Consider the following 57,671-nt stretch of genomic DNA (forward strand, 5'->3'; position numbering starts at 1 on the left):
CCAGCTGTTCCAACGATGGTCGGTTCTGCCACCACAACGGGTTCGGGAACCTTGTTGGCTGGCGTTGTAGGTTCGGCAACTGGAGCTGGGGTGGGTGCCGTGGGATGACTAACGTTGGCAGGCGGATCGACGATAACAAGATCGGGAGTCTTGGCAACCGGCGTTGTGGTGTGCGTCGACGGATCGGCAACTGGTGTTGTCGGCTGGCTGCCGCTGTCTACCTTGTCGATCACCGGATCGGGAGTTGTCGCGACGGGTGTGGTAGTGCTTGGCGCCGGCGTGGTGGAATGACTTCCGCCTGTCGAAGTGTCGGTTACAACAGGCTCGGGAGTCTTGGCAACCGGCGCGGTGGTGTGTGTCGATGGATCCGGATCTGGTGTCGTCGTCTCGCTGTCTACCTTGTCGATCACCGGATCGGGAGTTGTCGCGACGGGCGTGGTGGTGCTTGGTGCCGGCGTGGTGGAATGACTTCCGCCTGTCGGCGGCTCGGTTACAACAGGCTCGGGAGTCTTGGCGACAGGTGTTGTGGTGTCTGGTGTAGGAGGTGGTGTTGGGGTATGGGTGGCGGTCGACGAGTCGACAGTTTTGGCAGGAGTGTCATCTTGCACTTCGACGCTAAAGTTGGCTTTGGTGCTGACGGCATCCAGATCGGTGTCGACTGCAACCACCTTGGCTGTCAGGTTGACGGAACCGCTGAAACCGGCAGCCGGATTCAGGGCGAGGTCGTCTAGCTGGTCGACGCGAACCAAAGCTTCGCCATTGTTCGCTGCGATCACATCGCCTCCACTGACCAAGCTCGAACCGTCGGGAAGGCCCTTGATCACGACCGTGGTTTGGGCGGCAGCTTGAGTGTCCACTTTGAGGTTCAGATCGATCGGACTGTTTTCGGTCCCCGTGACATCGACCGCGGTCACCTTCAGGTCGGGATCGATATCGATGTTGACGACTTGGGTGATGTCGCGCGAAACGCCGCCGTCGGTGGTCGGCACGCGAACGGTGATGTCAAAGTCGTCTGCCGATCCGGCAGGCGGTACGATCTTGACGCTGCTGAAGTCGTTGACATCGAGCACGACCTTGCCATTAAGCGGCGCGAACTCGAATCCGCCCGCCTCGACGCGAGCCCCGCCAGGCAGATTCTCCAGCGTCACCGCGGTGATCTTGTCGTCCCCCACGGCGGCTGCATTAATCGTCAGATCGACCTTCTCGCCAACGACCGCGGTGTCGGCAACTGCGTTCAGCTGTGCCGCTTCAACACCATCGTCGGGACCATCGCTGGTTCCCGCGACCACGTCGACCGAGAACTTGGCCAGATCGACCGCCGCATCGCTATCGCTATCGGTGACCAAGGCCGTGACCTTTAGATCGATCTTCCCCGAGAAGTCGTCAGCTGGCACGAATTTCAGATCTTTTAATTGGTCGCGCTGGACAAGTGTTTGGCCATCATTATTGTCCAATTCGATGTCTCCGATGGCCAGCGTGGAGTTCTCTGGCAGACCGCTGACGATCGTGAACAGATGGTCGGCCGCTTCGCTATCGATGTCGATCTTCAGGTCGATCGCGTCGCCTTGATTACCGCTGACATCGGCTGCGTTCACGTCGACGCTAGGATCGATCTCAACGGTGAACGTCTCTTGCGTTACGTTGCTGTCGTTACCATCGATCGTCGTTACGGAGATGGTGACATCAAAATCGTCAGCCGATCCGGTGGGCGGAACGATCTGCAGTTCATCCAGTTTGTCGACATCCACATCGACCTTGCCGTCGATCGGCTGCACCAACGTATCGCCAACCTGCACCTTCGCTCCCGTCGGCAGCCCCAAAAGTTCAACCTTCTCGATCTGGTCTCCGGTTTCAGCTTGAGCGCTGATCACCACATCGATCGGTTGACCGGGGACACCGGTCTCGGCGCTGACGGCAATCGTCGCGTCTTGTGCGCCACCATCGCCAGTGGAAACGCTGCTGTTGGTTGACGGCGAGTCGCTGTTGTCGCTCAGCAAATCATCTTGAGCATCGTCGATCTCCGTTGCTGCGAATAGATCCGCGCTGATCGGTACGGGTTCGATGAACAGTTGGTCCTCGACTGGAGATGTCGATCCGACGCTGATATCCTCCGCCGCTGCGGCGGGGTCGATCCCTTCGAGAGGACTCGCCGACATCAGCACCATCGGCTCCACCGTCTCCAGATCCGATACCCACGGTTTGCGTTCCGCAGGATCGTCGGTGCCGTTGCCCTTGGTGTCGCCCGAAAACGCTTTGATGATGTTTTTGATAGTCTTGTTCATCGATTTAGATCTTAGAAGTCAGAGGGTGGTGGTGATGGGATCGTGCGACTACGCCGAAAAAGCGTTCGGCCGGAAACGGTTGATGGAAACGGGATTCATGGAAGTGGAACGTTGAGGCGAAGACCACGCGTTGCCAAAACTTTTGTGAGTTCCCGAGCTGGAACGCGTTTGAGTCAACGCAACGCGATTCACGCCGGTTTGGGACAGCCAAGTGCGGTGTGCCTGCCCGTTGGACGGTCTTGCCGGAGACGGTGTGTCGTGTTGATGTGGTGTTCGGGAGGAGGCGACAGGCGATCCGATTGGGAGCACGTCAGTCGTGGCCGTGCATTCCGCGACGTCGATCGACTGGGCGGCGAGATGCGGTTTATGGCCAGCAGTCAGTGACTGCGTTTCGGCAACCGACGGCGAAAGATGAAACAGCCTCGTCCTATTCCGTTGCTGCATTACAAATAGCCCGTTGCTGTCGGGCGATGCTTGCGGAGCTCTACGATTCATTGCTGCGACTCCCGACGCCACGCGTTGCAATCCGCTGCGGCGGTTCCTCGTGTCTGTAACCGTCGCTGCCTCACAGCCTCGTTTGAGTTTGTGAGAATCGCGCGGCGGATTGATTCAAGTACCAACTAATACCTAGCTTAGCTCACGATTGGCGAGTGGCCGGAAAAAGGGAGGAAAGCTTGTCGCCGGTGCCACGATGTCGGCCATCCAGCCGTATAGAGACCGTGTTCTCGCTGCCTGTCTCGCATGATGTTGCATCGACACAGCGTTGTGTGTCGCAAAATGACAACGCCACGATCGGGTGGTTGCCTGCGCGCGAGCGGTCGCGGGCGCTCCGCGGTCTTGGATTGATCGATCGGCAGCGGTGCATCTGGGAGAAAATCTTCAGGAAACGGCTCCCGATCCTGTCCTCTGGAGGGCAAAATGCTAATAATGAAAATCGCTGCGACCAGCCACGTCCTCCGAGTCGAATGGGACGATCAAAGCCTCAGGTTTTCTGGAGTTCAACCGATGAAAAACGCTTTTTTGCACCGTCTGAACCTCGATCCGCATCGCTCGACTATCCGCTCCACAGCCGCCCTGAGAAAGGCATCGTCGAGTGGACGCGTCCTTTCCGGTGCGCTGTTGCTGTGCTTGGCCCCGCTGACGATCGCTCAGGAAATTGAAACTCCCCAAGTGATCCCAACCCCATCGGTCCAGCTGCCGCCGAAGCCTGTCGACTCGACCTTGCTGAACGATTTGCAGCCTGCCAAGAAGCCTCGGCTGGGGTTGGTCGTGGAGGATTTGACGCCTCAGTTGGCCAAACATCTGCGCACCGACCGAGGTGTCTACGTGGCGAGTGTCGAACAGGATGGCCCCGCGGATGTGGCGGGTGTCCGCTCGGGCGACGTCATCGTTCGCGTCGGCGAAACCGAGGTCGCGTCGATCACCGACTTGATGGCTGCGGTGGCCAAGATCGATGGCGAAACGATCTCGTTGACGCTCGAAGGCGAAAAGGGGCGTCGGACCGCGGAAGTAAAGCCGGTGATGGTCGCCGAAGAGCCGATCGAACTGATGGACTTGGACGAATTCGAGGACTCCGCACCGGGCGATCGCGATCCGCTGATCACCGGCGATCTGATCCGTCAATTGATGAATGAATTTGGCCAAAGTCTCGACGGGCGGACGCTCCGCGATCTCGGCGGGTTGGCTGATCAACTGCTGAACGATAACCTCGGCCAGAATGAACCATTGATGGACCGCCAGTTGAAGATCACGATCGATCGGCGTGGCGACGATCCCGCGGAGATCTTTGTCGAACTCGATGGTGAACAATATAAGACCGATGCCAAGCACCTCGACCAACTGCCGCAAGAGTTGCGGGCAACGATCGCGGAACTGGTCGGCGAACCGCGAACAGGCAAGAGCTTCCGTTTCGGCGGCATCCACATCGACCTCGATGGCCAACGACCGCGCAGCATCGATCCTCCGTCGTTGAAACAGCCGAAAGCTCCGCGAGGCTTCGAGCCACTAGACGAAGAAAACGCCGTGCCGTCGCAGATCGACCAGTTGCGCCGCGAACTTAACGAATTGCGACGCAAGCTCGATCGCATCCAACCCAACCCAAGTGATTTCGATTGAACGATTCTGCTCTACTAACGGAAACTCCCCACCTTCCGCCACTCTCCCTCGGTCCCGTCGAGATCGGTTTTCCGGTCGTCCAAGCGGCTCTCTCGGGATACAGCGACTGGCCGATGCGCGTGATCGCGCGTCGCGCCGGGGCATCGTACACGTTGTGCGAAGTCATGCTCGACCAGTTCTTATTAGCCGTTAAGCAACGCAATAAGACGCGGCACTTCCTGCACATCAGCGATGAAGAGCATCCGGTCGGCGGCCAGTTGATGGGAGCCGAACCGGAGCAGTTTGCCGCCGGAGCGCTGCGGTTGGTCGAAGCTGGCTTCGACGTGATCGATATCAACTTTGGGTGTCCCGTCAAGAAGGTGCTAGGTCGCTGCCGCGGCGGCTTTCATCTGTCGCAACCCGAGGTGGCGCTGGAGATCGTTCGCAGGACGCGCGATATCGTCCCCGACCCGATCCCCGTCACCGTCAAGATGCGGCGCGGTATCGACGACAGCGATCAGAGTCGCGATAACTTCTTCACGATCATCGATGGTGCGTTTGACGCCGGTGTCGCCGCGGTCACAGTGCACGGCCGGACGGTGGAGCAGCGTTATAAGGGCCCCAGTCGCTGGAGCTTCCTAAAAGAGGTTAAGCAGCACGTGGGCGATCGCACGATTCTCGGCAGCGGCGATCTGTTTACCGCGGACGATTGCCTGCGGATGATGCGTGAAACGGGGATCGACGGCGTCACGGTCGCTCGCGGTGCGATCGGTAATCCGTGGATCTTTGCTCAGGCAAGAGCCTTGGCGCAAGGGCTCGAACTGCCAGCGCCGCCAACCGTCCTGGAGCAGCGTGCGGTAATGGAATCGCATTACGACCTGATGCAGCAAATGTATGGCGATCGAGCGCCGATGCTGATGCGCAAGTTTGCAATAAAGTATTCCGCCAGCCACCCCGAATTCGACGCACTGAAAGTCGCCTTCTCGCGACTCAAGTCGGCTGAGGAATTTGTCGCGGTGCTCGATCAATATTATCAACAGGATCGACCCGGCCAATATCCTCCCTCGACCGTCCACGCGACGCAGCAGGAATGTTAAGCAGGTCGCTTGTGTTTTTTCGTTTAACCGCGAGCCCATCGGGCCGCGCGGCCCTGAAAAACGCGGGGCGATGCCCGCGCGGTTAAACTCAATACCGTTCAACGAAGCAGCCTCGGACTGTCGCAAGAATTAGCGGCGGTATGTAGTGGACGAGGTTACGAGTCCCTGCGATCTGGGCTGATGCATGCAAAAGGACTCGTAGCCTCGTCCACTACCGTTCGTTGAACGATATTGATTGCGGTTAAACTAGAAAACTCCATGCTTGCTGCTTCGTCTCACTCCGGCGACCGATCACTTCAACTCACCTCGCGACAGAAGGTTCCAGACGATGGATGTCTCCAGCTTAATCCTCGGCGCGTTGGTGCTGTTGGCCGCGATCTTGCTCCAGTGGCGGACCCCGCAGGGCGGCCCTGCCGGCGAGCCCGAGAGCGAACTCGATACGCGATACTACCGCGTTCGTACCCGCCGTCGCCGGATGGTCCATCTGCTGTTGGGGATCATCGGTTCGCTGAGCATCGCCGCGGGGGTGCTTGGCCAGGGGCGGGCGTTCTTTTTGATCTGGGCGGCGGTCCCTTTGGTCGTCTTTCTGATCGTGATCCTGGCGATGCTGGACGCCTATCAAACGCATCGCTATCTCGTGAAAAAGCTGCCTGAAATCCAAGCGGCCAGTTTTTCCGATATCGATCCCGAAAAGGGACTGCGTTGAGTTTGGCGAGCTTGCCGGTCAGGCGGTTTGCCTGCGCGGCGGTTTCATCGCGGCGAAGCGGTGAGGCTCTGTTGAGTGTTGGCTGAGCCTGATAGATTAGGCCGCTATGACAACACCGATGATGCGACAATACGAAGAGGCGAAACAGGCGTGCGGCGACGCGATGCTGCTGTTTCGCATGGGCGATTTCTACGAGCTGTTTGCCGAGGATGCCAAGCAGGCGGCCAAGGTCCTGGGGCTGACTTTGACCAGCCGCGACAAGGATTCGGCCAACCCCACGGCGATGGCTGGATTCCCCTACCACCAGCTGGATGCCTACCTGCGGAAACTGATCTCCGCCGGCTTCCGCGCCGCGGTCTGCGAACAGGTCGAAGACCCAAAAGAAGCCAAGGGCTTGGTCCGCCGCGAGGTCACCCGCGTCGTCTCCGCCGGGACCCTGACCGACGACCAACTGCTGGACCCACGCGAAGCGAACTACTTGGTCGCCGTCTACAAGCCGCCAGCGGAGTCGAAGCGGAAAGCTGCCGCCGGTGCTCCCGAAGTCGTCGGCATCGCCTGGGCCGAGCTCTCCAGCGGTCGCTTCGAAGCCGGCTTGTTCCCCGCCGAACGCTTGGAGGACGAACTGGCTCGCATCGGTCCAGCCGAAGTCTTGATCCGCGAAGACGACGTCCGCACCTCGTTGGATTCGACAGCCACCTGGTCGGTGACCGATCGCCCGGCCTGGACCTTCGCCTTCGATGAATCGATGCAGCTACTGTGTCGCCAGTTTGGCGTCCGCAGTCTCGAGGGCTTCGGCTTTAACGACGAACACCGCCCCGCGATCCAAGCCGCCGGTGCGGTGTTGGCCTATCTGTCGGAAACGCAACGAAGTGGACTGGACCACTTCGATTCCTTGATCGCTCACCACAACAGCCCCTCGGTCCAGATCGATGCCGCCACGCGCCGCAGCCTCGAGATCACGCGGACCTTGCGCTCCGGATCGCGAACCGGTTCGCTGTTGGATGTGATCGACCAAACTTTGACTCCGATGGGTGCCCGCCAATTGGGCGCCTGGATCGCGGCACCGCTGATCGACATCGAAGCGATCGGGCGGCGGCTCGACGCTGTCGAAGAGTTCCGGCAAGGGGAACCGCTTCGCGAAAACATCCGCTCCACCCTCAAAGGCGTCTACGATCTGGCGCGATTGCTGGGGCGGATCGCCACCGGGCGCACCAATCCTCGCGACCTGCAATACGTCGGCAAAACGCTCGCCATGCTGCCGCCGCTGAAAGCGAAATTGACAGGCCGCAAAAGTGAACTGCTGCAATCGCTCGAACAGAACCTGCACCTCTGCCCCGAGCTGCGGTCGCGTCTGGAAGCCGCCTTGGCCGACGATTGTCCGATGTCGACAAAAGATGGCGGCTTCATCCGCGAAGGCTTTGATCCCGATCTCGACGCGCTGCGGGAACTGGCCAAGGGAGGCAAGCGTTGGATCGCTACCTACCAAGCTGAACAGATGGAGAAGACCGGCATCCAGAACCTGAAGGTCGGGTTTAACAAGGTGTTTGGGTACTACTTGGAAGTCTCCAACGCCCACCGCGACAAGGTTCCCGAGACGTTCATCCGCAAGCAGACACTGAAAAATGCGGAGCGGTTTATCACACCGGAACTGAAGGAATACGAAGAGAAGGTGCTGGCCGCCGACGACCAGGCCCAGATCCGCGAATTGAATCTGTTCGACCAATTGCGAGCCGATGTGCATCAGCACTTGCAGATCTTGCAAGTTGTTTCGGCAGCGATCGCCGATCTCGACGTGCTGGCTTCGCTGGCCGAACTGGCGGCGAAGCGGAACTATGTTCGCCCCAAGTTGACCGACGAACCGGTGATGGATGTCGAAGAGGGGCGGCACCCGGTGTTGGACGCCACGTTGCCGCAGGGTGAATTTGTCCCCAACGATATCAAGTCGTCGCCCGAAGATGGCATGGTGCTGTTGATCACCGGACCGAACATGGCGGGTAAGAGTACGTACATCCGGCAGGTCGCGCTGCTGACGCTGATGGCTCAAGTCGGTTCGTTTGTGCCGGCCAAGTGTGCGACGATCGGTATCGCCGACCGGATCTTCGCTCGCGTTGGTGCCAGCGATGAACTCAGCCGCGGGCAGAGTACGTTTATGGTCGAGATGGTCGAAACGGCTCGGATTCTGAACACCGCCACGCCGCGCAGCCTGGTGATCCTCGACGAGATCGGCCGCGGCACCAGCACCTACGACGGCCTCTCCCTGGCCTGGGCGATCACCGAACACCTGCACGATCAGATCGGTTGCCGAACCCTTTTCGCCACCCACTATCACGAACTGACTCAGTTGTCCGATATGCTGCCCGGCGTCGAGAATCTGAACGTCTCGGTTCGCGAATGGGGCGATAAAGTTGTCTTCCTGCATCGCATCGTTCGCGGCGGTGCAGACAAGAGTTACGGAATTCACGTCGCCCGTTTGGCTGGCGTTCCGCAATCGGTGAACGAACGAGCCAAAGACGTTTTGGCTCAGTTGGAATCCGATCACCGCGACGCTTTTGATCGCCCGACGATCGCTCCGCCGGACGGCCGCAAGAGTGGCAGTGCGATGCAAATGACGCTGTTTGGTTACGTCGATCATCCGCTGGTCGATGAGCTTCGCAATCTGCAGATCGATGCGATGACACCGATCGATGCGCTGCAGATGCTGCAGCAGTGGCAGCAGAAAATTCGGGATGGCGAAGACACCCCCGAGCTCTCGCGCAGCAAGTAGAATGGCGGCTGGAGCGGTCTCGCCGGAGATCGTTCCCTCCCCCCCCCCCAAAAAAACTACCTGACTTGCGAGCCTCACCATGAATCTCCGCTCTCTCTCGACCCTCTGCATCGTTGTTGCAGCACTCGCCGCCGCGGATGCGGATCAACCCGAAGAATCGTTCCAGCGTCCCGTCCGTGTGATCTTCGATACCGACATCACCGGCGACGTCGACGACGTGCTGGCATTGGCGATGCTGCATACTTTGGCCGATCGAGGCGAATGCGTCATCGAAGCGGTCACGGTCTCGAAGATCAATCCGCTGGCAGCTCCCTTCGTCGACGCGGTCAATACGTTTTATGGTCGTCCCGACATTCCGATCGGCGCGACACGCGACGCTCAGAAGCGGGACAGCAAGTACCTGTCGTTGGTCGAGACACGCGATGGCGATCAATTTCGCTATCCCCACGATCTCCTCTCCAGCGACGACGCCCCGACCGCTGTCGAGGTCTTGCGGAAGACGTTGGCTGCCGCCGAAGACAGCTCGATCACCTTGGTCCAAGTTGGCCTCGCGTCGAATCTCGCCGATCTAATCGAATCGCCAGCCGACGCGATCAGTCCGCTGACGGGAACCGAATTGGTTCGCAAGAAGGTCCGTTTGGTGTCGTTGATGGCAGGCGCATTTGTGCCGGTCAACGGGAACAAACATTTTCTGGAAGCGAACGTCCGCAATGGGATCGGCGCGATGCAGCGGTTTGCCGACGGCTGGCCCCAGGACGTGCCGGCCGTCTGGAGCGGCTACCCGATCGGCGTCGCCACGGCGTTTCCGCGGGAGAGCATCGCGCGGGAGTTCGAATACCGCAAGCATCACATCGTTAAAGAAGCGTATCTGATGTACTGCGGTCCCAACCACGATCGCCCCAGCTGGGATTTGACCAGCGTCTTGTACGCCGTCCGTCCCGAGGACAACTTCTTCGGCCTATCGCCTCGCGGCCGCGTCGTCGTGGAAGACGACGGATTTACGCGATTTGAACCTTCGGAAAACGGCCGCGATCGCTACATGACCCTCTCGCCGAAACAGCGAATCCGCGTCATCGAAGCCCAACGTTGCCTAGTCAGCCAGCCCCCGCTGCGCTAGACGATTTAGAGCCGCTGCAAATCGCGATACCCAGGCCAGGGAACCGATCCCGGCAGGGATCATAGACGGTAGCCGGTGGTTTGAGCGCAGCGAACACCACCGGAACCGAACGGCGAAACATCCCACCGACCGCAACGCGGTCGCACCCGTCCCGAATAGGGGCCGAAGGCCAGCCATTGGGAGCGAGCCAAGAAAACCGCCGCCAACGGGACAGAACCGCACCCACAGACGCAAAAAAACACACAGCGAAGGAGCGCCGTGGGGACATCCCTTCGGCTTCCCACAGCCATTGAGGCACAAAAAAACCAGCGTTCCGGTCGACAAACGTCGCCAAAACACTGGTTATTTGCTAAGAAAAGTACCCCGTAGGGGAGTCGAACCCCTGTTACCGCCGTGAGAGGGCGGCGTCCTGGGCCACTAGACGAACGGGGCGTGGCACTTAGGCTGGGCTCTATCTTATCGATGTCGCAAAATCCTTCAAGTGCTGCTGGGCCCTTCGATTTGGTATGATCCCAAGGTCGGCTTCCCTTTTTTCCAGTTCTTCGCTTTATCGGGTAGTGTTTTGTCGCAGGATCGCGAATCGATGCAGGTGGATTGGCAGGGCCCCGACGCGGTTTTGCAGCTGTTGTCGCGGAGCGGATGGTTGCGTTCGATCCGCTGGGTGCCGGAAGTCGATTCGACCAATCGGCTCGCCAAATCGCTAGCCGATCAAGCCGACCGGCCGACGCCGATGCTGATCGTTGCCAAATCGCAAACCCAAGGTCGCGGCCGGTTGGGTCGCAGCTGGTTCTCCGATTCGGGGACGCTCACCTTTTCGCTGATGCTCGCCGCCCCGCAACTGGCCGTCGACCGCACCCGTTGGCCGCAATTAGCGCTAGTGGCCGGACTGGCCGTCTGCGACGTAGTCGGCGAAGTCGTCGAACCGGTCGCGGTGCAGCTGAAGTGGCCCAACGATGTCTATCTGGCTGGCGGCAAGGTGGCGGGCGTGTTGATCGAAACCGCAGGGCGCGACAACGACCACGTGGTGATCGGGATTGGATTGAACGTTGCAACCGACCTGAGCAAGGCACCGGCGGAGGTTCAACAGCGGGCGCGTTCGATCCGCGACTACGCCGATCATCCCGTCGAAACCTTTGCGGTCCTCCCGGAGATCATCGATCGGATCGCGGTGCGGATCGCAGATTGGCGAACCGATTCGGCAGCGATCGCCAACGACTTTTCCAAAGTCTGTCTGTTGCGCGGTCGCCGTGTCGCGATCGACACCGCGGGCCAAACGCTGGAGGGAGCCTGCTTGGGGATCGATGGCGACGGAGCGCTGCGGGTCCGCCGCGACGATAGCGAAGTGGTCGAGGTGCGATCGGGCGAAGTGGTGCGGTGGAGCGACGAGGTGGAGATGCATGATGGGTAAATCGATCTGGCCGGCGAGCGATCCGACAGGGGAGCTTTTGCAAGGTGCTCGCGATGGCAACTCGCAAGCCACAAACGACTTGTTCGACCGTCACCGGAGTGCGTTACGGCGGTTGGTCCAGATGCGATTGGATCGCCGTGTCCAGCAGCGAGTCGACGTCAGCGACGTCGTTCAGGATGTCTTGACCGAAGCGAGCACGCGACTGACCGACTACCTGGCGAACCCCTCGATGTCGTTCCATCTGTGGTTGCGACAGATCGCTTGGGATCACATGATCGACACCTACCGTCGGCATCGCGGCAGCGCCAAACGCAGCATGGATCGCGAGCAATCGATCGTGGGGCCAGTCGCCGACGATCGCTCGACGATGGAGATGATCGTCCAGCTGCAAGATCCGGAACTGACGCCGGCGGCGGCGGCGATCCAGTCGGAAATGACGAAGCGAGTCGAGGCGACGATCGACCAACTGGACGCCAACGATCGCGAGATCATCCTGATGCGTCACTTTGAATATCTGTCGAATCAAGAGGTCGCCGAGGTCTTGGGGCTGCAACCTGCCGCCGCCAGCATGCGTTACCTCCGCGCCGTCCGCCGACTGCGGGAACTCCTCGACAATCTCTAACTTGCGGTGTTGCAAGGCGGCGGAAAAACGAGGCCATTCGAAATGGTTTGCCTTGCCACATCAAGAGCGCGATCAATTCTCGAATTGGCAAGGCAGGTGCAATGCGCGACGCGGTCGAGTGCACATGCGATTTGGCTGTATCGCACAACACTAAGTTAAACGTGGTCTGCTTGCTTAACTGCACCTACCCGGATGAGATGGCTTCTTCGCGACACAATGCCGGACTAAGTTCGCGATTCTTTTCAACGGCCGAAGAGATCGAGCCGATCCTCGATTTAGGGCTGAGTCGAAATAGCTCACTTACCTTCTTCGAGGCAAAGTTGGAGCCATCATATCCATGTCGAAAAAGTCGACTTCTTGCAAGCGGTGCGGTTCTACCTCCAGCATCTACCGGAGCCGGAGTCGCGACTCCTGGAGTTCGCGTCTGTTGTTGTGCAAGTTCGCTCGTTGCCATCACTGCATGAAAGCGTTTGTCGTCCCCGTCTGGACTCCACTGCCAGAATCACCTCGCGCCTCCAACGCTACGGTCTCTCCGTCGCGCCAAGCAGCGTAGTCCGCGAGAACGATGCTCTTTCATCGCCGCGGGCTCTAAGGTCAAACCTCCGCCGAAACACCAGCGGTTTGCCGATCGGCTTCGGCATCGCGGCGGATGCCGCGGAGCATGCGAGGAAAGACAAACGCATGCAGCGGTAGGACCGCGTACCAGTAGGCCAGTCCGAGCAGGCCGCGCGGCCGAAAGCGAGCGGTCTGAATCAAGTTGGATGTGTTGTCGTCGATCGGTTCGACTCGGAACTCTAGCTCTGCTTCTCCCGGCAACTTCATCTCCGCGCGTAACCGCAACCACGTCGGTTGTTCATAGCCATTGACGCGCCAGAAATCGACAGCTTCTCCGTAGTTCAGTTGATCGGGATGGCGACGACCGCGGCGCAGTCCAGGCCCGCCGATCGCCTTGTCCATCAAACCGCGCAACCACCACAACCAATCGGCACCCCAATATCCACATTGCCCACCGATCCGGCTGAGCGATGCGAAGGTCGCGCCCGCGGCGGCGGAGACGGTTGTGGTTCGCTGGTCCTCAAAAACGGTTCCTCCCGACCACTCGGGATCGCCTGGCATCTCGCCCGCCGCCGACCACCAGGTCTCGATCTCGCCGGACCGCAACTTGCCAACCGCAGCATCGATCGCTTCGCGGACACTAAACAGCGGCCCCGGCATCAACGATTGTGCATCGTCGTCGCGACATACGGTTCGATTCCGCAATCCTTCGGCCAACGGTCTCGCGATCCGAGCGTTGACGGGAGTGACCAACGAGATCCAGGCGGAACTGAGCCTCGGGGTCAGGACGGGGACCGGCAGGATCACCCGCCGCGGCAACCCCAGCGATTCAGCCATGATCTGCATCAGTTGCTGATACGAATAGACATCCTGTCCGCCGATATCGATCACGCGTCCGGCGGTTTCGGGAACCTGCAAGCACTGCACCAGGTAGCGGAGGACATCGCGGATCGCAATCGGCTGCGTCTCCATCTTGACCCACTTGGGCGTGATCATGATCGGCAGCCGTTCGACGAGATACCGCAAGATCTCGAACGATGCCGAGCCCGAGCCGATGATCATCGCCGCCCGAAAGACAGTCGCCGGGACCTCACATTTCTGCAAGATCTCCGCCACCTCGCGGCGACTGTGCAGATGCTTGCTGAGGTCCGCTCCCATTTCACCAAGCCCGCCCAGATAGATAACCCGCTGGCAACCCGAGCCTTGAATCCCTTGAGTGAACTGGGTGGCGAGTTCGCGATCACGCTCGGCATATTCATTCCCGGCGCTGATCATCGAATGGACAAGATAATACGCCGCATCGGTTTGATCCGCCGCGCGACGCACCGTTTCGATCTCCTCCAGATCGCCGTGGATCACCTCCAACCGCTCGTGTTTGGACCAGGAGAATCGCCGTAGTTTCTCGGGGCTGCGGACCAGGCATCGAACCGAGTAGCCCGCGTTCAATAACTCCGGCACCAAGCGTCCGCCGACATAACCTGTCGCTCCACAGATCAGAACACGATGGTGTTTTTCGGTTGGCAAACGCAGACTCCAAAGTGTCGGCAGGAAGCTAGAGGCAAGTCGCGAACGTATTCACGCAAGCAAACTCCCCACCCATACTAGGCACTGTTTATTAAAGCAGTTTGAGCACTCGCCGCATGGCGGCGAGTTGAACGAAAGCAAGGTACGAACAGGCAAGTTTATCGTATCGCGTCGCCACTCGGCGAGATTCTTTTAGCCAGCCGATCAGTCGTTCGATGATATTGCGGCGGCGGTAAGCTTCGCGATCAAAATTCGCATCCCGTGATTCGTTAGCCTTCGATCCGATGACCGGTTTGATCTGGCGGTCGCGGATGAACTGGCGAATCGCGTTACTGCTGTATCCCTTGTCTCCTGCGATCACTTCAGGACGACTGTCGTAGCGATGAAGACTTAGTTCACAGCTTGCGATGAGATTCTCAAGTTCCGTCGACTCGTGGCGTTGACCGCCAGTCGCCGTGATTCCGAGCAACGTTCCCTCGCCATCGCATAGCACATGAATTTTCGTCGAGTATCCGCCTCGAGAACGTCCCAGAGCCACTAATTCATCGTTCTTTTCGCTCTGCGGAATCATACCCGAAGCGCTGCGGTGAGCCCGAATGACGCTACCGTCAACGCACCAAAGCGACCGGTCAATCTTCTCCAGTGCGTCCAGTCGCTTCAGTAGTGTTTGATAAATTCTGGCCCAGAGCCCTTCCTTGGTCCATCGTCGAAATCTGGCGTAGACCGTTTGCCATTTCCCCAGTTGCTCAGGTAGATCTCGCCAGGGGCTTCCAGTCTTCGTGATCCAGAGTATCCCATCTATTACCGTGCGATGGTTGCTCCACCGTCGTCCCGGCTTACCGGGGCGCTGCTTGGGCAGCAGATGACGGATTGCATTGAACTCCCGATCTGTGAGACGATGGCGTGGCATTTGGCTTCCTCCTTGGAGCACTTTGGTAGGTACTCCGGGAGGTTGCCGAATGCGTTTCTGTTTGACCAGATCAGTTTGTTAAACAGTGCCTAGCACGAAGCGCAAGTTTTGATGTTGCGCCGATGGATGCTTTGATCAGGCGAGGCACCGGTATTCCTGCGATAAAAGGTCAGTGTAGCGTTTCCTCAGTGTGCGGAGTCCGTGGTTGGTTTTTAGCCGTCGCAGGTGCCACTGGTGCTCGCGATAGCGAATGCCTAACAACAACGCCTCGCGGACGGTGTAGCTGCGAGCGTGCTTCCAGCATTTGCGCTGCCGATCGTCGATTCGGCGATCGGCCAGCTTGCGGCGACGAGTCCATTCCAGATAGCAGAACGTGATCAAGACGATCCCCATCCAGCTCTCGACCGCATCGAAATCTTTGAAGCTGTACTGGTTCATTCCCAGCGTGCTCTTGAGTTCTTTGAAGAACAACTCGATCTGCCAACGTAGACTGTACAGCTCACACACCTGCCGAGCCGACAAGTGCTTTGCATTGGTCATCAACAACTTCGTCCCTTCACGTTGAATCTTTTTGCCAATCGGCTTACTCGAGGAAAAGACGAGCATGACCATGCCCACATTGTGGACCTCGCTTCTCTCGCTGTGGACGTGATACGTCCGAGTTGACTTCGTCCCGTCGCGGCGGCGTGCCGTTCGATGGCAGGAGGCTCGTCGCTGAGCAGCGTAAGGCCCCGCACCGATCGAAAGACGAATGGTTTGGAAACGTGATGCAGGAAGTTGTTCGATTCGCAAACTCACACGAGGTCGCTTGCCGTGCTTCTTTGCAGAGAAGACGCGATTGGTGTTGACCGGAACGATCCAAAAATAGCCTCGCTCCCGGCAAGCCGCACGCACGCATTTGGCGTCAAATGCGGTGTCTCCGAGCACAATCAGTTCGGTGCCGGCGGGTACTTGCGCGTCGCAAATCAACTGCGCCGCAAGCTGCGCCTGCGTCCGATGTTTGATCTTGTGGGCCTTCGCATAAGGCTTGGTGTAGTACGGCAGCCACATCGGTACTCGCAGTCCATCGGGCGTCAGCAGCAATGCGAACACGAAACAGTGGCAACTCTTTCGTTGATACTTGTACTTTGTGTAGCGGCGATTCTTGGCCGGTCGTCGCTTGGAGTTACCGGTGCTGAAGGTGTTTTCGACGGTCTGGCCGGCAGTGGCGACGAGTGTTGAATCGAGCAGTAGGAGATAGCGGCCGTTCCAATCCTGATCACGGAGCATCTTCAGTGTGATCGCCGTGAGCAAATCGGCGATCGCCTGCCGGTACCGTTTAAGGAAGCGTCGGGGTTGTGCCCGATGTCGCGGTTTTCCCTCGATGGCGGAGGCAGCAGACATGCACGAGTTTCGACCGTGCCGCGTAAGAATAGCGATTAAGAATCGCAGCAGCATACTTCGAAAGTGAGCAGAAACCTGCGTGTTCGGCAGAAACGACTTGATTGCGGGGAGGGAATCTTCCATGATTGCCATCGGTGAGCTCCTGGGCTTTGTTTGTGTGGTAACTCACAAACTCAGGATGTCTCACCTCTTTCTGCAATACCAATTCTCGCTAGCAACCCCATCAACGGCGCAACATCAAAACTTGCGCTTCGTGCTAGGCACTGTTTAACAAACTGATCTGGTCAAACAGAAACGCATTCGGCAACCTCCCGGAGTACCTACCAAAGTGCTCCAAGGAGGAAGCCAAATGCCACGCCATCGTCTCACAGATCGGGAGTTCAATGCAATCCGTCATCTGCTGCCCAAGCAGCGCCCCGGTAAGCCGGGACGACGGTGGAGCAACCATCGCACGGTAATAGATGGGATACTCTGGATCACGAAGACTGGAAGCCCCTGGCGAGATCTACCTGAGCAACTGGGGAAATGGCAAACGGTCTACGCCAGATTTCGACGATGGACCAAGGAAGGGCTCTGGGCCAGAATTTATCAAACACTACTGAAGCGACTGGACGCACTGGAGAAGATTGACCGGTCGCTTTGGTGCGTTGACGGTAGCGTCATTCGGGCTCACCGCAGCGCTTCGGGTATGATTCCGCAGAGCGAAAAGAACGATGAATTAGTGGCTCTGGGACGTTCTCGAGGCGGATACTCGACGAAAATTCATGTGCTATGCGATGGCGAGGGAACGTTGCTCGGAATCACGGCGACTGGCGGTCAACGCCACGAGTCGACGGAACTTGAGAATCTCATCGCAAGCTGTGAACTAAGTCTTCATCGCTACGACAGTCGTCCTGAAGTGATCGCAGGAGACAAGGGATACAGCAGTAACGCGATTCGCCAGTTCATCCGCGACCGCCAGATCAAACCGGTCATCGGATCGAAGGCTAACGAATCACGGGATGCGAATTTTGATCGCGAAGCTTACCGCCGCCGCAATATCATCGAACGACTGATCGGCTGGCTAAAAGAATCTCGCCGAGTGGCGACGCGATACGATAAACTTGCCTGTTCGTACCTTGCTTTCGTTCAACTCGCCGCCATGCGGCGAGTGCTCAAACTGCTTTAATAAACAGTGCCTAGTATTGCGCTTCGTGCTAGCAATTTGTTCGCGCACGCACTTTCGCGGAGCGAAAGGCGACCTTCTACAACCGGGTGCCGCTGGCCACGAGGTATCCTTTAACCGGCTGGATCTCGATGCTGTGAAACAACACCGGCATCTGGTCGGTGTACCATTCTTCGTCTTTGCCGACCAAGACGACACGTCCGCCCGAGCGAAGCGCTTTGTGCGCGGTCGCCATGAACAACTCCGCGATCCGAAAATCGGCATAGTAGGGTGGATTGCCGAGGACCAAATCGAAGCTCCCCGGCGCGTCGATCTGCCCGGTGTCCGAAACGTTTGCCGTCACGTTGGTCAACTGATTCAATTCGGCTCCGGCCAACGTGCACTGCACCGCGCGAGAATTACTGTCGATGCAGTGGACCGTCACATCATCGGCGGCCGTAGCCGCGGCCAGCGAGACGGTTCCGGCACCACAGCCGAGATCCAAGACACGCATCCCCGCTTCGATCGGCATCGCGTCGATCAGATGTCGCGCTCCCGGATCGATCCGCCGATGCGAAAAGACGCTGGGGCGGGAGTAGACCTTCAACAACCGGCCGCGATCGCGGATCGCAAACTCACAGCCGTAGTTCTTCTGCTTCTTCAGTTCCGCCGTCTTCACGCAACCGTACACGATCGAATCGCCGCCGGAGATGGTCGTCAGCTTCACGCCCAGCTTGACGATCTGTTCGTGCACCCATTTGTCGTTCGGGTTGTCGACAGCGACCCACAACTGGCCACCGATCTTCAACGCATTGAAGAAGGATTGCAATTGATCGCGGACCAGTTCGGTCTCGCCGCGGCGGCCCAGCGGCAGGACCGCCAGATCGTACTGATGTTCGGGAGGATCGGGCTGGCAGACGATGTTCAGCGACGCCGGAGGCTCGGGATGGTGAGCCCGCGCATGGTTCGCTTGATACAGATCGATGTACCAACAATCGACGCGGTTGTATTGGTTCGACGCAGCCAACACGGCGGCTAATTGAGCGCGACCCAACGACGTAGTCAACACGTCTCCTGCGGCGGGCAGCAGATTGCCTTCGCTGAACTGTTGGATCAGAAACTGTTCCGCCGGCCGAGCGGGCAAAGCGTGAGGAGATGATTCGGAGAGCGGGCTGTCAGGCATTGGGTTCCGTGAGTGTTGGGTTACGCCGGGGACCAGGTGAGTTGCCGGCCGCCGAGCACGTGGAAGTGCAGATGCAGCACCTCCTGACCTCCCTCGGGGCCGCTGTTGGTGATCACGCGATAACCTTTCTCCAGCCCCAATTGCTCGGCGACTTGGCGGATCACGCCAAACAAGTGCCCGATCAACGCGTGATCTTCCGGCTCCAGATCGGCAACGCTGCGGATCACCTTCTTCGGGATCACCAACACGTGAACCGGAGCTTTGGGAGCAATATCGTGAAACGCCAGACAGAGATCATCTTCGAAGACGATCTTGGCGGGGATTTCCTTGCGGATGATCTTGGAGAAGATGGTTTCAGTCATCGGATGATTTGGTAAGCGATGGGACTCGGCGGCTCAGAAAAATACCAAGCCGGCGTGAAACAGCAGCCAGCAGGCGGAGCGGTCTCCGGCAACATCATTCTACCCAGCCCACTGCGATCCGTCACCGCGTCGTTCTGCGACCGGGACTTATTCAACTTGAACGACCAACCGCCACGCGCTAGCGGCTGATTTGCGTGGACTTGGCTAGGAAATCATTCCTCGGCGGCGGGAACGACGAGGTGCGTCTGCGTCGCTTCGACGGGTTTCAGATGCGCGTCCATCCATCCATAGATCAATTGCCGCGATTCGTGAGCCACCGAATGCTTGCGGCCGTGAACGTAGAAGCCGAGGTTCTCCGGCACCCCATTGAGTTCGTAGACATCCATGATTTTCATCAGCATCAACAGTCGCTGTTTCTGCGTTGGAGTATGGCCGTCGTTCAAACCGGAGACGTCCAGAAACGCCCGCGGAGCGATCAAGGCGATGATCTCGTGGAAGTCGATCGGCGGCAACTCCCCTTTCAGCAGCCCCTCGCGAATCGGCTTGAAATAGATGTACCAACGGTTGCGTCCCCAGCCTTCGACGTTGGGATTGTGCCGAAAGAAAGACGCTCCACAATTGCACGCAGAGGCTTGAATGCGATCGTCATAAGCAGCCAGAAAAAAGGTGCCGTGGCCTCCCAACGAATGCCCAAGCGCTCCGATCCGCTGGGCATCGACCTGCGGTAGACTCTGCAAAACGTCGATGGCAATCGAGTGCTCGTACGTGAATTTCCCGACCGCCGTCCACTGGGGATGCTTCTCGTAAAAAGCGGCGGTGTCGTAAGCTCCCGCGGCCGGCGTCCGCTCGCCCGACACGAAGTGCTCCGGCGCGATCACGACATACCCGCGACGGCACAGATGATCGAGATAGGCTTTGTCAGGGTTGTCGATCAGCCCCGCCGCCCGCTTGCTGCCGTGCTGGTACGTACCGTGCAGCGCTACGATCGCGGGAGCCTTTCCGTCGAACTCCAGCGGCGTTCCCAGATAGGCGTGGGCTCGCTCGTCCGCTTCGACGGCATAACTGATCCACTGCCGGCGGTACAAACCGTCGACGACCACATCTTCGTGAACGATCAGATCCAGCGGCGGCTTTTCCGGTTTGTGCTTGTCGCCCAACAGATCCAGATACCGCTGCTTCAGGACCTCGCGACGCGCGATCCAGTCCTCTTTCGTCGCGATCCCCTCGGTCAGATCGTCCCAAGACGAACGGATCTCGGGAACCTCCATCAGCTCGGGCTGCACCCGATTCTGAGCGTCTGCAAACGCTGGGACCAACAGAATCGCCAGCAACATCGGAACGGATTTCATCATCGGATTGCCTTTTGTTTTTAGGAGCGTTTCGACGTCGATTGGGCTTGATGATCCAACATCGTCGCGACCAACGAGGTCCATCCGGTTTGATGACTCGCTCCCAGACCGCGACCGTTGTCGCCATGAAAGTACTCGTAGAACAGGACCAGATCGTTCCATGCGGGATCCTCGGCATATCGCGCTTCGCCGCCGTGGATCGGGCGATGCCCCTCGTCGTCGGCTTTGAACAGCGTCGTCAACCGTCGCTCCAACTCTTCGGCGATCTCAAGCAACGTCATCAGTTGCCCCGAACCGGTCGGGCATTCCAGTTGAACGGTATCGCCGCAGAACTGGTAATAGGTCCGCAGCGATTCGATGATCAAGAAGTTCAACGGCATCCAGACCGGCCCGCGCCAGTTGCTGTTGCCGCCAAACATCCACGAATCGCTCTCGCCAGGAACGTATTGCACCTCGTTGCGGACGCCGTGCAATTCGAACACAAACGGATCTTCGCGGTGAGCCGCCGAGAGCGAACGGATTCCGTACGGCGACAGGAACTCCGATTCGTCCAACATGATCGACAGCAACCGCCGCAAGCGAGCCTCCGACGGAATCGCCAGCAATCGATGGCAGGGCTGTTGGCTGTTGGGATCCTTCCGTTCCGCATACGTCATCCGATCGCGGAGATCCGGCTTGGAATCCAAGAACCACTTCATCCGCTTGTTAAATCCGGGCAAGCGGTTGATCACCTCTTCATCCAAAATCACACCGGTCAACAGTGGGATCAGCCCCACGATCGAACGGATCCGCATCGGCGTGCCGTGATCTTTGATGTACAGATGGTCGTAATAGAAGCCGTCCGCCTCGTCCCACAGACCGTCGCCATCGATCGAGTTCATCGCTTCAGCGATCGCCACGTAGTGCTCCAGGAACTTGCTGGCCATGTCGCCGTAAGCGGGATTATTGTCGGCCAGTTCCAACGCCATACGCAGCATCGTGCCGCAATAAAACGCCATCCACCCGGTCCCGTCCGCCTGCTCCATGTAGCCGCCATCGGGCAGCGGTTTGCTGCGGTCGAAGACTCCGATGTTATCCAAGCCCAAGAAGCCGCCGGAGAAGACGTTCCGCCCGCGAGGGTCTTTGCGATTGACCCACCAAGTGAAATTCAACAGCAGCTTTTGAAAGGTCCGCGCTAAAAACAGCCGATCGCGCTCGCCGGGTTCTCCAGTCGACTCATAGACACTCCAACAAGCCCAAGCGTGGACCGGCGGATTGACGTCGGAGAAGGTCCATTCGTACGCGGGGATCTGGCCATTGGGGTGCATGTACCATTCCCGCAAGAACAGGATCAGCTGCTCTTTGGCGAAATGCGGATCCAACCGCGCCATCGGGATCATGTGGAATGCACTGTCCCAAGCCGCGAACCACGGATACTCCCACTTGTCGGGCATGCTCAACACGTCGCGGTTGAACAGATGCCGCCAGTCTTTGTTGCGAATGTTCTGACGCGACGCGGGAGCAGGCGGTCCGTTGGGATCGCCGTTGAGCCAGGTGTCGACGACAAAGTGATAGAACTGCTTCGTCCACAGCAGCCCGGCGTACGCCTGCCGCGAGATGTTCCGCTCTTCGGGGCTCAGCGATTTTGCAATCACGTTGTCGTAATAGCTGTCCGCCTCCGACGCCCGTTCTTCAAAGCTGGCGTCAAACGCATCGCCAAACCAATCGCCGCTAGGAATGTCTTGGTTCCCCGCCAGCCGAAACTGCAACTGAACCTGCTCGCCCGGCTTCATCCGCAGCAGATAATAGGGAGCCGCTTTGGTCCCATGCTGCTTGGGGTTCACCGCTTTGGTATCCCCTTCGATCACGTATTGGTGAAACGCATCCTTATAGTATTCGCTCTCGCAGGGCAGGTCGGGGTGCCGGTCGGAGTTGGTTTCGTTGTCGGTAAACAGCCATGTTGGTTCCTCGCCTTGAGGCCCCGTGTCGGCGGCAAACTGGAACGCACCAAGCGTCTCGTGTCGCGAGACGATTCGCCCGTCATCGTTCAACGACAGATGAGGCCGCGCGGTGCAGCCTTCGTGAGTGCAGTGCCAGGTCCACGTGTTGCGGAACCACAACTGAGGCACGACGTGCAAGACGGCGGCGTCGGGTCCGCGATTGGTGATCAGCACACGGATCAGGATGTCGTCCGGAGCCTGTTTGGCGTAACGAACATCGACATCGAAGTAGCGATCTTCGTCGAAGACTCCCGTGTCGGTCAGTTCGTATTCCAGCTCGTTGCGGCTGCGACTTTGATTGACCGCCGCCAGGTCTTCGTACGGGTAGCGAGCCTGCGGATATTTGTACAAGCCTCGCATGTACGAATGGGTCGGCGTGCTGTCCAGGTAATAATAACATTCCTTGACATCTTCGCCGTGGTTCCCCTCGGGGCCGGTCAGCCCAAACAGCCGCTCTTTGAGAATCGGATCCCGGCCGTTCCATAACCCCAGAGCAAAGCAGAGTCGACCCTGGCGATCGGTGATCCCCATCAATCCGTCTTCGCCCCAACGATAGGCGCGGCTGCGGGCGTGGTCGTGCGGAAAGTATTGCCAGCTGTCGCCGCTTTCCGAATAGTCCTCGCGAACCGTCCCCCACTGACGCTCCGAAAGGTAAGGCCCCCAACGCTGCCAGTTTCCCGTCCGCTCGTTGCTGGCTAACAAACGCTGTTCTTCGGCCGTGATCGACTTTTTCATGCATTCCCATCCTGTGAATCCGACGCATTTTCGACGGTGATTAAATCTTCCAATGATCCATCGCTTGGATCGAACCGGCCGCAATAGAAGTCGGCAGCCAAGTGTTTCCCGCAGAACGTATAGGCCTTATGTTCGCTGAGCGACCGGAACACGATCCATTGCTCCGATCCAAACTGAACGCGCGACGCGACCGCTTCGTTCGCCTGGGCGATCACCAACCGCGACGCCACCGTCAGATTCCGCCACGTCCGCGGGCGATCGAAACGACGGCGTTCTAGATCGATCCAGACCGGAACGTACAGCCGCTTTTCGCCGCGGCCGCTGACCGTCAAGCGCCCCTCGGCGACCTCCATCTTCCCCGGGCTGCGACCGACTCGCCATTCCGACAATCCGATCGGCAGGACCATCGCCCGCGGCTTGTTATCGTGCAGCACCACCTCGCGAGTTTCCGCGTCGGCAGCCGCCTGCATCGTCGCCGCCACCGGGACGCTGGAACGGTAGAAGATCTCGCCGTCATCGGGAGACAGCACGGTATCGGCCAACAGCACCGCCCCATCCTCGCGGATGACCATCAATTGTCGCTGCAGCGTCACGCCATGCGTCCAACACTGCTCCATCTCGATGTAGTGGACGTCGTCGTCGCTGTGCCAACAGACCTCTTCCCAATCGCCGCGCGGTTGGCAATCCTGGCCATCGATTTGAATCGTCGCTTCCCAAGCCCCTTCCAAAATCATCCGCTTGCCGGCGGACAGTTCGATCCGCGGCGCGGGCTGCGAATGAAAATCGGCCACGACCCAACCGTGATGCCGGAACCACGAAGGACGCATCGAAACCAAGCCGGCCGAATCGCAATACATCCCACTCTCGGGCAGTTCGATTTCGGTTGTCAGTTTATTCTTCAAAGCCTTGTCGGCGGTGCGGCAAGCGAAATCGTAAGCCATCCGCAGCCCCGGATCCTTTAACAATCGCGTCGCCGTGCCCAACAGATCGCTCGACAGCTTGGGCTCCATCGGCTGCAAACACAACGAACCGTTCCAGCGGACCAGATGCGACTGCCACGCCGCCATCTCATTCAATTCGCCCAGCTGCTCGTTGGTCGGTTTGTGCTTAAATCCGACGCGGGCGATCTGCAGCGATCGCAGCGCCGACGCCAACGCTTTCGGCAACCGCTGGGCTCCGTCCGACAACAGCTCCTGCAAGCGATCGTCTTCGCATTCCAAGTACTCGCAATAAACGCCCCAGCTCGACTCGGCTAAACGAACCGAGGTCTGAAAGTTCTTCAGCCCCCAAGCCAATACCAACCCCAGTTCAGCCGCCAAGATCACTCGACGCGAACTTTCGACTGGCAGGTCGGTGAGTGCCGCTTGCCGAGCCGACTTTAAAACGCCCAACACCTCCCACCACTGCGCCTCGCCCAACGTGTCGGCTAACAATGGCAGCACGTAGCCCCAGGTCAACAGATCCGATTCGGTTGGCGCGCTGCCGGAGAGCGCCGCCGCTGCGGCTGACCAATCGAACTCGGAAGGCTTCGCGTCGGCAGCCTCTTCTTTTGTGCGAGCCGCAGCGATCAGGGCAGTGGCGGCATCCGCCAATGCAGTGTCGACGTCGGCGTTGCCAGCGAATAGCGGCAGGTCGGAAAACATCTCCCAAACCGGATCGGCCTTCAATTTGCGACGGCTGGTCTGCCGCCGGGTCAACTGGACGATCAATTCACCCCAAGCGTTTTCGCTGTCCATCAGATAGTCCTCGCTCGCATCGATTTGGGGTGATTCAGTTCGTTGTGTCAATGTTGTAGTCGTCATGGTGGATACGATGCTAAGATACTTGCTGCCGACCTGTGGAGCCAATTTGCCCTACGGCCGGGGACTGTCGATGCCTATTCTTTCTGATCCAACCTGCGATGCAATGCCTGTTGGGGCGAAGATCGTTGTTCGCTGCGATTCTTCATCGCCATCGACATTTGCATTTTGCTCACCCACGCGAGAAGGATATCCGATGCTTGCCAACCTAATTCAACTGCGACACGGCAACCAAAAGAGCGCTGTGTGGGTCCCTCGCTCGTTGGCCTGTCTGTTGTTGACGCTCGTGAGCCTCGGATCCGCGACGGCTCAGCCCGCCGACACCAGCAAACCGATCGCCGACCTGCCAGCCAGCGAAGATCCCGACCGACCGCAACGGCCGCCGACGCCAGAGGAGAGCGAGAGTCCAACGATCAAAGGAGTGATCGCCGCTTTTGACGCCCCTAAAGGTGCAACGCGGTTGGCTCCCGACGCCCGACTGTGGATCGACAAACCAAATCGCCGGGTGATCGTCGACGGATACGTCGCCGTGCAGGAGGGGTTGTTGGAGATGTTCGCCTGTCCGGCGGGGACCAAAGAACACGAATCGGCAGTCGCCGTGCTGGCGCGCAGCCAATATGTCCACGCGGCGTTGTTGGCCGTGGGAGCGACCCCCGGCCGGCCGGTTCAGTTCCAACCCAAGTTCTCGCCCCCCACCGGCGATCGGATCGCGATCTGGGTGCTGTGGCGCGACAAGGAGGGCAAACGCCATCGAGCCAAGGCGCAAGAATGGATCTGCAAGACCGGAACCAAAGAGCAGTTGAACACCGATTTCGTCTTTGCGGGCAGCCAATGGTGGACCGACCCTCGCAGCGGACGCGACTTTTATTCAGCCGACGACGGCGACCTCATTTGCGTTTCGAACTTCGCTTCGGCAACGCTGGACGTTCCGATCGAGAGCAGCAAAGACGCGGAGTACTTGGAATTCAGCGCGTGCACCGAAAACATGCCACCGCGTGGGACGCCGATCCGAATGGTGATGATCCCCGTCTCACCGGCCTTGAACGCAAAACCAGCGGACAAAGATAACGCGGCCGATGCGAAGCCGGCGGACAAACCGGCGGCCGATGCGAAACTCGATGCCGATCTGGACAGTCTGGGCCCCAAAGATTCGCCCGCCACGCAACCCACAACTCCCGACGCCGGGAGCGATTCTTAATGGATGACCTCTCCTCCGAATCGGTGAACCTGCAACCCTGGCTGTTGCTCTCCGATGCCGGTCCGGCCTGCTGGCAGATGCAGGACGATCGGATCGCACTGGCGATGTTCACCGACCAAGCCAAAGCCCAACAATACGCAACCGATGCTCAACTGCAGAACTCACAATGTCTGCAACCGAGCCCAATCGATCTGGTTCGCACGATGGCGATGTGTGTCGAAGGGGCGATCGAAGTCGCTGTCTTGGATCCCGACCAGAACTCCGCTCGCCGCGTCTTCGATCTCCCCGTGATCCTTAAGAAGGTTCGCGACGATCTCCGCGCGGGCAAACCAATGACGTGGTGAACGAACTATTCTATCTACACAAGCTGCTGCCGGGGCGGCGGACGATTAACACAACAAAAGCATTCACAGAGGCAGGACGATGTTCGAACGATTAAGTAATGGGTATGCACTGGCCAAACAGAGCCTGGGCGTACTGCAACGCGATAAGCAACTGATCATCTTCCCGCTGCTCAGCGGAATCAGCTGCACCCTGGTGATGATCTCTTTCGCCATCCCCTTGGTGATGACCGGCGCGGTGGAAAACGCCATCGAACAGGGACAGGAAGCGGGCGACCCGATGCAGAACCCGCTCTACCTGGCGGTTCTGTTTGCCTTCTACTTCGTCAACTACTTCGTGATCGTCTTCTTCAACTCCGCCTTGATCGCATGCGCGGTGAAAAGCTTCTACGGCGAGCGACCGACGCTATCGGACGGCATCTCCGCCGCGATGTCTCGACTGCCCCAGATCGCCGGTTGGGCATTGCTTAGCGCCACCGTCGGCGTGATCTTGCGAGTGATCGAGAGTCGCAGCGAGAAGGTCGGCGCGATCGTTTCGGGATTGTTGGGGATGGCCTGGGCGGCGGCCAGCTTCTTTGTTGTCCCGGTACTGGTGATCGAGAAAGCCGGCCCGTTCGAAGCCCTCAAACGATCGGCAACGATCCTGAAAAGCACCTGGGGAGAATCGCTGGGTGCCAAGGGAGGAATCGGATTTTTCGGCTTCCTCGCCTCGCTCCCTTGCATCGCCTTGATCGTTGGCGGCGGCTTCCTAACAGCTTCGATCGGAGCAGCTGGAATCGCTGTGATCGTCTTGGGAGTGATCGGATTGCTGCTGGTTTCGCTGATCTCCAGCGCGATGTCGGCGATCGTGCAAGCCGCTATCTATATGTATGGCTCCAGCGGCGACGCCCCCGGCGGCTTCGAAGCCAACAACCTCCGCGGCGTCTTCGCAAAAGCCTAAGCCCTTCGCACCCAACGCGTTACGCCCCAATCGTTTAACCGCGTGCCCAACGGGCCGCGCGTCCAATCTCAGCAAACGCACTCGGCCTCGTCGTGGACGAGGCTACGAGTCCTTCACCCAATCCCTAAAGCTCGAAGGGACTCGTGACCTCGTCCACTACGATAGATGCGTGCGTGGGACGTTGCCGCCGCCGTTAAACGAGATTGCTAGCGTTAAACCGGCTGGCGGAAAACCACCGAAATCGCTGGAAAGACTTGATATCTGCAATTCGATGGCGGATAATCACTCTTCCGACTGCCATTAAATGCCCTCCTTCAGCGGTCTCCTGCCCCTCGCCCCACCTTGAATGCAGTAGACCGCGTCACCTCGATTTGGATTTCGAGTCATGCGTGCGACGTGCTGTCTGATTGCGTTGTTGTCACTTCCCCTCGTTGGGACTCTTTACGCGGCGAGTCCAGCCACGTCGGAGCCGACCTCCGCTGCGGTGGAACCGCCGGGCATGGGAGCTCCAGGAAAATTGCTATCGATCGAGATCGTCACCGGACGCGAGGTCGATGGCATCATCACCCTCCGCGGCCGCGACATCGCACAGCAATGCGTTGTGCTGGGTCACTACGAATCGGGACAGATCCGCGACGTGACGCGTGATGTCCAGTGGCAACCGCAACCGTCCGGAATCGTCGACGTTTCGGAAACCGGATACATCAGCACGCTAGCCGAAGGAGACTGCACCGTCACCGCGGCGATTTTGGGAGCCGACGACGCGACGCAGCAGACAGCGAAGATCGCCGTCCGCGTGGAGAACTTGGTCAACGACGTCCCGATCAACTTCCCCGATCAGATCACGCCGATCTTCACCAAATTCGGCTGCAACGGCGGCGGATGCCACGGCAAAAGCGGCGGCCAAAACGGCTTCCGCATGTCGCTGCTGGGATTTGAACCGCAGGAAGATTACGAATGGCTAGTCGCCGAAGGACGCAACCGCCGCGTCTTCCCGACCTCTCCCGATCACAGCCTGTTGCTGCAGAAAGCATCGGGCGTCGTCCCTCACGGCGGCGGATCGCTGGTCGCAACCGACAGCCCTTCCTACCGCGTGATGCGTCGCTGGATCGCTCAAGGCATGCCCTACGGAAGCCCCGACGATCCCGTGGTTGTCGGAATCGATGTGCTGCCGTTGCAAATGACGATGCAGCGTGGCAGCGCTCAACAAATAACCGTTGTCGCCCGCTACAGCGATGGCTCGACACAGGATGTCACGCGAACCACCGCCTTCGAATCGAACGACACGTCGATGGCGGAAGTCGACGATGCGGGGCTCGTATCGGTCGACAAACTGAGTGGTTCGGTTGCGGTGATGGCTCGCTACCAAGGTCACGTTGGCGTGTTCCGCGCATCGATCCCACTGGGGCTGGAAGTGCCAGCGCCGGAATCGCTCAGCAATCCGATCGATGGTTGGGTTTTCGAAAACTTGCAGGAACTGGGGCTGCCTCCATCGCAAACGTGTGACGACACGACGTTCCTACGCCGCGCGACGATCGATATCGTCGGTCGCTTGCCGTCGATCGAAGAGACGCGTGCGTTCATCGACGACACCGATCCAGAGCGTCGCGAAAAACTGATCGATCGCCTGCTGGCCTCCCCCGATTACGCATCGCACTTCGCGACCAAGTGGTCGGCGATTTTGCGGAACAAACGAAACGCAGCGACCGACCGCGAGTCGACGTTTGCCTTCTACCGTTGGTTGCACGAAGCGTTCGACAACAACGTCCCCTACGACCAATGGGTCCGCGGCCTGCTGACCGCATCGGGCTCTCCCGACCGAAACGCCGCTGTCGGCTGGTACCGTGAGGTCAAAGACCCCGAATCGCTTACCGAAGATACGGCCCAGTTGTTCATGGGGCTGCGACTGCAGTGCGCCCGCTGCCACCACCATCCGTTTGAAGTCTGGAGCCAGCAAGATTATTACGGCCTAACCGCCTTCTTCTCGCGCGTCGGTCGCAAGACGGGCGACACGCCGGGTGAGCTGTTGGTCGTGCATCGTCCCGGCAACGCGACGGCGACCAATCCGAAAAACAAGCAAGCCGTTCCGCCGACCAGCCTTGGCAACGAACCGCTAACCGTCGACGCCTGGGACGATCCGCGGACCGATCTGGCCGATTGGTTGACCAATCCCGACAACCCCTTCTTCGCCCGCGCGATCGTCAATCGCTACTGGAAGCATTACTTCGGCCGCGGCTTGGTCGATCCCGAAGATGACATGCGAGTCACCAACCCGGCCAGCAACCCAAAACTGCTGGATGGCCTGGCGCAGTGGTTCGTCGATTCGGGCTACGATCTGAAGGCGCTCACGCACCTGATCTGCACCTCCCAAACCTACCAACGCTCCAGCGAACCCAACGACTGGAACGCCGACGACAAGCTGAACTTCTCGCGTTTCTACCCACGTCGCTTGGCCGCCGAAACTTTGCTTTCGGCGATCGACACGGTGACCGAGGTCCCGACGCAGTTCGCCGGCATGCCCGCGGGAACCAGCCCTTACGAGCTGCCCGACAACGGCTTCAACTCCTACTTCCTATCGGTCTTTGGCCGCCCCGCTGGAAGCAGTGCCTGCGAATGCGAACGGAGCGGCGAATCGAATCTGGCCCAGTGCTTGCACTTGATCAACAGTAAAGAAGTGCAGTCCAAGCTGACGGGGGCCGGTGGTCGCATCGCCCGGCTGGCGGCTGAGAAATCGGCCGACGACGCCCTTGTCGAAGAACTCTACCTGGCCGCGTTGTCGCGTAAGCCGATTGAAACCGAAGCGAAAGCGGCGACCGATTACCTGGCCAGCAAACCCGACCGCCGACTTGCGATCGAAGATCTGGTCTGGGCGATCATCAACACCAAAGAGTTTTTGTTCAACCACTGATCGCTCTCCGCGACGCGGGCGACTGCAAAACGTTGCGGTCGCCCGCCCGATGGGTTCCCGCCCAACCATTGATCGCGACGGTACTAAGAAGGTCGTATTGCTTTTTTCGTTTAACCGCGTGCCCATCGGGCCGCGCGGCCCTGAAAAACGCGGGGCGATGCCCACGCGGTTAAACTAGAAAATTACCTACTTGCTGCTTACCGACACCTGCAGTTCCCTCCCTCCCAAGATCGCAAACGCTCCGGCAAGGCCATCCCACCATGCGAACTCTCCTAACCCTTGCGCTGTTGCTGACCACGGCGGGCTTGTCGACACAGGTCTCCGCCCAATACCCAATCGGGCATCTGCGAGCGATTCAGCCGCCAGTTATTCAAGTCGACCAACCGACCAAAGTCCGCTTGGTCGGCAGCGATCTTGTCGATATCGATCGTCTGTGGTTCTCCGATCCGGCGATCACCGCGGCACTGCAAACCCGCCCGGGCAAGGCCTTTGCGGCGGAAGCGACCGAGCCCGATTACGGTCACTTTGAAGTCACCGCCAAAGCGAAGCCGGGCGTTTACGAAATCCGCGCCGACGGCTTTCACGGCAGCAGCAATCCGCTGCGGTTGATCGTCACCGACCTACCCGTCGTGACGATGCCAGCCGACACCAGCACTCTGGAAAAAGCGGCCGTCGCGACGCTGCCATGCTGGGTTACCGGAACGGTTCGCGCCAGCGGATTCGCTTACATCGCGTTCCAACTCGATTCCAAAGACCCGATCGTGATCGAAGCCGCTGCTGGCAGCATCGACTCCGCGTCGGAACTGGAGATCGAAGTCCTCGACGAATCGGGACGGCGGCTTGTCCGAGCGGCAACCGACCCGACTCGCGAAGATCCTGTCGTGCTGTTCACCCCGCCGGCTCCGGGCAAATACTACCTGGCCATCGCCGACCATCTGTTTGCCGGCGGCGACAACGCCTTCTTTGCGATCAAACTGCATCGCGGCCCGGTCGTCCGCTGGGTCCAACCGATCGCGGCCAAAGCGAACACCGAAACAACGATCACGCTGACAGGGCTGGGGCTCGAAGAACCGACGGGCAAGATTGGCCCATGGCAGACGTCGCAGCGGACGATCACCGCTCCTGAATCGGCAGCCGCGACTCCGCCCGTCGGTCGACCAACCACCGCAACGATGGATCGATTCCTCGACGACACGCTGCGAGTCGACGGGCACAGCATCGCGCTGACCGATGTCGATGTGAACGTCGAACAGGAACCAAACGATTCGCATCCGCAAGCGATGCCGATCGCGATCGACAGCGAAGTCTCGGGGATCTTTGCTGCGGGACGCGATGCCGATTGGTATCGCTTCGACGCGAAGAAGGCCCAAACGGTGAAGGTCGACCTGTTCGCCAGTCGGCTTGGGCAGACCTGCGATCCGGTGCTGGGCATCTTCCGCGTCGACACCGCCGCAGACGGCAAGCAGAACGCGGTGCAGGTCCAGTTTTTCGATGACCATCCGGCCCGCGACAAAGAGCGAACCAATCCGTATCATCGCTCCAGCGTCGATCCTTCGGGAGCGTTTAAGGCCGATCGCGATGGTCCGTTTTACATTCGCGTGGGCGACCAATTCAGTGCGGCCAACGACGGCCCACCGATCCAATATCGCTTGACGCTGCGGACGCCGCGGCCCCGGTTCCGCGCCTACGCGCTGGTCAAACAACTGCGGATCGACAACGCCAATCACTACCCTTCGAATTCCTTAGCCGTTCGCAAGGGAGAAACGATTCCGTTGGTTGTCGAAGTCGATCGCGAAGATTTCGCGGGCGAGATCCAAGTCGCAGCCGCTGGACTTCCCGACGGCATCATCGTCCGGCCATCGATCATCTCCGCTGGCGAAAACGCGACGACGCTGCTGTTGTCGGCTGCCGAACAAGCTGCGTTTGATGCGACGCCGATCACCGTCACGGCGACCGCCACGATGGGAGACAAGGAATTTCAAACGACAGCGATCCCGGTCGTCTGCGTTGGTCCAAGCGCCAACGTCACGACAACCGCAGCCGCGGCGCGGACGACATCGACGCTGATGCTTTCCCTGGCGGGCGATTCGTCTCACGCATCGATCGACCTGACGCATCCCGAAGCGACGCCGCAGGTGAAGCCGGAAGAGACGCACACGGTGAAGTGCAACGTCACGCGGCGGATGGACTTTAAGTCGCCGCTGAAGTTCAAAGCGATCGGACTGGCCGCGAATTGGAAGGTTCCCGAAATCACGATCGATGAAAAAACAGCGACCGCCGATTATGCGATCCCCGTTCCCAAAGATGCCAAGCCGGGCGTTTACGATTTCTATTTGCAATCCAACGCCGCGGTCAGCGTGATCCCCAACCAACCAGCTCATGCCCGAGCTGTCGCGTACCGCAAGCACCTCGACTCTGTCGAACAGGCGACCAAAACGGAGCGCACCGCGGAGCAGGATCCCGAAAAGCAGAAGGCGCTCGATGCGAAGCTGGCGCAGATCACCGCTGCCAAAGCGGCTGCGGACAAAGAGATCGCCGCCTTGGCAAAACCTGCGGGGCGCAAAACACTGGTACAATCGCAACCGTATCGAATCGAAGTCGTTGCGAAGTAGGAGGGCAATCAGAGGTGATTGCGGCGCAGCGTGCTGTCACCACCGGAGATTCCACGTGACCAGAACTCGCCCGTTTGCAAGCCTCCCATTTTCGATCGCCTTGCTTTTGCTGGCCGCCCTCGCATCGCCAGCCATTGCCCAGCCGACCGCGGCGTGGCGATTCACCCCCGCCGATTTCAGCTACTCCCCGGGGCCTGCCGACAATCCGCTGAAAGGCTTGGTTCCCTATCAGGATCCGCCGGCGGATCGGTTTCCGTACAGCATGGAGTTCAACTATCTGCCGCTTGCCAAGCTGGTGACCGGGCCAGGGCAATACGATTGGCAACCGATGGATGCGATGCTCGAAGACATCGCGTCGCGCGGCCGGCAGACCGTGGTCCGCGTCTTCTTGGAATACCCGGGCAGGAAAAACCTGATCCCACAATTTCTGATCGACGGCGGATTGAAGGTTCATTATTACATGAACACCAACACCGCGCCGCACCCACCGGCCGCGATCGAGACTCCCGATTACGAAGATCCCAACCTGCGGAAAACGATGACCGATTTCATCGCCGCCTGGGGCGCACGCTACGACGGCGATCCTCGACTGGCGTACATCACCGCGGGGCTGTTGGGGACGTGGGGCGAATGGCACACCTATCCGAAGACCGAACTGTGGGCCAGCAAGCAGGTGCAGCGTGAGATCTTGGATGCGTATGTCGCCGCGTTCCCAAAGACGCCGGTTCTGCTGCGTTATCCCGCCGGCCCCAACGACGAACTCTACTACGACAGCACCACCTACCCCTTCGGATACCACGACGACTCGTTTGCTCATTCGACACTCCCCACCGGGCGGAAGCAGGACGACTGGTACTTCTGGCCCAAGATGCTGCACGCTGGTTTGTCGCAGCGTTGGCAGACCGCGCCGATCGGAGGCGAGATTCGGCCGGAGGTCTGGGGCTGCTGTTTCGACAAAGAACCTTGCACCGCCGCGTCGCAGAGCTTCGATGAGTGCCGCGACGTAACGCACGCGACTTGGATGATGGACACGGGATTGAGTCGCAAGAAAGCCGATGCGGATCGTTATCGGCGGGCGATCGAGGCGGTTCAGAAAATGGGCTACGACCTGCAAGTTGTCGCTGCGGCGGCGAAGCGTCAGCCCGACGGATCGGTCAAGGTTCAAGTGACGGTCGAAAACCGCGGGATCGCTCCGTTTTATCACCACGGCTGGACCGCTCGGTTACAGATCGCCAGCGATCAAAAGTTGATTGGGGAACTGGCGACCGATTGGTCGCCGCGGATGATCCAACCGGGAGAGCGGAAGACGTTCGAACATACGCTCGACCCGACAGAGCTCCCCGCCGGCAAACATCAACTGCAGCTGCAGATCCCCAACCCGATGCCCTCAGGCAAACCACTCCGCTTCGCCAACCAAGCCGTCGATCCCCGCAGCGGAACGCTGACGCTCGGCACCTTCGCGGTTGCTCGCTGATCCGCAGGACGTTCGACCTTATTTTGTTAACTTACAGGGGAAGGTTGGCAGAATGATGGGGGCAGAATGATATGTATTCGACGCCGCGCATTCCGCCCCAACCATTCCGCCAACCTTTGGCAATGAGGTCGCTTTGGAACTCGATCAGCTACGCAATTTCTTGAGGGTCGCCGAGTTTGGCAACTTCACTCGCGCTGCCGAAGCGATCGGACTCTCCCAACCGGCGCTCAGTCGTTCGATCGCGCGGCTCGAAGAGGAACTGGGGCAGCCGGTTTTTGAGCGTCAACCGCGGCTGATCGCGCTGACCGACGCGGGGCACATCCTGCACGATAGGGCTCGCCAGATCTTAGCGCTGGTCGACGACGTCCATCGTGAGATCACCGACGATGGCGAGACCGGCACGATCCGGCTGGCAGGCATTCCGACGATCGTCCCCTATTTCCTGCCGCCGCTGCTGCGCGAATTCGGCCAAGCTTGTCCGGCGGCGACGGTTCGCGTGCAGGAGGATACGACCGAGGTCCTGCTGAAACAGCTGGCCGATGGTGAGACCGACCTCGCGATCCTCGCTCGACCATTGGACGCGAAGCATCTGGATTTCGAAGACCTGTTCGAAGAGGAACTGCTGCTGGTGATGTCGCCACAGCATCCGCTGCGCGACAAACCTCAGATCCACTTGGCCGATCTCGATGCGATGCCGTTTGTGCTGTTGGGCGAAGCGCACTGCCTGACGCGAAACATCGTACAATTCTGCCAGCAGAAGTCGTTGCAACCGGTCTCGGTCGAACGGACCAGCCAACTGGCATCGGTCCAGGAACTGGTGACGCTGGGACACGGGATCAGTTTGATCCCCGCGATGGCTCGGGCGTTGGACGCTTCGGATCGGCGGATCTACCGATCGCTCGCCGGCAACCAACCAACGCGACAGATCGTGATGGCCTGGAATCCGTACCGATTCCAGAGCAAGCTAGTGCTCCGCTTCCAAGAGTGCCTGCGGTCGTTCGTGCAGAACCATCCGCCAAAGGCACCGGGGCACGAGAGTTAGCAGTCCCCAATACCAGCACGAAGCGCAAGCGAGTGGATTTTCCTGTCACTCGCTTGCGCTTCGTGCTCGTATTGCCAGGGAGGGTGAGAAACCTGGCTCAGGCAAACAAAAAAAGTGCACTCGCCGATCGACGAATACACTCATGATGAGATTTAGAGATGTTATAAGTGGACCTGCTGCCAAAGCCATCTCCGAGCTTTCGATCTCCCAAGGTTATGGAAAACCACTCAGCTGCTGTCCGGAAAGAATATTAACGACCGTCCGAACCTTTGTCTACTTCAACACGTAGTCATTGAGCACTTTTTCAAAAGCGTTGATTTTGTGCGGTTTCCGGGCGTGATTTGCCCGCTGGATTGATCGCCATTGAAGCGTAAAATCCGGATTCAATGGGACCGCAGGCAACTTAAGGTTTCCCGCAAGGGATTTGCGCTGAGCGAAAAATAGTTGCAATTTTTCCGCCCGACACTTCCACTGGCCCTACAAATCGTCCAGCCGAGGCCGCTGCCGGACGCGAATCGCCTCGCTAGCAAACCTCGACCGACGCTTCGATTTTAAGACGCTAGGGCGCGGCTGACGTCGGTTCGATAGGCGACCAGTGCGGGGACAAAGCCGGCGATTGCGGCGAGTCCCAGGACCAGCGGCAGGACGTACAGTTCTGCCGATGTGGTGCTGAAGAAGTTGACGGGGACGCCGGTTCGATCTTCGATCGTGCCGCTAGCCAGAGCGATCGCGCCGTGCGCGGCGATCCAGCCCAACAGCCCGCCCAAGACGGCGATCATGCCGCTCTCCAACAGGATGATCCACATCACGGTGCCTCGCCGAGCTCCCAGCGCCCGCATCACCGCGATGTCGCGGCGGCGGTCGTTCATCGAGTTGTAGATGCTGACAAGGATCCCGACGCCGGCGACGATGCAGGTGATCGCGGTGATCAGCAGCAGCACGTAGCGGATCGGATCGACGAACTGTTCCATCAGTTTGGAAATCTCGCCGATCGGCGTCGCAGCTTGAGCTTGCAGGCCTTCGTTGATCACGTTTTGCAGCATCATCGCAAACATCGTCTGCGACGGACGCAGCAGGATCGCGGTGACTTCACGTTGGTCCAACGGCAGCGGAGTGTTGGGAACCGCTCCCTCTTCGCCGGCGACAACAACTTCCTCTTCGACTTCGGCTTCTTCCTCTTCGTCGCCATGTTCGCTCGGCTTGGCGTGGCCTTCCATCAAATAGAAGCCTTCCATGTTCACAAACGTCGCCCGGTCGTTGGGCGTGCCGGTCGGTTTCAGGACGCCAACGATCTTGAATCCGAGGTCGTGCCCCTTGCCATCGGGATCGCCGTGGGTTGGGTTGAACGTGTCGCCGACTTTGATGTTCATCGTCGAAGCGACTCGCGATCCAACAACCGCTTCGAAGAAGCCGTTCTCTTCGCTGTGCGTTTGGAAGTTCCGCCCCTCGCGAAATTCGTAAGGCTGGTCGACGTCGGGACCGTGCTTCAGATTATCCAGGAACGCAGGCGTTGTTCCGACGACGCGGTACTCGCCAAAGTAGTCGCCCAGGCAGACGGGAATCACGAGTCCGCCGGAGTCGCTGCCGGTGTAGAGCGAGAATTTGCCGGGGCGATCGGGTTCGTCCAAGTGACCGCCATAAGCCGCCAGTTGCCGCTCTCGCTCCTCCTGGCCAAAGAACTCCAAATAGTAGTCGTAAGGCAGGTTTTCGACGGGTTGACTGAGGTAATAAACCGTGTTCAGGGTCAGCTGCAGCGGGCTCCCCTTGGCCCCGACCACCAGGTTGTAGCCAACGGTTGCGTTGCGTTGGAAGGCGTCCGAAACGATGCCGTGAATCGACAGCACCAGCACGACCAAGCCGACTCCTAGAGCCAACGAGATCGTGGTCAGCAGGGTCGACAGTCCGCGTTGTTGGGCGTTTCGCCAGGCGATCTTAAAGAGGTTCATAGTGTTTGCAATTCCGTCGGTTCGATTGCGGGGTGACGCGGGATCGTCTTAGATGCTGGCGGTCGCCATGGCGCGATTGAGGTCTTCGAACTTTTCGATCCGATCGAACTGTTCCGCTACCTGCATGCTGTGCGTAACCAACAGCAGCGCCACCTGTTCCTCGCGGCAGGTGTCGCGGATCAGATCGATGATCGTTTGTTGATTCGCGGGATCGATGTTCGCTGTCGGTTCGTCGGCCAGCAACAACTTGGGACGTCCGGCCAGCGATCGCGCGATCGCAACGCGTTGCTGTTGACCAACCGATAACTGGCTGGGCTTGTAGTGCATCCGATCGGCCAGCCCGACGCGTTCCAACAGATGCCGAGCTCGGGCGATGTCGTGGCGTCCGCTGCCGAAAGTCATTCCCAGACGAACGTTCTCTAGCGCCGTAAACCCGCCCAGCAGGTTGAAGGTCTGGAAGACGTAACCGATCGCCCCGGCGCGGAACCGATCGCGGCCGGCTTCGCTGAGCCGCGCGATGTCGTAGCCATTAACGATCACCTTGCCACCGTCCGCTTTGGTGATCCCAGCGATCGTGTGCAGCAGCGTCGACTTGCCGCCGCCACTGCGGCCGATCAACACGACCTGTTCCCCCGCATCGATCGAAAGCTTGGGGATGTCCAGAACCGTCAGCGTTCCCCCGCCAGGCTGAGGGAACTGTTTCTTCACGTCAACAAGTTCAAGCATCGTAGGCTTTTCTTTGGGGGAGGGAGGGAGATGTGGCCGCGTTTGCAGCGTGGGCTCGAACCTGACAGTACGCATCGAAACGCGAAGTTGTTTGGTGGAGCTTCGGATTCGCTGGATTTTAGGCGTCTAACGCGATAGCAAACCGGCGGCAGGCGTTCTGCGTCGTCTGGTCTGCAAATTGCTGCACCGAAACGCCGCGGGCCTCAGCCAAACACTCCGCCGTGTGCTGAACATACCACGGTTCATTGGGGCGTTTGCTGCGGAAGGGATGCGGCGTCAGGTAGGGGGAATCGGTTTCGATAAGGATCCGATCGGCGGGGATCTTTGCGGCGACGTCGCGAAGATCCTGCGACTTCTTAAACGTCACCATCCCGGCGAAACTGATGTCCATCCCCAGGTCCAGGCACTTTTGCGCCAGTTCCCAGTCGCCGGTGAAGGAGTGCATGATGCCGTTGACCGGCCCCTGTTTGCCCGCGTCTTGCAGCACCTGCAAAACCTCGACTTCGCTGTTTCGCATGTGGACGATAAACGGCAGTCCGGTCTGCCGGGAGAGTTCGATGTGCTGCTCGAACAGCGTCTGTTGCAGCGGCAGCGGCGCGTTGTCGTCCCAGTAGCAATCGAGGCCCGTCTCGCCGATCGCTTTGACTCGCGGATGTTTGGCCAGTTCGACGATCTCGTCCCAATCGCCCGCATCGGGTTTGCCGACGTAGGTCGGTTGAATCCCGACGGCGGCGTAGACGTCGGGGTAGCGATCGGCTATCTCGATGCATTTGCGACTCGACGCCGCGGTGGTTCCCATCGCCAAGGTGCAGACGACACCGGCGTCGCGGGACCGCTGCATCAACGCGTCGCGATCGTCGTCGTAGCGCGGGTTATCGAGATGGGCGTGGGTGTCGAACAGTTTCACGATTGAATCAGACGGAAAAGAAGTAGCGGGTCAGGTGATAAAAGACGGGAGCGGCAAAGCAGACGTTGTCGATGCGGTCCAACAGCCCGGCGTGCCCTTGAACCAAGGTGCCGGTATCGGTCACGCCGCGGTCGCGTTTGATCGCACTTAAGGTCATCGTGCCAGCGGATGACATCATCGCCACGATCATCGACATCACCGCTGCTTCGTACCATTCAAACGGCGTCGCCCACCAGAGTGCCGCGCCGATCGCTCCGGTCGAAACGATGCTCCCCAACAGTCCCTCCCAGGTGCGGCTGGCGTTGATCTCTTTGGCGATCACATGGACGCCGGCGAATCGATTCCAGGCCTGTTGCAGCACGTCGGCGATCTGGGCGATCAGGATGAAGAAGAACAGCAAGCTAACGGGGCTGCCATCCCACTGGACCTTGCGGCTGCTGCTGAGGTTCAGGTCCAACATCGCCGGGGCGTAGCTGAGCGAATAGACGCAGATCAGTAGACCGACTTGGATCTTGGCGGTCCGTTCCAGGAACCGCTTCGAATCGCCAGCCAATGCGTTTCGCGCCGGGATGAACAGCGATCCGTAGACCGGGATCATGATGCTGTAGAGACCGTAATAGGCCGGGCCCAAGGCGATCAGCACATATTGCAGCGGCGTGAAGATAAAGAAGACCCAGAAGAGCGTTCGGTGATCGCCGCGCCGCGTCGGGGTCATCGTGACAAATTCGCGGAGCGCCCAGAACGAAACAAATCCGAACAACAACACCGTCACGCCGCGGATGAACTGGTCCATCAAGAAGGCGAAGACCAGGATCGCCGACATCATCAACCAGACGCGAACGCGATGGTTGAACCGCTGCAGCAGCGCCGGGTTCATCATCGAACTCTGCCGTCGTTCCAACAAACGGCCGGTCAACAGCAGGATCGCCAAGACGGCGACAACCACGCCCAGCAACCAGAAGGTCGATGTCGTCATCTGCGCCACGGCCAGCGGCAGCGACGAATTCAGCAGCGGCAACAATGCAGCATCACAGATCATGCAAATCGACTCTCACCACTGCCGGCTTCGACATGGCCGATCTCGGTGCACTCGCATCCGCCAGCCCGCACCAGTTCCATAATCTTGGCAGCGTAGAAATCGCTGACGACCAAAACCAGCCCCAATCCCATATTAAAGACTCGCTGCATCTCTTCATCGGCGACGTCTCCCAATCCCTGCAACCAAGGGAAGACCGGCGGCATCGGCCAGCTGTCGGGTTGGATCACCGTATCGACGGTCTTTGGCAAGATCCGCGAGAGGTTCTCGTGCAGCCCGCCGCCGGTGATGTGAGCGATCCCGTGGACGACATGTTTGACGCGGTAGTGCCCCAGCACGCGACGCAGCATCGACGAATAGATCCGTGTCGGTCGCAGCAATTCATCGGCGACCGATGCGCCGCCCAGTTCCGCGGGGCAGGCATCCAACGCGATCCCGGCATGCGAGATGATCTTGCGGACCAAGCTGTAGCCGTTGGAGTGGATGCCGTCGCTGGAGATGCCGATGATCTTGTCTCCCGGGACGATCGATTTGCCATCGACCAAATGTTTGCGATCGACGACGCCGACGGCAAACCCGGCTAGGTCGTAATCTTCGGCAGCGTACATGTCGGGCATGATCGCCGTCTCGCCACCCAACAGCGCACTGTCGGCTTGCAGGCAACCGTCGCTGATCCCTTTGACGACCTGTTCCAACCGATCGGCATCGTCGCGTCCCATCGCGATGTAATCGAGAAAGAAGAGCGGTTCGGCGCCGGTGCAGATCAGATCGTTGACGCACATCGCCACCAGATCGATTCCCACCGTATCGTGGCGGCCGGTCATCTGAGCGACTTTTAGTTTCGTGCCGACGCCATCGGTTCCGGCAACCAGAATCGGATCTTCGTAGTTGCGGGAGAAGAGCGGGCTGGAGAAGTCGAGCTTGAACAGCCCTGCGAATCCACCGTCGTTGGAAACCACGCGGGGGCTGAACGTTCGCCGGGCAAGGGAGGGCAACCGCTGCATCGCTTGAGCGTACAGATCGAGATCGACTCCGGAATCTTTGTAGGTTACTGGCATATCATTCGTCGATTGGTAGCTTCGGGCACGTCTGCCCAAACGCGGCGTTTTGCAGCGGAAAGGCGAAACCGCCCATCCTACTTGGAATTTGTGAGTGCCCCCAGAGAAAGCGGGATGCTGGGGGCCGCACCATTATGCCAAGATTTGCCCGCCGATAGCAGGCCCGGTCCCAATGCCACACCGCAAATAGCTGGAGTCGACGTTTTCGCTGGAGTCGAGGCTTCAGCCGACGAATTGCTGGAGTGGAGGCTTCAGCCGAACGGGGGTTGGAGTTGCCCGTATTTCGGCTGAAGCCTCGACTCCAGCGAATACGCAACTTAAAACAGGCGGTTGTAGCCGTTTAACGCGGCGACGCGGTAGGCTTCGGCCATCGTGGGGTAATTGAAGGTCGTGTCGACAAAATAGTCGATCGTGTTGTGTCCTTCGGGCTGATTCATGATCGCCTGGCCGATATGGATGATCTCGCTCGCCTCGGCTCCAAAACAGTGCACGCCCAGCACCTCGCGGGTCTCGCGGTGGAACAGGATCTTCAGCATTCCCGCGGTCCGGCCGGTGATCTGTGCCCGGGCGAGACTCTTGAACTGCGACGAACCGACTTCGTACGGCACACATTCCTCGGTCAATTCGCGTTCGGTCTTGCCGACCGAACTGATCTCGGGACTGGTGTAGATCCCGGTCGGGATGTCGCGAATTCGCAGATTCGATTCGACCTCGACGCTGTCGGAAAAGTGTCGCGCCGCGGCGCGGCCCTGCGTGTACGCCGCACTGGCCAGCGAGGGGAATCCGATCACGTCGCCGACGGCATAGATATGATCGCGAGCGGTTTGGAATTGCTCATCGACCTCCAACTGGCCCCGCTTGTCGGGCGTTAAGCCGACGTTTTCCAAGCCCAAGCCGTCGGTGTTGCCCTGCCGGCCGTTGGCCCACAGCAGCGCATCGCTCTTCAATTGCTTGCCGCTTTTGAGATGCAAGATGACTCCGTCGTCGACCCCTTCGATTTTGTCGAGCGTTTCGTTGTGGCGAATCACAACGCCTTGATCGCGCATGTGGTACGCGAGAGCGTCGATGATCTCATCGTCCAAAAACTCCAGCAGCTTGGCCCGCGTGTTGATCAAATTGACTTTGATCCCCAGGTTGCGAAACATCGATGCGTATTCGCAACCGATCACTCCGGCGCCGTAGATCGTGATCGAAAACGGCTTTTCGTCGATTCCCAGAATCGTGTCGCTGTCGAAGATTCGTGGATGTTCAAAATCGACATCCGGCGGATGGTAGGGACGCGAACCGACGGCGATCACGATCTTGTTGGCCGTCACCTTCTGATCGCTCTGGCCATCGATGCGGATCGTGTGATCGTCGACAAAGCTCGCTTGGCCGACCAGGACCGGCACGTTGTTGCGATCGTAAAACGTCTGCCGCATCGAGACCTGTTTGCCGATGATCTGTTGAGCGCTGCTGCGCAGCTGCTTCATCGTCGGGTTGGCGTGTACGCCGCAGGCTCGCAGCACCGGGCTGCCCAGCGCGTTCATGACGCTCGAGATCGAATACCGCAGGGCTTTGGATGGGATTGTCCCCCAGTGGGTGCAGCCGCCGCCAATCGACGTATGCCGCTCGACCACCGCGACTCGCAGCCCCGCTTTGGCGGCTTGCATCGCCGCCCCCTCGCCTCCAGGCCCCGTTCCAATCACCAAAACATCGTAATCGTAGGTTGAATTGCTCATCCGAGCGATTATCGCACTAGACCGCCGAATCGCACAAGTCGCGGTGTCGCGCGTCGAATCGGCTGACTCAGGGGATCGCGACAGCGGGGCCGCTAACTTGGTACATTACACGCCCTCGTGCCGAAGATTTCCCACCAAATTAATCGATCGCCCGCTGCAAAGGTCCTGCGTTGAAGTATTTGATCTGGTTTCTGATTGTCGTGCTGGTGGTCTTGCACCAAGACTATTGGCAATGGAACAACGCGACGCTCGATTTTGGGTTCCTACCCCGAGCGATCTCCTATCACGTCGGGATCTCGATCGCCGCGGCGACGCTGTGGTTGCTGGCGACCAAGTTCTGTTGGCCCGATGCAGCGATCGAAGGTGAGTTGAAGGAGGGCGACCGATGATCCAGTTGGTTGTAATCCTGATCTACCTGGCGCTGCTGATCACACTGGGACTAGCCGCCAATCGGCTGTTTCGCGGCACCGCAAAAGACTACATGTTCGCCAGCCATTCGATCGGCCCATTCCTGCTGTTGATGTCGCTGTTCGGAACGACGATGACCGCCTTTGCGCTTGTCGGTTCGACGGGCCAAGCGTTTCGCGCCGGAGCGGGCGTGTATGGGCTGTTGGGTTCGGCCAGCGGAATCGTCCACTCGCTGTGCTTCTTTGTGATTGGAGTTCCGCTGTGGCGACTGGGCCAGCGGAACGGCTACCGCACTCAGATTCAATTCTTTCGCGATCGCTTGGACAGCCACGCGATCGGTTTCCTGTTGTTCCCGATCTTGGTCTTCTTGGTGATCGGTTACCTGATGGTCGGCGTACTCGGCGGCGGCGCGGTGGTCGAAGCGGTCACGCAGGGAGCGTTCGAAAAATCGGGGATGTTTGCCGCGTCGGGATATGGCGTTCCGTCAGCTATCGCGTCGGCGGTGATCTGTCTGGTGGTGCTGGTCTACGTCTTTTTTGGCGGCATGCGAGGCACCGCTTGGGCAAACGCTTTCCAGACCGCTGTCTTTATGGTTCTGGGAGTTGTCAGTTTTGTCGTGATCGCCGGAGCGATCGGCGGCACCGACAGCTTCATCGAGAATCTGCGGATCGCATCGTCGCAAGTCGACGAGAGCCAGCTGACGCGGGCCAAGATTCCCAAGCCGCTCTTCTTTTCGTTCCTGTTGATTCCGCTGTCGGTCGGAATGTTCCCGCACGTCTTCCAGCATTGGTTGACGGCCCGGAATGCCAATGCGTTTAAGCTGCCGATCGTGATGCACCCGATCTTTATTATGATCGTTTGGGTTCCCTGCGTGCTGTTGGGGATCTGGGCCAGCGGTCCCGAGTCGGGAATCGCCGACGCGTTGGCGGCGATGGACCCGCACGATCGCGGCAACGCGGTGCTGGGATTGTTGGTCAGTACCCATGCCGGTCCGCTGTTGGGCGGGTTGTTGTGCGCCGGCATTCTGGCGGCGGTGATGTCGTCGCTGGATAGCCAATTCCTTTGCCTGGGGACGATGTTCACCGAAGACGTTCTGCAAACGGGGGACTCCGAGGGCCGCGACGATCAGAAAACGGTGAGGATCGCGCGAACATTTGTCGTCGCCGTGGTGCTGGCTACTTATTGTCTGAGTCTCGTGTTGCCTCGCAGCGTATTCGACCTGGGGCTGTGGTCGTTTGCCGGCTTCACCGGGCTGTTCCCCTTAGTTTTTGCGGCGATCTACTGGCGACGGCTGACCGCCGCCGGCGCGATCGCCAGCGTGATCGCAGCAATTTCGACCTGGTTCGTGCTGTTTTACCGCTCCGATTTCGGCGGCAACCCCCGCTACAGTTTCCCGGAACAGCCGCTTTCGCTGGGCTTTTTACAAGTCCCGCCATTGCATCCGGTGGTTGCGGTTTTTGTCGTTTCAGCAATTACACTGGTGCTCGTTTCGTTGGTCACCAAGCGGCCCGACGCGGCAACGCTGGAAAAATTCTTCGGCGGTTCGCCGCAGAAATGATCGCCGCGGTGAAGCCGCCGATCCGACACGTTTTGGTCGCCGTCGACCGCTTGAATCGTCCCTGATTACAAAACCCCGCGGGCAATCGCCGCTGGGGTTGTTTCGCAACCCTGTTGGCAATCGATACAAAGGAGCTTCCAGCACTTGGTTTGGGAAAGTTGGTTTACGATCGCCATCGTTTGCGTCTTGCTGTACGCGTTGGCTCGCCGCTGGGCATCGACCGATCTGTTGGTCCTGGCCAGCCTAGCCGCCTTGGTCACAGTCGGCGAACTGTCGACAGCGTTTGCCTTGGACAGCCGGTCGTTGAACCCGGAGGCAACCTTCTATCTGCCGACCGTCGCTCAAGCGATCGACGGATTTGGCAGCCGCAGCGTGGTCACGATCGCGCTGTTGTTCGCCGCGGTCGTTGGGCTGGAATTGACTGGCGGCACCGAACTGGCAACCAGTTGGTTGTTGCGGCGACCTAAATCGGCCGTCGATGCCCAGCTGCGCCTCGTCGCTCCCGTGGCGGCGCTTAGCGCGTTCCTGAACAACACTCCGATCGTCGCTGCGATGTTGCCGGTCGTGACCGATCTGGCAAAGAAGATGCAGGTCAGCCCCAGCAAGTTTTTTCTGCCGCTCAGCTACGCCGCGATCCTTGGCGGGATGTGCACCTTGATGGGAACCAGTACCAACATCATGGTCTACGACATGATCCAACAGAGTCCCGGTGGGCGGCCGCTGCACTTTTTCGAACCCGCTTGGGTTGGATTGCCAGCGACCTTGATCGGGATCCTGTACATGACCGTTGGCAGTCGCTGGTTGATGCGCGATCGCAAGCCCGCGGTCAGCACCAGCGACGATCCACGGCAGTACACCGTGGAGATGGAAGTGGTTCCCAGCGGCCCCTTGGCCGGACAATCGATCGAAGATGCGGGGCTGCGGCATCTACCAGGCCTCTACCTCGCCGAGATCGAACGGGGCGGCGAGGTCTTTCAAGCGGTTAGGCCGACACAGAAGCTGCAGTCGGGCGATATCTTGATCTTCGTCGGGATGCTCGAATCGGTCGTCGATCTGCAAAAGATTCGAGGGCTGGAGATCGCGTCGGAACAGGCGCGGAAAGTCGCCGCGCCGGCCTGGAACCGATCGCTGGTCGAAGCGGTGGTTTCGCCGCGGTGCCCGTTGGTCAGCAAATCGATTCGCGAGGGAGGCTTCCGCACGCATTACGGAGCCGCCGTGATCGCCGTCGCTCGAGGCGACCGCCGCGTGCCGGGCAAGCTGGGCGATGTCGTGCTGCAGCCCGGCGACGTGCTTCTGTTGGACGCGCCCGCTTCGTTCACTCAATCACGCCGCGATACCCGTGATTTCTTCCTAGTCAGCGCCGTTGAAAACGCTTCGGTCCGACGTCCCGAACGGGCCTGGATCGCTTTGGGAGTGATCACGTTGATGGTCTTGGCGGCTGCGAGCGGATTCCTGGACCTGACCACTGCGGCGCTCTGCGCGGTGATCGCCATGATCTGCTCGCGTTGCTGCACGTCGACCGAAGCCCGACGCGGGATCGATTGGTCGGTGCTTGTCGTGATCGGCGCCGCCTTGGGAATTGGCAAGGCGATGGAGACGACCGGCGCAGCAGCTGGAATCGCCGACACGATCTTGTTGCTCGCCGGCAACAACCCGATGTTTGTCCTGGCGGCGGTCTATCTGTCGACGATGATCTGCACCGAATTGATCACCAACAACGCGGCAGCGGCGCTGATGTTTCCGATGGCCTGGAGCGCAGCGTCGAGCATGCCTGGCGTCGATCCATTGCCCTTTGCGATCGCGGTGATGATCGCCGCGTCGGCCGGCTTTGCCACGCCCTTTGGATATCAAACCAATCTGATGGTCTACGGCCCCGGCGGCTATCGCTTCACCGATTACCTGCGGTTTGGCGGTCCGTTGGACTTGATCGTGTTCGCCGTGGCGATGGTCATGATCCCCTGGGTCTGGCCACTGCAGTGAGATCATTAATATTGGTACGCAGGCCGACAGTCGACGATTCGCGGACTTCGATCTACGGTTAAACTTCAGCTGAGTTCGCCACGTTTCATTGCGTCGACTGTCAGCGACTTGCGGGCAGCTGGCGAAGATTTGATTGTTCGCTGAGTTCGCCACGTTTCATTACGTCAACTGTCAGCGACTTGCCGGCAGCAGCCGAAGATTTGATTGTTCGCTGAGTTCGCCACATTTAAACCAATCCAACGGAGTCGATAGCGGGTGTTTTCGAAAGGGATGAGCCAAACGGTCTCTGCGAGGTTCTGTCGCCGAATGGCTACGGGGTTTCACGCTGGCGTCGACCTGCTGAAGCTGTGTCAGCGGGAAGCGCAGCACGGATCGCCAAAGCACAAAGCGGCGATGGAAGCTGTCGCCGCCCAGCTCCGCGACGGCACGCCGATGGCTCGCGCGATGATCGACGTCGCCGAGGGAAAATATTTCCCGCCGCTGATGATCCAAATGGTTCACATCGGCGAGACGACGGGGCGGCTGGAACGCACACTCAAGGAATTGGCCGATCACTACGACCATCGGATCGCGATGCAGCGGATGTTTCTGATGGGGATCGCTTGGCCGATGCTGCAATTGATCGGCGGGATCGCCGTGATCGGGTTGGCGATCCTGATCACGCAGATGCTCGGATCGGAATTCAATGCCGTCGGTCTCAACATGACGCAGTACCTGACTCTTGTCTTCCTGTTCTTCGGTTCGATCACCGCGGCGGTGCTGGCACTCAAGTTCAACGCGTTTGGATGCCATCGATTGTTCGCCCTCGTCTATCGGATTCCCAAGGCGGGTGAAGCGTTGCAGACGATCGCGTTGTCGCGGATCTGTTGGACGCTGTCGCTAGCATTGGATTCGGGGATGGATGCGATGCGGAGCGTGAAGATGGCGCTGCAGAGCACGCAGAACGATCACTTCGCCTCGCGAGCCGATACCGCGATCGCGACGATCAAATCGGGCGGAACCCTCACCGAATCGTTTGCCTCCACCGGCATCTTTCCCGAAGAATTCCTGCACTTTGTCGAAGTCGCCGAACTCTCGGGAACCGACGCCGAATCGCTCGGAAACCTCGCCGATGTCTACGATCAACGCGCCAAAACGGCCACGCGAGTCCTGGTTGGTGTGATGACCGGAGTGATTTGGGCTGCCGTTACCATCATGTTGGTCGCTATTATTTTGAAGATGGCCATGAGTGTGTTTGGGGTCTACGACGAAGCGTTAAAGATGTAGCCAAGGAGTTGGGAAATGATGTCGCACAACAAAGTTATCGGTTCGACGCAGTGGATGCTCGTGACGTTGGTCGCCGTCGGCATGTTATCGTCGCTCGTCATTCTGAGAGCCTATGGACAGGAACCGACATCGCCCGACGCGGATCAAAAGATCCAGGATTCGATCCGCAGCGCGCTGCAAGGCGAATCGTCGACCGCGCCGGCGGAAGAGCCGCTGTTGGGCGACGTGCTGGATTTAATTCGTCGCCAGGGAAGCATCCTCGACGGATCGACTCTGGATACCGAAGACGATCCCAAACCGGAGCAGGCGAAATCGACCGCGGTCTCCGACGCGCACTATCGCGTCGCCGAGATGCTGTTGAAGACTTCGCGGATGCTCGCCGCGCTGCCGAGCCAAAGCGACCTCGAGCGTCAGCAGTTGGTGCGCCAGATGCGACGGCAAGCAGCCAAGTGCCTGCAGAGCGGAGAACCAACACCGCCGGGCGACGTTTTCTTCCAGCCGGCGGGCGATCAAGTCGCGCCGCTGCAATTTGGCGACGATACAAACGAAGAGTGAATAGAATCGCGAAACGGCAATCGACAATTGCCAGCGATAGTATCGGCGATCAGCCTTCGCCAGTCTCTTTCCGCAACAGCACGCGCAATCCGTCCAAGACGCGAGAGAAGCGATTGCGGGCCCGTTCGACCAGTTGATTTTGCGCTGCGTCGCGAGCTCGTTTCGCCGCCAAATCCTTGGGCGACATTTTCACGCGCCCCGATTGAATCGCAGCATCCTCTTGGCGCAGCTGTGCCGTTCGCGAAGCGGCTGCGGCAGTGAACTTGCCGTAGATACCTTCCATCGTCTGCAGTGCGTCTTGAAAGTTACCCATGCGGAAATCGCGATCGCGGACATGCGCGATCAAGTCGGCTCCCGGACAGATCCCCGACCGATTCGCTGCGTCGGCAAGTTGCGAGAACGCTCCCTTGTCGAGGATCTTCGCCGTCTCCGCCGATTCCTGTAACGCATTGCCACCGATCACGACGTCGTCATCGTCTTCGATTGGCGGCGCAGCGGCGGTCGTTTGTGGTGCAGGGGTTGGTGCCGGCGCGGATGTCGAAGTTTGGGTACGCTGGCTGCTGCCGCTGTTCTGCGGAAGCGGTTTCAGGCGGACGACACGGTCGCGTTGGCCCAGCTTTAAAAACGTCGGCAGGTCGATCGTTCGCAACCGCTCGCCGGTGATCGCCGACTTCAACCGCACGCGCTCCGGATTATCCGACTTGCGGACGAGCGCGAGATAGGTCTGTCCGCCGCCATCGATGAAATAGAGCTCACCGGCTCGCACGTCTTTGGCGTCGCTCACGGGGCGAACTTTAAAGCAGCGATCGATCAGATCGCGTTGATTGGTCGCCGCCGGTGCCGCGACAAACTCACGAATGAACTGCTCCAACGACGGCGACTGCTCTTCGCCGCTGTGCGTCAATTCTTCGCTCGCCTCGCCATCGATCGTATCCTCGTGCGATTGATCGACCACCGCGGCTTGCTGCGACTGCTCGCGAGCCTTCCGCGCCTCGGCGCGTTGGATCAACGTCGGCAGCGCCGCCTGCATCTCATCCAACTTCTCCATCACCTCGCGGTAACGGGTTTGTTTTTTCTGCAACCGCCGCTCTTTCGCTTCCTGCTCGCTCGATTTCCGCCCCCCGGACTCTTCGATCTTCGTCCGCATAACACGAATTTTGCTGCTCTCGTAACGTTGTTGGATCCCTTGCAACTTTTCGAGCGTTTGTTGGTAGTCCTTGAGCGCGAACAGCCCCTGTGCATCCATCACGGAGGTCGCGTCGGAATTACCTCGCATCAAACCATACAAGTCCTTGAAGTCTTGCTCGTCCACCAATTCAATCCTATTACAATTTGGGAAGGGAGCGGCCTTGGGGCGCAAGTATACTGGGTCGACAGCGGAATGTTTCCACGTCGTCGATCTCGTTCCATAGAATTATGTCCGAAGATCAAGGGCAAGTCGAAGCATTGGCAGGTTCAGCCGTTGTGCAGATGCTTGCTTCGACGCACCGTTTCAGCTTAACTTGCACTAGTTCCCAGCTATTCGCAATCCAACCGGCAGCACGGCTAATCCAAGAAAATGCAACGATTTTGTTTACAGATCATCGCCTGCTGGTTGATTGGCATGGTGATTCCCGCGGCGGCCGACGAACCCGCCCGCGCCTTCCTCGATGGGCTCCGAGCGCGCGGCTACCACGACATCGCGCTGGAATATCTGCAGTCGCTAAAATCGAATCCGGCGGCTCCTGCAGACCTGAAGGAGGCGATCGAATTCGAACGCGGCGTGACGTTGATCGAAGCCTCTCGGTCGCAAAACGATCCCAAACTGCGGACCCAATTCCTCAGCGATGCCGAAGCGGCGCTAAAGGCGTTTGCGGAAGCGAATCCCAGCAGCCCGCAAGTCAACGCGGCCCGCAGCCAGTTGGCCGGCTTGATCGCCGAACGGGCGCGGATGACTGTCCAGAAAGCCAACGACGGCGGCGGCCCCAAGCTGCTTCAACAGGCGACCAAACAGTACAACGAAGCGGCTGCGGTGTTGACCGAATTAAATAAATCGGTGACTGCCCAGCTGGACAAAATCCCCAAGGTTCTCGATGCCAAGGATCGCAAACAGGCGGAGTTGATCCAACAGCGAACGCAGCTGCGAGCCGATAACTTGCAAACGCAACTGCTGGCCGCCGCGATCCGCGAAGAATTGGCCGACACCGTTGCCGCCGGTTCGCCCGAACAGAAGAAGTATCTCAGCGAAGCGGCCTCGTTGTACGACGGGATCTACAAAGAGTACCGCACGCGGCTGGCCGGTTTGTACGCGCGGATGTACCAAGGCCGCTGCAATCAGCGGCTGGGACAGCTTCGCGATGCCCTCGGTTATTACGGCGAACTATTGGACCAACCCGATGAACCCGAAGCGTTCCGCGTGCTGAAGACCAAGACGCTGCGATTGGCGATGGAATGCTGGCTCGATAATTCGCAGCGGAAATACCGCGAGGCGATCAAGCAGGGCTCGCGTTGGAACAGCCTGGCGCGGCCGCACGAAGACCGCGAACCCGATTGGCTGGCGATCCGATTGAGTCTCGCCCAAGCCTATAAAATGCAAGCCGACGACGCGGGTGAAAACGACAGCCGGCTGGTCAGTCGGTCGATCGCCGAAGCTCGCGAGCTGGCCGAATCGGTTGCCAAGGTACGCTCCGAATTCCAGGACGAAGCGCGCCGACTGGCTGCTCGATTGGGCGGCCCCGAGGACGCGCAAGTCGAATTCGTCCCGGAAAACTTCGAGGATGCAAAGATCGCCGGGCAAGAGGCGCTGCAAGCGATCGCCAGCAGCGATGCGGCAGTCCAACAAGCGACCCGCGAATTGGCGGCGGCCAAAGATGACGCCGCAAAGAAGTCGCTGCAAGAGAAGTTGAAGGCTAGCCAAGCCGCCGCGCAAGCAGCTCGCGACAAAGCGATGCGTCTGTTCCGGCGAGCCCTGGCGTTGGCCGATCGCGATACGCCGCAATCGGAAGTCAACTTCGTCCGCTACTTCATGTGCTATCTGTATTACCTGGAACAAAAGCCATTCGAAGCTGCCTTGATGGGAGAATTTGTCGCCCGCCGGCATCCCACTTCCGCCGGCGCAGTCCCCTCGGCCAAGATCGCTCTGGCCAGCTATGTCAACTTGTACGATCTAGCGGATGCCGAAGATGCCGACTTCGAAGCCGATCGGATCACCAACCTGGCAATGTATATCGCCGACACCTGGCCCAAGCGTCCCGAAGCCGCCGAAGCGCTGACGACGGTGATTCCGTTTGTGATCAACGATGGCGACCTGCCGCTTGCGAAACAGCTGACGCAGCGGATCCCCGCCGGATCGGCGGGACGTCTGCAGGCCGAACGGCAAACCGGGCAAGCGATGTGGGGCCGATACATCACCCACTCACAACAAGTCCGCACATGGGAACAGGAAGGAGCTCCCGAGGGAACCGATCTGGCCAAAGAGCGAACTCAGTTGGAAGAGTTGCAAAAGGGGACGATCGAGTTGTTGTCGGCGGCGTTTGCCAGTCTCGACAAGCAGGGAACTGCTGACACAACAACGGTCACCGCGATGCTGTCGCTCGCCCAAGCCTACGTCGAAACGTTGCAGGGTGAAAAGGCTGTCGAGGTTCTCGAGAATTCAAAGTTTGGCCCGCTGGCGTTGGTCGATAAGAAAGACGCCGCAGTCGCCAATCCCGTCTTGGCCGAAGAGACCTACCGGACCGCGCTTCGCGCCTACATCGGATCGTTGGGCAGCGGTGGCGATGCGATGATGGAAAAAGCCAAAGGCGTGATGGCTTCGATGCAAGAAGCGGTCGCCGACGATGAAGCTGGCAAACAGCGGATGTTGAGCGTCTACATCAGCTTGGCTCAAGACATCGAACGCCAGATGAAAGCTGCCCAATCGCCGGAGGATAAGCGGGCGTTGTCGGTCGTTTTTGAAGCCTTCCTGGAACAGCTGAGCAGCGGATCGAACGATCTGAACGTCTTGAACTGGGTCGCGGAGACCTTCTCCAGCCTAGGCGCTGGATTCACGACCGACGGCGAGATCGGTCCCGATGCGAAGAAGTACTACGACCAATCGCTCGCCGCGTTTGAGAACATGTTGCAGCGTCCCGAACTTCCCGAGGGGACCGCGACGCAGATCAAGTTGCGGATGGCTCAGGTGCAAGCCACCACCGGCGACTTCGATGCGGCGCTAGCGATCTTCGAAGAGGTGCTGGCAAAAAATGCGATGATGTTGAACGTGCAGGTCGAAGCGGCCAAGCTGCTGCAAGACTGGGGCAAGCAGGATGCTGACAAATATCTCGACGCGATGAATGGTCCCGGCAGCGCCGCCGCATCGGTCTGGGGATGGGCGAAGATCGCCAAGACGACGATCACCTACCCACAATTTCGCAACACGTTCTACGAAGCCCGTTACGAATACGCCCGCAGCGCGCTGGCATTGGCTGCGTCGCAACAGGGGACCGAAAAGGACAAGCTGTTGGCGAAGGCCGAGCGCAGCCTATCTCAAACTCAGAAATTGTATCCCACTTTGGGTGGCGATCAGTGGCCAGCCAAATACGACGAAACATTGAAGGAAGTGCAGACCGCGATGGGCAAGCCAGCCGTCGGACTTCCCAAGATCGAACAACCAGCAAACGAAGCCGACAGCGGAGAAGGTAAATGAGTTTTGACAACCTCGATTTAAATGGGACTAGCTTGATGGCTCGACTGCACGGTTCTCCGTTGCCGACCGCTGAAGAGATGGGTTCGCCACAACAACGCCGATCCACAGGTCGGTCGATCGGTCTCTGCGCCCCGATCAAGTGTCTTGCCTTTGCGATGTTAATGGGGCTGCCAGGGATCGCAACGGCGCAATTCGATCAAGTCTATCCGCTGCGTGGCGCGCCGATGAATGGCGAGTTTGTTGGTTCGACGCCAACCGAGGTCACGATCAAGGTGCAGGGGACCGACCGCGAGATCGCGGTTAACGAGATCCGTCGACTCGGTTTCAAAGAGGACCCGGCGGAACTGAAGCAAGCTCGATCGCGAGTCGCCTCGGGCGATTATCAAGCGGCGATGGACGAGCTGAAGAAAATCAATCCGGCCAGCGTCACGCGACCGATCATTCTGCTGGACCTGCAATTCTACTTGGCTTTGTGCGAAGGCAAACTGGCTCTTTCCAGCGGCGGCGACAAGGGAAGTGCCGCGTCGGCGATGTTGGCATTTGTCCGCAAGGCTTCCAAGAGTCACCACTTCTTTGCCGCGGCGGAAATGCTCGGCGATCTCGCTGTCGCGTTGGGCAAATACCCCGAAGCGATCAAATATTACGGCGCGATCTCCGCTCAAGCTCCTTGGCCCGAATACAAGATGCACGCGGTGATGCTCGAAGCCCGCGCCTTGATGGCTCAAAAGGACTTCGCCAATGCGGAGAAGAAGTTTGCATCGCTAGCCAACGCAACCGCATCGACCGCGGAAACCAAGCGTCAACAATTGTTGGCCCAAGTCGGCGTGGCGCGATGCCAAGCGGAGACGCAGTCGCCCGAAGCCGCAATCGCCGCGATCCAGAAATTGGTTGCCGACAACGATGAATCGGATGCCGAACTGTTCGGCCGAGCCTACAACGCGCTGGGTGCTTGTTATTTGAAAGCCAACAAGCCCAAGGAAGCTCTGATGGCCTACCTGCACGTCGACGTCTTGTTTTACGCTCAACCCGAGATCCACGCCGAAGCGCTGTATCAATTGAGCAAGCTGTGGGAGCAAGTCAAGAAGACCGACCGCGCCAACGCGGCTCGCAACCTGCTGAACGACCGCTACGCCGGCAGCCGCTGGGCTAGCATGTAATGCGGTTCCGGCTTCGCTCGCTGTTGCTGGCGGTCCTCCTTGTGGCCGCCTTGTGCCTCGGCCTGCGGAATGCCTATCAGACGATTCGCCGCGTGACCAGTTTTAACGCGTCCCAGTTTGTCGCGTCGATGTGCATCGAGCACATGAAAGCCAATGGCGACTCATGGCCATGCGACTGGGAAGAACTCCGGGACGACTACGCCACCTGCCTTGTGCGATCCGGCCGCGACTGGGATTTCGACGACTTGCAACACCGCGTCGAGATCAACTTCGCCGCCGATCCGCATCATCCCCCATCGACTTCACCTGCGTCACCGCAGCCCGATTTCCGCTTCCTGCGATCGCGATACGGCCAGCCATCGCATGGCCCGAATCAATCTCCCGACGCGAGCATCCAAACCTATCTGCAATCCGCCTCCTCGCAGAAAGGAGAGGGAGCAGAATGATTGGGGCAGAGGCCCCGAGGGATTGCGTGCGATCTGGTGGTCCTTCAGGCGATCGATTGTTGGATCTGATTCCAGCTCCACATCAGCACCACGGCGACGATTACGATCAGGACCAGCGTGTAGATCGTGACGACGATCGAGAGCAGCCATTTCTGCAGCGGCGTGAATTGGCGGCTGATCCACAACAGCGGCAGCCCCAACACTCCGGTCACAAAAAACAGCGTGCCGAGGACGATCGCGCGGTTGTCGGTCAGCTCCTCGATCCAGTGCTTCGCATCGGGCTCGGGCTGCGGCGCGTCGTCGACGAGCGTCGCCGAGACGATCTCGGCTTCGATGGGCGTGGACTTCGATGGATCACTCATCGCTGCTGTCGGATTCCCGTGGCTTGGACTTCTCGGTCACTTCGCGGAGCTTGTCTTGGGCGATCTGAACTTGCCGCTGCATCTCTTGGTTGTCGGCATACAGTTCGACGATGCTGTACCAGATCTTGCGAGCTTCGATCTGGCGGCCTTGAGCTTCCAACGCTTCGGCTTCGGACAACCGGGCTTCGATCAATTTGACCCGCACGCCCGACTGAGTCCCTTCGCGTTCGATCGTCCTGATCTGGCGGTGAGCAAGATTGATGTAGGGCCGCGATTTTTCATCGTCGGGATCCAACAGCGTGACCATGTTTTTGTACTGATCGAGCGCCGAGACCATATCGCCAAACTGTTCGTATTCGCGGCCCTGTGAATACAACCGCTCCGCCTCGTTGCGAATCGGACGGCCATGCTTCAGCTTGATCCCCAACTGGTATTCAGCTTCCAGCATGTCGATCTGGTCGATCTGTTCCATCGCCCAATCGATGTGTTTTCCATCGGGGAAGCGACGCGTCATCGGCATCAGGTATTCGTCTTTGGCGATCCGCAGATTGGTCCGGTTCTCGGTCGCCAACATCCGTTCGGCGCTGGCTCGCAATTTGTCTTCGCTCGGTGGAATGAAGAACCATGCCGCCACGCCAACCAAGACGACTAACGTGAACAGAAGGAACCATGCCTTCTCGTAGAACGACGCGCCGTCGACAGGTTTGAGCACGCCATCGTCGGCTCGCCCCAACACCTTCTTCGCTTCCTGCTTGTCGACTTTCATGTTCAGCGGACTGAAGCCGGCCGAAGCGTGTTCGGCCACGCCGACTCCCGACGCCGATTTGCGGCGGACTTCGACGAAGGCCAACTGAGCCGCTTGCGTGCCAAACGGTCGCCCGGCGGGATCTTTGTCTAACAACTGGTCGATGACGGCGGCGAACCAGATCGGACACTCCATCACGACGGCATTGATCGGCGATGGGACTTCGGTGGCGCTCGCCGCAGCAACCGCTTCGGGCGTATCGCCGGAGATTGGTGGTCGCCCGGTCAGAGCGAAATAGAGGATCGCGCCGAGCGAATAGAGATCCGACTTAACCGACAGATTGCTGGTCGACGTGATCAATTCGGGCGCCCGGCAAGCGTAGTGCAACAACGATGCAGGCTGATTGGTGTGGTAGGGCGAATCGTAGCGATCGATGCGGAAGTCGAGGATCTGCGGCTGCCCCAACGGTTCGATCATGATCTTGTCGGGCTCCAACGCCCCATGAATGATCTGTTGATCGTGCGCCAGAACCATCGCGGCGATCAATGCGTCGGCGTAATCGAGCACCGTTTCCCAAGGCAACCGCCCGCGGCGTTCGATCTGTTGAGCCAGCGTTTCACCCTCGACCAGCTCGTACGCCAAGTAGGCGTCGGTCTCTTCAAACCCGCCGCCGTAGCAGCGGGCGATCGCTGGATGTTGCAATTGTTTCAACCGCGCCCACTCCGCCGCCAGCTCCTTCCGCGACTCCGTCGTCCCTCCCAGCGGCAGCGAAAAGACTTTGATCGCCAACCGAATACGCTGCTCCACATGCACGGCACTCCAGACCGAGGACTGCGAAGGATGGGCACCTAGCTTGGATTCTAGGGCGAGCGGTCCGAGGCGAGAGCGAGACATCGGCGACACAAAATGTGGAAGAGAAACAACAAGGGGCCAGAGATTCCTCTCTATTCTGTTCACTATCGTCTCGGTTTGCGAGCGGTCGGGCTGGTTGTCTGGGAAAGTGGCCCGAAAAATGCGATAGTCTAGGAATGATCAAAGTCTGGGCCGATATCGGCGGCACATTTACCGATTGTTTTGTTTCGATTCCAGGACAGCCGCTGCGTTGGACCAAGGTGCTCAGCAGTGGCAGCATCAAGGGACGCATCGACGCCGATTCGACCGCCGCGACGGTGATCGATCGGCTTCGCGTCGACGATCCCGACCGATTTTGGAACGGTTCGGTCCTGCGGCTGCTCGACCCCCACGGCACGCTGGTCGAGCAACGACACGTCGAGTCATTCACCGCCGCGACGGGCCAGTTGCAACTGGCCGAGCCGTTTTCTCAGCCACCACAGCCCGGTTGGGCATACGAGCTGACAAGCGATCTGACCGCTCCGGTGATCGCCACGCGGCTGCTGCTGCGTCTGCCTGCGGATCAACCGCTGCCGCCGCTGGACGTTCGGATGGGAACCACGCGCGGCACCAACGCGCTGTTGACTCGTCGCGGTGCGCCGACCGCCTTCCTGACGACCGCCGGCTTCGAGGATCTGTTGGAGATCGGCCAACAGGATCGCCCCGATCTGTTCACGCTAAACATCGTCAAACGCAAGCCGCTCTATTCTGCGGTCGC

42 protein-coding genes and 1 tRNA gene (2 of these 43 only partly in view) are annotated in these 57,671 nt (G+C 59.3%); 24 read left to right on the forward strand and 19 right to left on the reverse strand.

Annotated elements, in window-relative coordinates; all coding sequences use genetic code 11:
* A protein-coding gene (locus CA51_RS25220) for a DUF4114 domain-containing protein (protein WP_145123866.1) crosses the window boundary here: on the reverse strand, positions 1–2,282 show its start. 4,510 nt of this gene lie to the left of the window's left edge; only the first 2,282 of its 6,792 coding nucleotides appear in the window; the start codon lies at positions 2,280–2,282; its stop codon lies beyond the left edge, outside the window.
* Between the two features lie 1,005 nt (positions 2,283–3,287).
* On the opposite strand from CA51_RS25220, the gene CA51_RS25225 reads away from it, so the two are divergent.
* The 5 genes from CA51_RS25225 (at position 3,288) to CA51_RS25245 (ending at position 10,060) form a co-directional block, all read left to right on the forward strand.
* Entirely contained in the window at positions 3,288–4,397 is a 1,110-nt protein-coding gene (locus tag CA51_RS25225) for a PDZ domain-containing protein (protein ID WP_197451468.1), read from the forward strand.
* A complete protein-coding gene (locus CA51_RS25230) occupies positions 4,394–5,473 on the forward strand; it encodes a tRNA dihydrouridine synthase (protein ID WP_231745894.1) in 1,080 nt (359 codons plus the stop codon). The genes CA51_RS25225 and CA51_RS25230 overlap by 4 nt, the downstream gene beginning before the upstream one ends.
* Before the next feature lie 262 nt (positions 5,474–5,735).
* On the forward strand, positions 5,736–6,179 hold the full coding sequence (locus CA51_RS25235; protein ID WP_145123868.1) for a hypothetical protein: 444 nt from the start codon (positions 5,736–5,738) through the stop codon (positions 6,177–6,179).
* Between the two features lie 106 nt (positions 6,180–6,285).
* Positions 6,286–8,943 (forward strand): DNA mismatch repair protein MutS, encoded by a 2,658-nt coding sequence (gene mutS, locus CA51_RS25240; RefSeq protein ID WP_145123869.1) that lies wholly within the window; start codon positions 6,286–6,288, stop codon positions 8,941–8,943.
* A 79-nt stretch (positions 8,944–9,022) separates the two neighbouring features.
* The gene (locus tag CA51_RS25245; RefSeq protein WP_145123870.1) at positions 9,023–10,060 is read left to right on the forward strand and encodes a nucleoside hydrolase; all 1,038 of its coding nucleotides are present in this window, start codon (positions 9,023–9,025) and stop codon (positions 10,058–10,060) included.
* Positions 10,061–10,419: 359 nt separating this feature from the next.
* On the opposite strand, the gene CA51_RS25250 is transcribed toward CA51_RS25245, so the two are convergent.
* Positions 10,420–10,492 (reverse strand) — tRNA-Glu (locus CA51_RS25250).
* 151 nt (positions 10,493–10,643) lie between these two features.
* On the opposite strand from CA51_RS25250, the gene CA51_RS25255 reads away from it, so the two are divergent.
* Together CA51_RS25255 and CA51_RS25260 are read left to right on the forward strand one after the other, a co-directional pair.
* Positions 10,644–11,468 carry a biotin--[acetyl-CoA-carboxylase] ligase gene (locus CA51_RS25255; protein ID WP_145123871.1) on the forward strand — a complete coding sequence of 275 codons (825 nt, stop codon included), beginning with the start codon at positions 10,644–10,646 and terminating at the stop codon, positions 11,466–11,468.
* Positions 11,461–12,090, forward strand: a complete 630-nt coding sequence (locus CA51_RS25260; RefSeq protein WP_145123872.1) for a sigma-70 family RNA polymerase sigma factor — start codon at positions 11,461–11,463, stop codon at positions 12,088–12,090. Before CA51_RS25255 ends, CA51_RS25260 begins: the two co-directional genes overlap by 8 nt.
* A gap of 594 nt (positions 12,091–12,684) precedes the next feature.
* Here the strand turns inward: CA51_RS25260 and CA51_RS25265 are convergent.
* The 3 genes from CA51_RS25265 to CA51_RS25275 form a co-directional block, all read right to left on the reverse strand.
* Positions 12,685–14,169: an SDR family oxidoreductase gene (locus CA51_RS25265; protein WP_231745895.1), complete on the reverse strand. Its 1,485-nt coding sequence runs from the start codon at positions 14,167–14,169 to the stop codon at positions 12,685–12,687.
* 91 nt (positions 14,170–14,260) lie between these two features.
* On the reverse strand, positions 14,261–15,079 hold the full coding sequence (locus CA51_RS25270) for an IS5 family transposase (protein WP_145123000.1): 819 nt from the start codon (positions 15,077–15,079) through the stop codon (positions 14,261–14,263).
* Positions 15,080–15,214: 135 nt separating this feature from the next.
* Positions 15,215–16,462: a transposase gene (locus CA51_RS25275; RefSeq protein ID WP_145123873.1), complete on the reverse strand. Its 1,248-nt coding sequence runs from the start codon at positions 16,460–16,462 to the stop codon at positions 15,215–15,217.
* Between the two features lie 349 nt (positions 16,463–16,811).
* On the opposite strand from CA51_RS25275, the gene CA51_RS25280 reads away from it, so the two are divergent.
* Positions 16,812–17,630: an IS5 family transposase gene (locus CA51_RS25280; RefSeq protein ID WP_145123000.1), complete on the forward strand. Its 819-nt coding sequence runs from the start codon at positions 16,812–16,814 to the stop codon at positions 17,628–17,630.
* A 76-nt stretch (positions 17,631–17,706) separates the two neighbouring features.
* Here the strand turns inward: CA51_RS25280 and CA51_RS25285 are convergent, their stop codons facing one another.
* The 5 genes from CA51_RS25285 to CA51_RS25305 all read right to left on the reverse strand — a co-directional run bounded on the left by CA51_RS25285 (position 17,707) and on the right by CA51_RS25305 (position 25,016).
* Positions 17,707–18,789 carry a class I SAM-dependent methyltransferase gene (locus tag CA51_RS25285; protein ID WP_145123874.1) on the reverse strand — a complete coding sequence of 361 codons (1,083 nt, stop codon included), beginning with the start codon at positions 18,787–18,789 and terminating at the stop codon, positions 17,707–17,709.
* A 20-nt stretch (positions 18,790–18,809) separates the two neighbouring features.
* Positions 18,810–19,151 carry a histidine triad nucleotide-binding protein gene (locus CA51_RS25290; protein WP_145123875.1) on the reverse strand — a complete coding sequence of 114 codons (342 nt, stop codon included), beginning with the start codon at positions 19,149–19,151 and terminating at the stop codon, positions 18,810–18,812.
* A gap of 212 nt (positions 19,152–19,363) precedes the next feature.
* Positions 19,364–20,503 (reverse strand): dienelactone hydrolase family protein, encoded by a 1,140-nt coding sequence (locus CA51_RS25295; RefSeq protein ID WP_197451469.1) that lies wholly within the window; start codon positions 20,501–20,503, stop codon positions 19,364–19,366.
* 17 nt (positions 20,504–20,520) lie between these two features.
* Positions 20,521–23,214 carry an MGH1-like glycoside hydrolase domain-containing protein gene (locus CA51_RS25300; protein WP_145123877.1) on the reverse strand — a complete coding sequence of 898 codons (2,694 nt, stop codon included), beginning with the start codon at positions 23,212–23,214 and terminating at the stop codon, positions 20,521–20,523.
* Positions 23,211–25,016, reverse strand: a complete 1,806-nt coding sequence (locus CA51_RS25305; protein ID WP_197451470.1) for a hypothetical protein — start codon at positions 25,014–25,016, stop codon at positions 23,211–23,213. The genes CA51_RS25300 and CA51_RS25305 overlap by 4 nt, the downstream gene beginning before the upstream one ends.
* 193 nt (positions 25,017–25,209) lie before the next feature.
* Between CA51_RS25305 and CA51_RS25310 the strand changes: the two genes are divergently transcribed.
* The 7 genes from CA51_RS25310 to CA51_RS25335 all read left to right on the forward strand — a co-directional run bounded on the left by CA51_RS25310 (position 25,210) and on the right by CA51_RS25335 (position 35,528).
* Positions 25,210–26,211 carry a YdjY domain-containing protein gene (locus CA51_RS25310; RefSeq protein WP_145123879.1) on the forward strand — a complete coding sequence of 334 codons (1,002 nt, stop codon included), beginning with the start codon at positions 25,210–25,212 and terminating at the stop codon, positions 26,209–26,211.
* On the forward strand, positions 26,211–26,555 hold the full coding sequence (locus CA51_RS25315; RefSeq protein ID WP_145123880.1) for a hypothetical protein: 345 nt from the start codon (positions 26,211–26,213) through the stop codon (positions 26,553–26,555). Before CA51_RS25310 ends, CA51_RS25315 begins: the two co-directional genes overlap by 1 nt.
* Before the next feature lie 79 nt (positions 26,556–26,634).
* Positions 26,635–27,492, forward strand: a complete 858-nt coding sequence (locus CA51_RS25320) for a DUF6159 family protein (protein ID WP_145123881.1) — start codon at positions 26,635–26,637, stop codon at positions 27,490–27,492.
* Positions 27,493–27,877: 385 nt separating this feature from the next.
* Entirely contained in the window at positions 27,878–30,400 is a 2,523-nt protein-coding gene (locus CA51_RS25325) for a DUF1549 domain-containing protein (RefSeq protein ID WP_145123882.1), read from the forward strand.
* 260 nt (positions 30,401–30,660) lie between these two features.
* On the forward strand, positions 30,661–33,012 hold the full coding sequence (locus tag CA51_RS26030) for a hypothetical protein (protein WP_197451471.1): 2,352 nt from the start codon (positions 30,661–30,663) through the stop codon (positions 33,010–33,012).
* 55 nt (positions 33,013–33,067) lie between these two features.
* Positions 33,068–34,486 carry a DUF4832 domain-containing protein gene (locus tag CA51_RS25330; RefSeq protein WP_197451472.1) on the forward strand — a complete coding sequence of 473 codons (1,419 nt, stop codon included), beginning with the start codon at positions 33,068–33,070 and terminating at the stop codon, positions 34,484–34,486.
* Between the two features lie 133 nt (positions 34,487–34,619).
* Positions 34,620–35,528 (forward strand): LysR family transcriptional regulator, encoded by a 909-nt coding sequence (locus CA51_RS25335; RefSeq protein ID WP_145123884.1) that lies wholly within the window; start codon positions 34,620–34,622, stop codon positions 35,526–35,528.
* Positions 35,529–36,079: 551 nt separating this feature from the next.
* On the opposite strand, the gene CA51_RS25340 is transcribed toward CA51_RS25335, so the two are convergent.
* The 6 genes from CA51_RS25340 to sthA form a co-directional block, all read right to left on the reverse strand.
* Positions 36,080–37,474 (reverse strand): ABC transporter permease, encoded by a 1,395-nt coding sequence (locus tag CA51_RS25340; RefSeq protein WP_145123885.1) that lies wholly within the window; start codon positions 37,472–37,474, stop codon positions 36,080–36,082.
* Between the two features lie 48 nt (positions 37,475–37,522).
* Positions 37,523–38,200 carry an ABC transporter ATP-binding protein gene (locus CA51_RS25345; RefSeq protein ID WP_145123886.1) on the reverse strand — a complete coding sequence of 226 codons (678 nt, stop codon included), beginning with the start codon at positions 38,198–38,200 and terminating at the stop codon, positions 37,523–37,525.
* A gap of 118 nt (positions 38,201–38,318) precedes the next feature.
* Positions 38,319–39,107 carry a TatD family hydrolase gene (locus CA51_RS25350; protein ID WP_145123887.1) on the reverse strand — a complete coding sequence of 263 codons (789 nt, stop codon included), beginning with the start codon at positions 39,105–39,107 and terminating at the stop codon, positions 38,319–38,321.
* A gap of 7 nt (positions 39,108–39,114) precedes the next feature.
* Complete coding sequence (locus tag CA51_RS25355; RefSeq protein ID WP_231745896.1) at positions 39,115–40,146, reverse strand: phosphatidate cytidylyltransferase; 1,032 nt, start codon at positions 40,144–40,146, stop codon at positions 39,115–39,117.
* The gene (gene purM, locus CA51_RS25360; protein ID WP_145123888.1) at positions 40,143–41,201 is read right to left on the reverse strand and encodes a phosphoribosylformylglycinamidine cyclo-ligase; all 1,059 of its coding nucleotides are present in this window, start codon (positions 41,199–41,201) and stop codon (positions 40,143–40,145) included. Before purM ends, CA51_RS25355 begins: the two co-directional genes overlap by 4 nt.
* Positions 41,202–41,518: 317 nt before the next feature.
* Complete coding sequence (sthA, locus tag CA51_RS25365) at positions 41,519–42,922, reverse strand: Si-specific NAD(P)(+) transhydrogenase (protein WP_145102378.1); 1,404 nt, start codon at positions 42,920–42,922, stop codon at positions 41,519–41,521.
* A gap of 170 nt (positions 42,923–43,092) precedes the next feature.
* On the opposite strand from sthA, the gene CA51_RS25370 reads away from it, so the two are divergent.
* The 5 genes from CA51_RS25370 to CA51_RS25390 all read left to right on the forward strand — a co-directional run bounded on the left by CA51_RS25370 (position 43,093) and on the right by CA51_RS25390 (position 48,689).
* The gene (locus tag CA51_RS25370) at positions 43,093–43,311 is read left to right on the forward strand and encodes a DUF3311 domain-containing protein (protein ID WP_145102379.1); all 219 of its coding nucleotides are present in this window, start codon (positions 43,093–43,095) and stop codon (positions 43,309–43,311) included.
* Positions 43,308–44,888 carry a sodium:solute symporter family protein gene (locus tag CA51_RS25375; protein WP_145123889.1) on the forward strand — a complete coding sequence of 527 codons (1,581 nt, stop codon included), beginning with the start codon at positions 43,308–43,310 and terminating at the stop codon, positions 44,886–44,888. Before CA51_RS25370 ends, CA51_RS25375 begins: the two co-directional genes overlap by 4 nt.
* A 144-nt stretch (positions 44,889–45,032) precedes the next feature.
* Positions 45,033–46,868: an SLC13 family permease gene (locus tag CA51_RS25380; protein ID WP_145123890.1), complete on the forward strand. Its 1,836-nt coding sequence runs from the start codon at positions 45,033–45,035 to the stop codon at positions 46,866–46,868.
* Between the two features lie 306 nt (positions 46,869–47,174).
* Entirely contained in the window at positions 47,175–48,134 is a 960-nt protein-coding gene (locus CA51_RS25385; RefSeq protein ID WP_197451473.1) for a type II secretion system F family protein, read from the forward strand.
* A 15-nt stretch (positions 48,135–48,149) separates the two neighbouring features.
* Positions 48,150–48,689, forward strand: a complete 540-nt coding sequence (locus CA51_RS25390) for a hypothetical protein (RefSeq protein WP_145123892.1) — start codon at positions 48,150–48,152, stop codon at positions 48,687–48,689.
* A 49-nt stretch (positions 48,690–48,738) separates the two neighbouring features.
* Here the strand turns inward: CA51_RS25390 and CA51_RS25395 are convergent, their stop codons facing one another.
* A complete protein-coding gene (locus CA51_RS25395; protein WP_145123893.1) occupies positions 48,739–50,001 on the reverse strand; it encodes a hypothetical protein in 1,263 nt (420 codons plus the stop codon).
* Positions 50,002–50,247: 246 nt separating this feature from the next.
* Between CA51_RS25395 and CA51_RS25400 the strand changes: the two genes are divergently transcribed.
* From CA51_RS25400 to CA51_RS25410, 3 genes are read left to right on the forward strand one after another with little or no spacing between them, the layout of a single operon-like run.
* Positions 50,248–53,352: a sbcc family protein gene (locus CA51_RS25400; protein WP_145123894.1), complete on the forward strand. Its 3,105-nt coding sequence runs from the start codon at positions 50,248–50,250 to the stop codon at positions 53,350–53,352.
* Complete coding sequence (locus CA51_RS25405) at positions 53,349–54,509, forward strand: tetratricopeptide repeat protein (protein ID WP_145123895.1); 1,161 nt, start codon at positions 53,349–53,351, stop codon at positions 54,507–54,509. Before CA51_RS25400 ends, CA51_RS25405 begins: the two co-directional genes overlap by 4 nt.
* A gap of 41 nt (positions 54,510–54,550) precedes the next feature.
* The gene (locus tag CA51_RS25410) at positions 54,551–54,955 is read left to right on the forward strand and encodes a hypothetical protein (RefSeq protein WP_231745897.1); all 405 of its coding nucleotides are present in this window, start codon (positions 54,551–54,553) and stop codon (positions 54,953–54,955) included.
* Positions 54,956–54,999: 44 nt separating this feature from the next.
* On the opposite strand, the gene CA51_RS25415 is transcribed toward CA51_RS25410, so the two are convergent.
* Both CA51_RS25415 and CA51_RS25420 read right to left on the reverse strand, forming a co-directional pair.
* A complete protein-coding gene (locus CA51_RS25415; RefSeq protein ID WP_145123897.1) occupies positions 55,000–55,317 on the reverse strand; it encodes a hypothetical protein in 318 nt (105 codons plus the stop codon).
* Positions 55,310–56,956: a serine/threonine-protein kinase gene (locus tag CA51_RS25420; RefSeq protein WP_145123898.1), complete on the reverse strand. Its 1,647-nt coding sequence runs from the start codon at positions 56,954–56,956 to the stop codon at positions 55,310–55,312. The genes CA51_RS25415 and CA51_RS25420 overlap by 8 nt, the downstream gene beginning before the upstream one ends.
* A gap of 134 nt (positions 56,957–57,090) precedes the next feature.
* Here CA51_RS25420 and CA51_RS25425 point away from each other — a divergent pair, with 134 nt between their 5' ends.
* Positions 57,091–57,671 carry the start of a hydantoinase B/oxoprolinase family protein gene (locus tag CA51_RS25425; RefSeq protein WP_145123899.1) on the forward strand. Its footprint extends 3,262 nt past the window's final position, so only the first 581 of its 3,843 coding nucleotides appear in the window; its start codon is at positions 57,091–57,093; its stop codon lies off the right edge, out of view.

Source organism: Rosistilla oblonga, from assembly GCF_007751715.1.
Lineage (GTDB): Bacteria > Planctomycetota > Planctomycetia > Pirellulales > Pirellulaceae > Rosistilla > Rosistilla oblonga.

Coding starts and splice junctions, on each gene's coding strand:
- CA51_RS25245 (WP_145123870.1), top strand. CDS start 9,023: ATGAATCTCCGCTCTCTCTCGACCCTCTGCATCGTTGTTGCAGCACTC.
- CA51_RS25260 (WP_145123872.1), top strand. CDS start 11,461: ATGGGTAAATCGATCTGGCCGGCGAGCGATCCGACAGGGGAGCTTTTG.
- CA51_RS25315 (WP_145123880.1), top strand. CDS start 26,211: ATGGATGACCTCTCCTCCGAATCGGTGAACCTGCAACCCTGGCTGTTG.
- CA51_RS25320 (WP_145123881.1), top strand. CDS start 26,635: ATGTTCGAACGATTAAGTAATGGGTATGCACTGGCCAAACAGAGCCTG.
- CA51_RS25415 (WP_145123897.1), bottom strand. CDS start 55,317: ATGAGTGATCCATCGAAGTCCACGCCCATCGAAGCCGAGATCGTCTCG.
- CA51_RS25355 (WP_231745896.1), bottom strand. CDS start 40,146: ATGATCTGTGATGCTGCATTGTTGCCGCTGCTGAATTCGTCGCTGCCG.
- mutS (WP_145123869.1), top strand. CDS start 6,286: ATGACAACACCGATGATGCGACAATACGAAGAGGCGAAACAGGCGTGC.
- CA51_RS25310 (WP_145123879.1), top strand. CDS start 25,210: ATGCTTGCCAACCTAATTCAACTGCGACACGGCAACCAAAAGAGCGCT.
- CA51_RS26030 (WP_197451471.1), top strand. CDS start 30,661: ATGCGAACTCTCCTAACCCTTGCGCTGTTGCTGACCACGGCGGGCTTG.
- CA51_RS25300 (WP_145123877.1), bottom strand. CDS start 23,214: ATGAAAAAGTCGATCACGGCCGAAGAACAGCGTTTGTTAGCCAGCAAC.
- CA51_RS25280 (WP_145123000.1), top strand. CDS start 16,812: ATGCCACGCCATCGTCTCACAGATCGGGAGTTCAATGCAATCCGTCAT.
- CA51_RS25285 (WP_145123874.1), bottom strand. CDS start 18,789: ATGCCTGACAGCCCGCTCTCCGAATCATCTCCTCACGCTTTGCCCGCT.
- purM (WP_145123888.1), bottom strand. CDS start 41,201: ATGCCAGTAACCTACAAAGATTCCGGAGTCGATCTCGATCTGTACGCT.
- CA51_RS25390 (WP_145123892.1), top strand. CDS start 48,150: ATGATGTCGCACAACAAAGTTATCGGTTCGACGCAGTGGATGCTCGTG.
- CA51_RS25290 (WP_145123875.1), bottom strand. CDS start 19,151: ATGACTGAAACCATCTTCTCCAAGATCATCCGCAAGGAAATCCCCGCC.
- CA51_RS25420 (WP_145123898.1), bottom strand. CDS start 56,956: ATGTCTCGCTCTCGCCTCGGACCGCTCGCCCTAGAATCCAAGCTAGGT.
- CA51_RS25325 (WP_145123882.1), top strand. CDS start 27,878: ATGCGTGCGACGTGCTGTCTGATTGCGTTGTTGTCACTTCCCCTCGTT.
- CA51_RS25345 (WP_145123886.1), bottom strand. CDS start 38,200: ATGCTTGAACTTGTTGACGTGAAGAAACAGTTCCCTCAGCCTGGCGGG.
- CA51_RS25270 (WP_145123000.1), bottom strand. CDS start 15,079: ATGCCACGCCATCGTCTCACAGATCGGGAGTTCAATGCAATCCGTCAT.
- CA51_RS25375 (WP_145123889.1), top strand. CDS start 43,308: ATGATCCAGTTGGTTGTAATCCTGATCTACCTGGCGCTGCTGATCACA.
- CA51_RS25275 (WP_145123873.1), bottom strand. CDS start 16,462: ATGTCTGCTGCCTCCGCCATCGAGGGAAAACCGCGACATCGGGCACAA.
- CA51_RS25295 (WP_197451469.1), bottom strand. CDS start 20,503: ATGATGAAATCCGTTCCGATGTTGCTGGCGATTCTGTTGGTCCCAGCG.
- sthA (WP_145102378.1), bottom strand. CDS start 42,922: ATGAGCAATTCAACCTACGATTACGATGTTTTGGTGATTGGAACGGGG.
- CA51_RS25255 (WP_145123871.1), top strand. CDS start 10,644: ATGCAGGTGGATTGGCAGGGCCCCGACGCGGTTTTGCAGCTGTTGTCG.
- CA51_RS25405 (WP_145123895.1), top strand. CDS start 53,349: ATGAGTTTTGACAACCTCGATTTAAATGGGACTAGCTTGATGGCTCGA.
- CA51_RS25385 (WP_197451473.1), top strand. CDS start 47,175: ATGGCTACGGGGTTTCACGCTGGCGTCGACCTGCTGAAGCTGTGTCAG.
- CA51_RS25225 (WP_197451468.1), top strand. CDS start 3,288: ATGAAAAACGCTTTTTTGCACCGTCTGAACCTCGATCCGCATCGCTCG.
- CA51_RS25340 (WP_145123885.1), bottom strand. CDS start 37,474: ATGAACCTCTTTAAGATCGCCTGGCGAAACGCCCAACAACGCGGACTG.
- CA51_RS25305 (WP_197451470.1), bottom strand. CDS start 25,016: ATGACGACTACAACATTGACACAACGAACTGAATCACCCCAAATCGAT.
- CA51_RS25400 (WP_145123894.1), top strand. CDS start 50,248: ATGCAACGATTTTGTTTACAGATCATCGCCTGCTGGTTGATTGGCATG.